The organism is Marinobacter sp. UBA2688, from assembly GCF_002352785.1.
GTDB lineage: Bacteria > Pseudomonadota > Gammaproteobacteria > Pseudomonadales > Oleiphilaceae > Marinobacter > Marinobacter salarius.
In genome coordinates this window covers 33061-89660 of the sequence record NZ_DELU01000013.1, presented here as the reverse complement: position 1 = coordinate 89660, position 56600 = coordinate 33061, and the positions used below count along the sequence as shown (strand labels likewise).

At 56.5% G+C, this 56600-nt stretch carries 57 protein-coding genes, 1 tRNA gene and 1 pseudogene (1 of these 59 running past the window's edge); 20 read left to right on the top strand and 39 right to left on the bottom strand.

What is annotated here, in order from left to right:
- The 6 genes from B3M52_RS07800 to B3M52_RS07775 form a co-directional block, all read right to left on the bottom strand.
- Positions 1-779, bottom strand: the 5' portion of a protein-coding gene (locus B3M52_RS07800; RefSeq protein ID WP_075194541.1) for a protein-disulfide reductase DsbD family protein. 412 nt of this gene lie to the left of the window's left edge; the window shows 779 of its 1191 coding nt (coding positions 1-779); its start codon is at positions 777-779; the stop codon falls past the left edge of the window.
- On the bottom strand, positions 779-1564 hold the full coding sequence (gene dsbG, locus B3M52_RS07795) for a thiol:disulfide interchange protein DsbG (RefSeq protein ID WP_227716685.1): 786 nt from the start codon (positions 1562-1564) through the stop codon (positions 779-781). Before dsbG ends, B3M52_RS07800 begins: the two co-directional genes overlap by 1 nt.
- Before the next feature lie 669 nt (positions 1565-2233).
- The gene (locus B3M52_RS07790) at positions 2234-2983 is read right to left on the bottom strand and encodes a TVP38/TMEM64 family protein (protein WP_083637138.1); all 750 of its coding nucleotides are present in this window, start codon (positions 2981-2983) and stop codon (positions 2234-2236) included.
- Positions 2961-3146, bottom strand: a complete 186-nt coding sequence (locus B3M52_RS07785; protein ID WP_075194539.1) for a hypothetical protein — start codon at positions 3144-3146, stop codon at positions 2961-2963. Before B3M52_RS07785 ends, B3M52_RS07790 begins: the two co-directional genes overlap by 23 nt.
- A 31-nt stretch (positions 3147-3177) precedes the next feature.
- The gene (locus tag B3M52_RS07780; RefSeq protein WP_075194538.1) at positions 3178-5664 is read right to left on the bottom strand and encodes a heavy metal translocating P-type ATPase; all 2487 of its coding nucleotides are present in this window, start codon (positions 5662-5664) and stop codon (positions 3178-3180) included.
- Between the two features lie 69 nt (positions 5665-5733).
- Positions 5734-6135, bottom strand: a complete 402-nt coding sequence (locus tag B3M52_RS07775; protein ID WP_036206275.1) for a MerR family transcriptional regulator — start codon at positions 6133-6135, stop codon at positions 5734-5736.
- Between the two features lie 165 nt (positions 6136-6300).
- Here B3M52_RS07775 and B3M52_RS07770 point away from each other — a divergent pair, with 165 nt between their 5' ends.
- Together B3M52_RS07770 and B3M52_RS07765 are read left to right on the top strand one after the other, a co-directional pair.
- Positions 6301-6522, top strand: a complete 222-nt coding sequence (locus B3M52_RS07770; RefSeq protein WP_036206272.1) for a hypothetical protein — start codon at positions 6301-6303, stop codon at positions 6520-6522.
- Positions 6522-8081 carry a multicopper oxidase family protein gene (locus tag B3M52_RS07765; RefSeq protein ID WP_075194537.1) on the top strand — a complete coding sequence of 520 codons (1560 nt, stop codon included), beginning with the start codon at positions 6522-6524 and terminating at the stop codon, positions 8079-8081. The genes B3M52_RS07770 and B3M52_RS07765 overlap by 1 nt, the downstream gene beginning before the upstream one ends.
- Positions 8082-8115: 34 nt before the next feature.
- Here B3M52_RS07765 and B3M52_RS07760 read toward each other — a convergent pair whose 3' ends face one another.
- Positions 8116-8742, bottom strand: coding sequence for a hypothetical protein (locus B3M52_RS07760; RefSeq protein WP_218618563.1), 627 nt, complete (start codon positions 8740-8742; stop codon positions 8116-8118).
- Between the two features lie 3 nt (positions 8743-8745).
- Between B3M52_RS07760 and B3M52_RS07755 the strand changes: the two genes are divergently transcribed.
- From B3M52_RS07755 to B3M52_RS07735, 5 genes are all read left to right on the top strand, one after another.
- Positions 8746-9123: a hypothetical protein gene (locus tag B3M52_RS07755; RefSeq protein WP_075194535.1), complete on the top strand. Its 378-nt coding sequence runs from the start codon at positions 8746-8748 to the stop codon at positions 9121-9123.
- 65 nt (positions 9124-9188) lie between these two features.
- Positions 9189-9563 (top strand): hypothetical protein, encoded by a 375-nt coding sequence (locus B3M52_RS07750; RefSeq protein ID WP_256713509.1) that lies wholly within the window; start codon positions 9189-9191, stop codon positions 9561-9563.
- 83 nt (positions 9564-9646) lie between these two features.
- Positions 9647-10159, top strand: coding sequence for a DUF411 domain-containing protein (locus tag B3M52_RS07745; RefSeq protein WP_083637137.1), 513 nt, complete (start codon positions 9647-9649; stop codon positions 10157-10159).
- A gap of 10 nt (positions 10160-10169) precedes the next feature.
- The gene (locus B3M52_RS07740; protein WP_075194533.1) at positions 10170-11024 is read left to right on the top strand and encodes a WD40/YVTN/BNR-like repeat-containing protein; all 855 of its coding nucleotides are present in this window, start codon (positions 10170-10172) and stop codon (positions 11022-11024) included.
- The gene (locus tag B3M52_RS07735) at positions 11017-11445 is read left to right on the top strand and encodes a c-type cytochrome (RefSeq protein WP_075194532.1); all 429 of its coding nucleotides are present in this window, start codon (positions 11017-11019) and stop codon (positions 11443-11445) included. The genes B3M52_RS07740 and B3M52_RS07735 overlap by 8 nt, the downstream gene beginning before the upstream one ends.
- Positions 11446-11509: 64 nt before the next feature.
- Here B3M52_RS07735 and B3M52_RS07730 read toward each other — a convergent pair whose 3' ends face one another.
- Both B3M52_RS07730 and B3M52_RS07725 read right to left on the bottom strand, forming a co-directional pair.
- Positions 11510-13222 carry a SulP family inorganic anion transporter gene (locus tag B3M52_RS07730; protein WP_371915650.1) on the bottom strand — a complete coding sequence of 571 codons (1713 nt, stop codon included), beginning with the start codon at positions 13220-13222 and terminating at the stop codon, positions 11510-11512.
- A 75-nt stretch (positions 13223-13297) separates the two neighbouring features.
- Complete coding sequence (locus B3M52_RS07725) at positions 13298-14164, bottom strand: MBL fold metallo-hydrolase (RefSeq protein ID WP_075194530.1); 867 nt, start codon at positions 14162-14164, stop codon at positions 13298-13300.
- A gap of 294 nt (positions 14165-14458) precedes the next feature.
- Here B3M52_RS07725 and B3M52_RS07720 point away from each other — a divergent pair, with 294 nt between their 5' ends.
- Complete coding sequence (locus tag B3M52_RS07720; RefSeq protein ID WP_323808209.1) at positions 14459-14815, top strand: YeeE/YedE family protein; 357 nt, start codon at positions 14459-14461, stop codon at positions 14813-14815.
- Complete coding sequence (locus B3M52_RS07715; RefSeq protein ID WP_062372443.1) at positions 14812-15213, top strand: DUF6691 family protein; 402 nt, start codon at positions 14812-14814, stop codon at positions 15211-15213. The genes B3M52_RS07720 and B3M52_RS07715 overlap by 4 nt, the downstream gene beginning before the upstream one ends.
- A gap of 104 nt (positions 15214-15317) precedes the next feature.
- Here the strand turns inward: B3M52_RS07715 and B3M52_RS07710 are convergent, their stop codons facing one another.
- From B3M52_RS07710 to B3M52_RS07650, 13 genes are all read right to left on the bottom strand, one after another.
- Positions 15318-16682, bottom strand: coding sequence for an NADH-quinone oxidoreductase subunit N (locus B3M52_RS07710; protein WP_036206245.1), 1365 nt, complete (start codon positions 16680-16682; stop codon positions 15318-15320).
- A complete protein-coding gene (locus B3M52_RS07705) occupies positions 16682-18151 on the bottom strand; it encodes a complex I subunit 4 family protein (protein ID WP_075194528.1) in 1470 nt (489 codons plus the stop codon). Before B3M52_RS07705 ends, B3M52_RS07710 begins: the two co-directional genes overlap by 1 nt.
- A 15-nt stretch (positions 18152-18166) precedes the next feature.
- A complete protein-coding gene (locus B3M52_RS07700; protein ID WP_062372457.1) occupies positions 18167-20065 on the bottom strand; it encodes an NADH-quinone oxidoreductase subunit L in 1899 nt (632 codons plus the stop codon).
- Positions 20062-20373 (bottom strand): NADH-quinone oxidoreductase subunit NuoK, encoded by a 312-nt coding sequence (nuoK, locus tag B3M52_RS07695; protein ID WP_036206236.1) that lies wholly within the window; start codon positions 20371-20373, stop codon positions 20062-20064. Before nuoK ends, B3M52_RS07700 begins: the two co-directional genes overlap by 4 nt.
- Positions 20370-20906, bottom strand: coding sequence for an NADH-quinone oxidoreductase subunit J (locus B3M52_RS07690; RefSeq protein WP_041335190.1), 537 nt, complete (start codon positions 20904-20906; stop codon positions 20370-20372). The genes nuoK and B3M52_RS07690 overlap by 4 nt, the downstream gene beginning before the upstream one ends.
- Positions 20906-21802, bottom strand: coding sequence for a complex I subunit 1/NuoH family protein (locus B3M52_RS07685; protein WP_075194527.1), 897 nt, complete (start codon positions 21800-21802; stop codon positions 20906-20908). Before B3M52_RS07685 ends, B3M52_RS07690 begins: the two co-directional genes overlap by 1 nt.
- Positions 21799-23664, bottom strand: a complete 1866-nt coding sequence (locus B3M52_RS07680) for a heavy metal-binding domain-containing protein (RefSeq protein WP_256713506.1) — start codon at positions 23662-23664, stop codon at positions 21799-21801. The genes B3M52_RS07685 and B3M52_RS07680 overlap by 4 nt, the downstream gene beginning before the upstream one ends.
- Positions 23661-24023: an NADH-quinone oxidoreductase subunit A gene (locus B3M52_RS07675; RefSeq protein ID WP_036206228.1), complete on the bottom strand. Its 363-nt coding sequence runs from the start codon at positions 24021-24023 to the stop codon at positions 23661-23663. The genes B3M52_RS07680 and B3M52_RS07675 overlap by 4 nt, the downstream gene beginning before the upstream one ends.
- Positions 24024-24103: 80 nt before the next feature.
- A complete protein-coding gene (locus B3M52_RS07670) occupies positions 24104-24520 on the bottom strand; it encodes a hypothetical protein (protein ID WP_036206225.1) in 417 nt (138 codons plus the stop codon).
- A gap of 102 nt (positions 24521-24622) precedes the next feature.
- Positions 24623-25969 carry an APC family permease gene (locus B3M52_RS07665; RefSeq protein WP_036206222.1) on the bottom strand — a complete coding sequence of 449 codons (1347 nt, stop codon included), beginning with the start codon at positions 25967-25969 and terminating at the stop codon, positions 24623-24625.
- Between the two features lie 129 nt (positions 25970-26098).
- Positions 26099-26848 carry a copper resistance protein B gene (locus B3M52_RS07660; protein WP_036206219.1) on the bottom strand — a complete coding sequence of 250 codons (750 nt, stop codon included), beginning with the start codon at positions 26846-26848 and terminating at the stop codon, positions 26099-26101.
- Complete coding sequence (locus tag B3M52_RS07655; protein WP_075194599.1) at positions 26845-28677, bottom strand: copper resistance system multicopper oxidase; 1833 nt, start codon at positions 28675-28677, stop codon at positions 26845-26847. Before B3M52_RS07655 ends, B3M52_RS07660 begins: the two co-directional genes overlap by 4 nt.
- Before the next feature lie 87 nt (positions 28678-28764).
- Positions 28765-29292 carry a cupredoxin domain-containing protein gene (locus B3M52_RS07650; RefSeq protein ID WP_036206204.1) on the bottom strand — a complete coding sequence of 176 codons (528 nt, stop codon included), beginning with the start codon at positions 29290-29292 and terminating at the stop codon, positions 28765-28767.
- A 201-nt stretch (positions 29293-29493) separates the two neighbouring features.
- On the opposite strand from B3M52_RS07650, the gene B3M52_RS07645 reads away from it, so the two are divergent.
- The 5 genes and pseudogenes from B3M52_RS07645 (at position 29494) to B3M52_RS07625 (ending at position 33812) form a co-directional block, all read left to right on the top strand.
- The gene (locus tag B3M52_RS07645; RefSeq protein ID WP_036206201.1) at positions 29494-30159 is read left to right on the top strand and encodes a response regulator transcription factor; all 666 of its coding nucleotides are present in this window, start codon (positions 29494-29496) and stop codon (positions 30157-30159) included.
- Positions 30146-31498 (top strand): sensor histidine kinase, encoded by a 1353-nt coding sequence (locus tag B3M52_RS07640; protein ID WP_036206199.1) that lies wholly within the window; start codon positions 30146-30148, stop codon positions 31496-31498. The genes B3M52_RS07645 and B3M52_RS07640 overlap by 14 nt, the downstream gene beginning before the upstream one ends.
- A gap of 519 nt (positions 31499-32017) precedes the next feature.
- Positions 32018-32098 (top strand): annotated as a pseudogene (locus B3M52_RS20020) (signal peptidase II); the annotation flags it as partial.
- Between the two features lie 25 nt (positions 32099-32123).
- The gene (locus B3M52_RS07630; protein ID WP_036206197.1) at positions 32124-33032 is read left to right on the top strand and encodes a cation diffusion facilitator family transporter; all 909 of its coding nucleotides are present in this window, start codon (positions 32124-32126) and stop codon (positions 33030-33032) included.
- A 171-nt stretch (positions 33033-33203) separates the two neighbouring features.
- Positions 33204-33812 (top strand): hypothetical protein, encoded by a 609-nt coding sequence (locus B3M52_RS07625; RefSeq protein ID WP_051946857.1) that lies wholly within the window; start codon positions 33204-33206, stop codon positions 33810-33812.
- 305 nt (positions 33813-34117) lie between these two features.
- Here the strand turns inward: B3M52_RS07625 and B3M52_RS07620 are convergent, their stop codons facing one another.
- The 5 genes from B3M52_RS07620 to B3M52_RS07600 all read right to left on the bottom strand — a co-directional run bounded on the left by B3M52_RS07620 (position 34118) and on the right by B3M52_RS07600 (position 37653).
- Positions 34118-35422 carry an MFS transporter gene (locus B3M52_RS07620; protein WP_075194526.1) on the bottom strand — a complete coding sequence of 435 codons (1305 nt, stop codon included), beginning with the start codon at positions 35420-35422 and terminating at the stop codon, positions 34118-34120.
- Positions 35423-35483: 61 nt separating this feature from the next.
- Positions 35484-35831, bottom strand: coding sequence for a DUF6488 family protein (locus B3M52_RS07615; protein WP_036206192.1), 348 nt, complete (start codon positions 35829-35831; stop codon positions 35484-35486).
- Between the two features lie 29 nt (positions 35832-35860).
- A complete protein-coding gene (locus B3M52_RS07610; protein ID WP_036206189.1) occupies positions 35861-36460 on the bottom strand; it encodes a hypothetical protein in 600 nt (199 codons plus the stop codon).
- 11 nt (positions 36461-36471) lie between these two features.
- Positions 36472-37203, bottom strand: coding sequence for a HupE/UreJ family protein (locus tag B3M52_RS07605; RefSeq protein WP_036206186.1), 732 nt, complete (start codon positions 37201-37203; stop codon positions 36472-36474).
- Positions 37204-37272: 69 nt separating this feature from the next.
- Positions 37273-37653 carry a hypothetical protein gene (locus tag B3M52_RS07600; protein ID WP_036206183.1) on the bottom strand — a complete coding sequence of 127 codons (381 nt, stop codon included), beginning with the start codon at positions 37651-37653 and terminating at the stop codon, positions 37273-37275.
- 141 nt (positions 37654-37794) lie between these two features.
- On the opposite strand from B3M52_RS07600, the gene dmeF reads away from it, so the two are divergent.
- Complete coding sequence (gene dmeF / locus B3M52_RS07595; protein ID WP_075194525.1) at positions 37795-38748, top strand: CDF family Co(II)/Ni(II) efflux transporter DmeF; 954 nt, start codon at positions 37795-37797, stop codon at positions 38746-38748.
- A 155-nt stretch (positions 38749-38903) separates the two neighbouring features.
- The gene (locus B3M52_RS07590) at positions 38904-39557 is read left to right on the top strand and encodes a hypothetical protein (protein ID WP_075194524.1); all 654 of its coding nucleotides are present in this window, start codon (positions 38904-38906) and stop codon (positions 39555-39557) included.
- A 5-nt stretch (positions 39558-39562) separates the two neighbouring features.
- On the opposite strand, the gene B3M52_RS07585 is transcribed toward B3M52_RS07590, so the two are convergent.
- Positions 39563-40186 carry an L-threonylcarbamoyladenylate synthase gene (locus B3M52_RS07585; protein WP_007151771.1) on the bottom strand — a complete coding sequence of 208 codons (624 nt, stop codon included), beginning with the start codon at positions 40184-40186 and terminating at the stop codon, positions 39563-39565.
- Positions 40183-40527 (bottom strand): BolA family protein, encoded by a 345-nt coding sequence (locus tag B3M52_RS07580; protein WP_075194523.1) that lies wholly within the window; start codon positions 40525-40527, stop codon positions 40183-40185. The genes B3M52_RS07585 and B3M52_RS07580 overlap by 4 nt, the downstream gene beginning before the upstream one ends.
- Positions 40528-40650: 123 nt before the next feature.
- Here B3M52_RS07580 and B3M52_RS07575 point away from each other — a divergent pair, with 123 nt between their 5' ends.
- The 4 genes from B3M52_RS07575 (at position 40651) to B3M52_RS07560 (ending at position 47896) form a co-directional block, all read left to right on the top strand.
- Complete coding sequence (locus B3M52_RS07575) at positions 40651-42816, top strand: DNA topoisomerase 3 (RefSeq protein ID WP_075194522.1); 2166 nt, start codon at positions 40651-40653, stop codon at positions 42814-42816.
- A gap of 114 nt (positions 42817-42930) precedes the next feature.
- Entirely contained in the window at positions 42931-43656 is a 726-nt protein-coding gene (locus B3M52_RS07570; RefSeq protein ID WP_075194521.1) for a response regulator transcription factor, read from the top strand.
- Position 43657: 1 nt separating this feature from the next.
- On the top strand, positions 43658-45295 hold the full coding sequence (locus B3M52_RS07565) for a FecR family protein (RefSeq protein WP_075194520.1): 1638 nt from the start codon (positions 43658-43660) through the stop codon (positions 45293-45295).
- A gap of 33 nt (positions 45296-45328) precedes the next feature.
- Positions 45329-47896, top strand: a complete 2568-nt coding sequence (locus B3M52_RS07560; protein ID WP_075194519.1) for a CHASE2 domain-containing protein — start codon at positions 45329-45331, stop codon at positions 47894-47896.
- Between the two features lie 46 nt (positions 47897-47942).
- Here B3M52_RS07560 and B3M52_RS07555 read toward each other — a convergent pair whose 3' ends face one another.
- From B3M52_RS07555 to rseP, 10 genes are all read right to left on the bottom strand, one after another.
- Entirely contained in the window at positions 47943-48404 is a 462-nt protein-coding gene (locus B3M52_RS07555) for a fibronectin type III domain-containing protein (RefSeq protein ID WP_227517763.1), read from the bottom strand.
- Positions 48405-48735: 331 nt separating this feature from the next.
- Positions 48736-48812, bottom strand: a tRNA-Met gene (locus B3M52_RS07550).
- A 70-nt stretch (positions 48813-48882) separates the two neighbouring features.
- Positions 48883-49560, bottom strand: coding sequence for a ribonuclease HII (gene rnhB, locus B3M52_RS07545; RefSeq protein ID WP_041335156.1), 678 nt, complete (start codon positions 49558-49560; stop codon positions 48883-48885).
- A complete protein-coding gene (lpxB, locus tag B3M52_RS07540; RefSeq protein ID WP_052479682.1) occupies positions 49557-50741 on the bottom strand; it encodes a lipid-A-disaccharide synthase in 1185 nt (394 codons plus the stop codon). The genes rnhB and lpxB overlap by 4 nt, the downstream gene beginning before the upstream one ends.
- A gap of 19 nt (positions 50742-50760) precedes the next feature.
- A complete protein-coding gene (gene lpxA / locus B3M52_RS07535) occupies positions 50761-51552 on the bottom strand; it encodes an acyl-ACP--UDP-N-acetylglucosamine O-acyltransferase (protein ID WP_036206145.1) in 792 nt (263 codons plus the stop codon).
- Entirely contained in the window at positions 51552-51989 is a 438-nt protein-coding gene (gene fabZ / locus B3M52_RS07530; protein ID WP_036206143.1) for a 3-hydroxyacyl-ACP dehydratase FabZ, read from the bottom strand. The genes lpxA and fabZ overlap by 1 nt, the downstream gene beginning before the upstream one ends.
- An 11-nt stretch (positions 51990-52000) precedes the next feature.
- Positions 52001-53026 (bottom strand): UDP-3-O-(3-hydroxymyristoyl)glucosamine N-acyltransferase, encoded by a 1026-nt coding sequence (gene lpxD / locus B3M52_RS07525; RefSeq protein ID WP_036206901.1) that lies wholly within the window; start codon positions 53024-53026, stop codon positions 52001-52003.
- A gap of 50 nt (positions 53027-53076) precedes the next feature.
- Complete coding sequence (locus B3M52_RS07520) at positions 53077-53574, bottom strand: OmpH family outer membrane protein (protein ID WP_041335153.1); 498 nt, start codon at positions 53572-53574, stop codon at positions 53077-53079.
- 51 nt (positions 53575-53625) lie between these two features.
- A complete protein-coding gene (bamA, locus tag B3M52_RS07515) occupies positions 53626-55944 on the bottom strand; it encodes an outer membrane protein assembly factor BamA (RefSeq protein WP_036206138.1) in 2319 nt (772 codons plus the stop codon).
- 43 nt (positions 55945-55987) lie between these two features.
- Positions 55988-56600 (bottom strand): RIP metalloprotease RseP (gene rseP, locus B3M52_RS07510; RefSeq protein WP_286749355.1); only part of this gene is annotated, 613 nt, incomplete at its 5' end.

Here is a 56600-nt window from a genome sequence, read left to right as displayed (position 1 = left end):
AGGCCTGCCGCCGTTGCAGTGATCACGCGCACGGCACCGTTACCCTGGACGAAGCGGCGGAGACCCCAGACCAGCACCAGCGCCAGCCAGGCCCACCACAGCCAGGGATATACCGCTTTGGGCACCAGGCTCGCACTGAAAAACACGGCGGCGGCCAGCAATATCAGCGCGAGCACTTCACGAATGGCTACGCTCCAGGGGCCCGCCTTGGGCAAACGGCTCAGCCACTCGGGCCTGAGCATCAGTACCGCGTAGGGTAGTGACAGCCCCAGCCCGATACTGCCGAATATCCCCATGATGACCGGCGCCGGCTGGGTAACGGCAAAGGCCAGTACGCCCCCCAGGAAAGGGCCTGCGCAGGGCGCGGCCAGGATCGCACTCAACAGCCCGGATACATAGGCTTCAAAGTAACGCCGGCCATGCGCCGAGGCGGCGAATGTCGGGACGGGGATGGGCAGATCGAGCCAGGTAATCACCGCAAACCCGACCATTAACGCAACCAGGACGGCCACGAATAGCGTTGACTGGAACAACGTGCCCCAGTTCCACTGCAGCAGTGCGGTCAGGCCGCCCAGCGTCAGGAAAAAGGTGAGTGTTCCGGCCGTGAATGCCAGCGCGGCCAGCACCCGATGGGACCTCTGGCCGCCCGCCTCCCGAAGGATGGTCCGGACCTTGATGGGGATGGCGGGCAGCACGCAGGGCGTCAGGTTCAGCAGTAGACCTGCCATAACCGCCATCATGATCTGGCCGGCAATGAGCAAAGAAGGCAACTGATCCATCACTCAGCTATCCCCAGCGCCCTTCCCAGCGCTTCCTGCCCAGGCACGCCGGTCTGGCCTTGCCATTGACCACTCGTGTCTTTGAACAGCAGCCCTGGCGTTCCACTGAAACCCAGTTCGGCCATCCACTTGCTGTGCTGCTCAAGCGCCGCCTTGAGGTTCGCCGGTACGGGCGTGAGCTCGGAAATGCCCTCCCCGCTACCATTGTTACCAAAGTTCTCCTCGAACGCCTGGAGCGCTCCGGCCCGATCCTCTGCATTCATGATTGCGGCGGAGAAGCCCAGGCTGGAGGGCTTGAGAAAACCAACCATGACCCAGTGCAACCTGACTTTCCCCTGCGCTACCCAATCTCGGGTTTGCTGCCAGAATTTGTGACAAAAGATGCAATTGGGATCCGCGAACACATAGATTTCCGGGGCATTCTTTCCGCCCTCGCTGACTAAGTGAGTATCCCGGGAAAGCTTCTCGGCAACGGAGGCATACATTGGCTCTGATATATAGCGTGTCGTGTACTGACGAGTCAGATCGGTGCCGTCGCTCTCCAGAAGCGCACCGGAAAAAGTGTAGTCACCGACACCATAGATGATTCCGGCTTTTCCATCCCCGGTCTTTACAACATAACCGGTCACGCCCCCAACTGGTGTGGAGAAGCGTTCAATTACCGTAAAACCGACTTTTTTCTGAAGCGCCTCGATTCCCGGGTCCATCGTTGGTGACGCATACGCGAGAGCCGCAAACAAACTCAAAAAAAGTGCTATCGAAAGCTTACGGAATAGCACGGTCATACCCCGCGCCGGGTGTTCCATACAGAGTGACATCACAGGGACGCTCCCATCTTTATGTATTCATCATTCAACAAGAAGCCACCAGGTGTAGCTGACTACGTGGTGGCATACCGCTAGATCGAACGGCAGGCGCTCGAAGCGAGCCCCCCATGCGATCAAAGGTTCAGGAAATTGCTGAATATTTGGGAGGAAAGGGGTCTGGCCCTGAAAGTACACGGCCAGAATGTGAAGAATGGTCCCAGGGAAAAAGAGAGGACGATAATATCGGCAAATCCAGAATTGCAGATTTGCCGACATGGGAAGAGATACACGTGCTGCTACAGCTACCCTGAGCCAGGAGCCTCGAGCAGTCAGGCATTTCCTGAGCATCCGGCAAAAGGACACAAGCTTCACCCATGGGCTCCACTCCATGAGAAGTCGCAGCACCCACCTGTGAAACAAGGAAATAAGCTGCGAGCAGCATGGCTGTCAGTCCCAAAAGCCGCTTGGTCATTGCATCGAAATCCCCATTACAGAACAGTTACTGCCTTTCACGTGTGGAAAAGCAAGATCCACTGTAACCCACATTGATGGAGGCGCCAAGCACACAGAAACTACTCATCCTCGCGCCTCCATTCTCTTCCATTGACAAAATATGACTAAGCCTACACTCACAAGCTCCTCCGGATTTTACTGCTGGAACACGCTCTTTCGCCCCCGACGTCGGGCCAAAAGCAGCTTGGCAACAATCGGTAACAGGGTAATGCCACTGACCAGGATCAGAAGCCCGGTCACCACCCCGGACTCAGATGCCATGAGCAAGCCACCAAACGCTGTGATCAAATACGCTGTCGGAATAACACCGGCCAGAGTTGCGACCACGAATCGCCAGAACGCGATCGGTGTCAGGCCGGCTGCATAGCTGACGGCATCGAAGGAGATAAAGGGCACCAATCGCGACGCAAAAATGACAAGCATCAACCCGCCCTGGGAGCGGTCCTTGCCCAGCCAATTCAATACCGGACGTACCCGCCTCCAGCGATGGATAACGTCGTACCCCAAGGATCGAGCAATGGCGAAAGCGATCAGTGCGCCGGCCTCAGCACCGATAACCACGATCACTGTTCCCCATAGCGATCCATACACCGCACCGGCAACCATGGCGATCGGGGCGCTGGGGATCGGGCTCAGGACAATGGCCGTGATCATCAGGCCAATGATACCCACCGGCCCCCAATACCCCAGTTGGTCAATCCATTCCGACAAGGCCGCCTTGTTGGTCACGGCGGTCAATGCTCCGGTCTCCAGCATGACCCAATAGATCGCAGCCAGTGCAGCCAGCAAGAGCAGAACCCCGGCTACTTTTGCTTTTGCGTTCGGTCTAACTCCCATGCCTGCCATGGGTACCCGATGAAATTCATGCTTCAGGGTGGTAGTCATAATCTCCTCTGGCGTTCTTACTCGCGCGTCCAGAATCGTCCCTGTTTGTCGAAAACAGGTACTTGCCGAGGGCTGCGACGCCAAGTACCAGGGCGACGATGAGCAAAAGGGATATCAACCCCATTCCCGCCATTCCAAACATGCATGCCTCATTTGTCATCATGTCAATCTCCTGATTCTGTGTGCCAGGCCTCTTAGGAGACGCTGGCCTGTGCGGCTCCGCTTTCGCTGATATTGCTCGCCGCGGAGCCTCCGCTATTGGATTTGAACCGGCCCAGCCGGAGGGAATTGGTCACCACAAATACACTGGAAAGGCTCATAGCACCCGCAGCCAGCATGGGGTTGAGCAGGTAACCGGTAAACGGGAACAGAACACCTGCGGCTACGGGGATCAGTGCCAGATTGTATCCGTAGGCCCAGACAAAATTGCCGAGGATCGTTTTGCGGGTGCGCCGGGAGAGCGCTGCAGCATCCACGATGCCCCGGAGGTCGCCGCGCATCAGAACCACGTCGCCGGCCTCGATGGCAATGTCGGTACCGGTGCCGATGGCGATACCCACATCGGCTTGCGCCAGGGCCGGTGCGTCATTGATACCGTCACCCACAAAAGCAACCCGGGCACCTTCCTCTTGCAGGCGCTTCACTTCGGCCGCTTTCTGGTCCGGCAATACCTCCGCAAGTACCCGTTCGATGCCGGCTTGCCGCGCAATCGCCTCGGCGGTGGCGCGATTGTCACCGGTGAGCATGGCCACGCTGAGCCCTGATGACTTGAGCGCAGCAATCGCTTCCACCGAGCCGTTCTTGAGCGGATCGGCCACGGCAATCAGCGCGGCGAGGCGTCCGTCGACGGCAACATACAGCGGGGATTTGGCTTTTTCAGCAAGTGACACCGCATCGTCGGCGACGCTGGCCAGGTCGATACCGAGGCGGCGCATATAACGGTCCGCGCCCACATTGATCCGGCGTCCGGCCACCTGTGCCTGGATGCCGTAGCCCGGCTCCGCCTGGAATTCACTGATCGCGGGTAACGTGAGGCCCCGATCCCTTGCGCCCTTGACGATGGCTTCCCCGATGGGATGTTCACTTTCGGTCTCTACAGCCGCAACCCAGGCCAGGACCTCATCCTCGCGGCCTTCCACCAGTATGAAATCTGTCAGCTCAGGCTGGCCCCGAGTCAGGGTGCCGGTTTTATCGAGGACGATGGTGTCCATCCGAGACAGTGTCTCCAGGGCCGCGCCTTTGCGGAACAGCACGCCCATTTCGGCGCCCTTACCGGTTCCGACCATAATAGCTGTTGGCGTGGCCAGGCCCATCGCGCAGGGACAAGCAATCAGCAGCACACTGACCGTTGTCACGAAGGCAAAAGACAGTGCCGGGGCAGGCCCGAAGCTGAACCAGGTGATGAACGTCAGAATCGCGAGCACAATCACAATGGGAACGAAAATTCCCGCTATCTTGTCGGCCAGCGCCTGAATCGGGGGTTTATCAGCCTGAGCCGATTCCACCATTCTGATGATCTGTGCCAGAACGGTGTCCGCACCCACCCGGGTCGCCCGGAACGTCAGGGAACCGTTCTTGTTAATGGTTCCACCCACCAGCTCGGCGTCTTTCTGCTTGGCCACGGGAACGGGCTCGCCGCTGATCATGGACTCGTCCACGTAGGATTGGCCTTCTTCCACCACGCCATCAACAGGAACCCGTTCTCCCGGGCGCACCTGGATACGGTCACCAGGTACTACGGCTTCGATGGGCACTTCGACGACGTCCCCGTCCCGAATGACACGGGCGGTCTTCGCCTGCAGTTGCAGAAGTTTTTTGATTGCCTCCGACGTCCGGCCTTTGGCGACGTGCTCGAAGTAGCGTCCCAGCAGAATGAGCGTCACGATCACCGCCGCCGCCTCAAAATAGCTCTGAGCCGTGCCTGCAGGAAAGAAACCCGGAACGAATAATGCCGCCACCGAGTAGAAATACGCGGCACTGGTTCCGATCATGACCAGGCTGTTCATGCCGGGGCTGGCATGACGCAGTTCAACGTAACCGGAGCGGAAAAATCTAGCCCCAGCGTAAAACATTACGGGCGTGGTCAGCAGCCATTCCACGGCCATCCAACCGCGATGGGGCAGGAGGCTTGCATATAGAGCCTCCAGAGCAGGAATTATCTTGCCCATGGCAATCAGAACTACCGGGATAGTCAGAGCTGCAGCGAAGAGCACTTTCCGGCGGAGGTCGATGCCCTCCCTGTCCTGCTCTTCCGTTTCGCTACTGGCGTCCGGCTCCTGAGGCTCATATCCCGCATCGCGGATCGCCTGATGAATTTGCGGCACTGACAGGGTGTCAGACAGGAACTCCACAAACGCTTTCCGGGTAGTCAGATTGACACTGGCCTTAACCATGCCGGGTTGCTTGTTCAATGACTGCTCAATCCGGGATACGCAGGAGCCGCAGCTCATGCCGACGACCGGAATCTCAGCCGACTGTAGCCGTGGCTGGTAACCCGCCTCCTTAATCGAGTCGATTAGCATGGCCGGCGTGGTAGGCTGGTCAAATTCCACGGTGGCTTTTCCGGTCGCCAGATTCACCTGGGCTTCCGCAACGCCGGGCTCACCCATGAGCGCCTTTTCAATCCGCCCGACGCACGAAGCGCAAGACATTCCATCAACACGAATCTCTATTCGTTGCATACCCGTTTGGCTCCTCGGCACAGCTAACTCCGTGCCTTTAATCAGTTCATTCGCAGGCAACTGGCAGCGTCACCCTCGCTGGGCTATGGCTTCGACAATCGGGCAGCCGTCCATGGGTCCTTCACCGGAGCATTCCTCCAGGGTTTCCGACAGGACGGCCTCAATGCGGGACAGGCTCTGAATCTGATGCCGGATTTTTTCCAGTTGCTTCTTTGCAATTCGCTTGGCCTCGGCGCGGTCGCCATTGGCGTCCTGAAGCATCAGGAGTTCGCGAATCTCATCAAGGGTGAAACCCCATTGCTTGGCGTGGATGATGAATTGCAGCCTGGCGATCGCATCCTCGGGGTAACGACGATAATTCGATTGGGTTCGGGCAGGCTCTGGCATGAGATTTTCCCGCTCGTAAAAGCGAATGGCATGGCTGGCCACGCCGCTTTTTTCAGAGAGTTCGCCGATATTGAACGTTTTCATTCCTGCACCTCAAAACGAGTGGTCAATGACTTATCCTAACCATAACCTTAAAGTAAACTTTAAGGTCAAGGTATTTTTCATGCATTGTCAGATCGGGGGCGATGCACCAAACTGGGCCAAGGCCCCGCTTTAAATCAAGTGGGGCAAAAAGACGGAGACACTGTAATGAAGGTTTTTGAAAGGCTGGTTACGCTGATGATAGGACTTTTCCTGCCCCTTTTCGCATTCGCTGATGGGCCCGGGCGCATGGGAGAAGGCATGATGGGTGGCAACATGATGCAGGGCATGGGCGGTATGGGGCTATTCATGATGATGATAATGATTCTTCTGGTTGTGCTATTGATACTGGCGATTCTGGCACTGATCAAATACCTGAGGAACAAGTGATGAGCAGGGAAAAAAGTGTCCATAGGCGCACGGTCCTTCGGGCTGCGGCGGGCACCGGCGTCCTTCTCACGTTGTCGCCGGGACTTCTGCTTACCGGGTGTGATGGAGGGGTAAAAGCGGTTGAATCGGAAACGCTCGGCCTTGATTCCGATGAATACGATGTTGAACTGAATCTTCACGCCATGCCCGATTCGGTGCCCATTCTTCCGGGCGCCCCCAGTGAAGTGTGGCGCTATAGGGCGGAATTGCTGAAAGGCCCGCAAAACACAGTCACCGAAAACCCGGACAGTTACCTCGGCCCAACGATCCGGCTGCGCCACGGCCAGACCGTCAAAATCCATATTCACAATGAGCTGCCAGAGGACACCACCGTCCACTGGCACGGGCTTCATGTGCCTTCCGACGTAGACGGACAACCAAGACTTCCGATCCGCCCAGGCGAGACAATGACTGTAGGCTTTGAGGTACTGGACCGGGCCGGACTGTTCTGGTACCACTCCCATGCCCATGGCAAGCAGGGCGGTCGCGTGGGATTTCAGAGTTACGCGGGCCTGGCCGGGCTCCTGATCGTTGAAGATGAAGAGGAAGCGGGCCTCAAATTGCCGTCGGGCGATAACGAGCTGTTACTGGTGCTTCAGGACCGCACCTTTGCTGGTAACAATGAACTGGTTTACATGGGCGGTGGCATGGGGTCCATGATGGATCGTATGCACGGTTTTATCGGGGATAGAGTGCTGGCTAACGGGGCACCTCCAACCACCCGTAAGGTTGCCACCCGCCCATACAGAATTCGGGTTCTCAATGGGTCCAACGCCCGCATCTACAAACTGGCCTGGAGCGACGGGCGACCTGTCACCGTTATCGGTGCAGACGGCGGCCTTCTTCAGGAACCGGAAGACAGGCCTTACGCCGTGCTGGCTCCGGCTCAGCGGCTTGATATCTGGGTCGACCTTTCCGAGTTCCAGCCGGGTGATGCGCTGGAGCTTATCAGTGACCGTTTCCGGGCAGGCATGATGGGCGGAATGGGAATGATGGGCAGCAACGCCCTGCCCCTCGGCAGCCGATTCCCCCTGGCCAGGCTGGAGGTGGCCGAGTCAGTAGAGGCCAGCGAACCTTTACCGGCACAGCTAGGTGTGCAGCGGCAAAAAATACCGGTAAACCGCAATACGCGAATCCGGTCGTTCGAGTTAAGCCCGGTGATGATGCGGGGATTTGCCATAAATGGCCGGCGGTTTGACGGAACGAATGTCGCGGATGACGAAAAAGTCCGCCTTGGTGACACGGAAATCTGGGAATTCCACAACAGCACACCGATGCCTCACCCGATGCATATTCATGGCTTGCAGTTCAACGTTGTAGGGCGACGAGGCGGCAACTCGGACAGTCTACAGCAGGGCCTGGTAGACAGTGGCTGGCACGACACGGTTCTGGTCATGCCCCGTGAAACGGTTCAGGTGGCGATGAAATTCGAGCGCTTTGACGGCCTTTACATCTACCACTGTCATAACATGGAACATGAAGATGCAGGAATGATGCGCTATTTTCAGGTGCAAGGCTAAACGCCACGACATCCCTCTTAGCGCACACTCATTGTCAGAATGCTTTCGTCGAGCGTGAAGCATCCGAGACCCTGGACTGAGAAGCCACCGACTGGACATCACCAGCCTCGCCCGCCTGTTCAACTGCGGTCACCGAGCCTTTCTTGTCCTTGGATTTGTTCATGCACAACCCCAGGCCACACATGATCAGACATGGCAGGAGGAAGATCAATATAGGCGCGACCCCGAGCAGCACAAGCGTATCCCAGCCAAAAACCAGTCCGGCGGTGACACCAATGGCACCTAACACCCACCAGCGCCGTGGCCCTGTCAGCAATCCCATAAGCCCTCGTGAGCCGGTATCCTGGTTCGTCTTGCCCTTTTCGTCACAGTTCGATTTGTTACAGCAACTCATTGTAATTCCTCCCATTTTCCAGAACCGATCTCTGTCACTTAGGTTCACCGCTGTAGCGGCGAACAGCCTTGCAACCAGCGATTTCAAAAATAACGTTGAAGTAAAGTTTAAGGTCAAGCGTTTTGTAAAAAAACGGATAGGCCTTACTACGCGACTTTGAATTTCCAGAAAGTAATGGCATTGGCATAAAAAACTGCTAGGATCTGGTGAACGATGTGGCGAAGATTGTGTCACAGCGTTCAAGATCGATAACTTGGTGCCCGACATTAAATGACCATAACGACACGCCAGATTTTCTCGTTGTTGCTATCACTCATAATGGTGATAAGCACTCCGGCGTTGGCTGTTTCTGAAATGGCCGACGGTCAGATGGATGCGTCCATGATGAACTGCGGTTCCATGATGGCCGATGTGACCGGAACCAACGGATCTGCTTCTGATGACGTGGCCAGTTGTTTCACAGGTTCAGATATGGCCTGTGCGGCCGCCAGCGGGCTGAACAGCTGTGGCGTCAGTATCGGTCTTTTGCCAACAGGCCTTAGCGGCCTGATCGATACCGGCTCCCAGCCGGTATTCAGTGCCCGTGAGGGCAGCTACCAATCCCCTTACCTGGCCTTTATCACCCCCCCTCCAGAACCCCGCTCCTGAGTCTTAACCCGAATTTTTGCCCATTGCGGCAATGTCATTAATGTTAATTCTTACAAGTAAGCCTCGTGTTCACCGCTATTCGTCACGAGTCTTTAACTGGAGCAAATCAAATGCGCAATTCAAATATCAAGCTTTCGATTACAGCCGCCATTTTCGCCGGCAGTGTCGCGTTCTTCTCTGTTTTCGCCCACGCCGAAGGTAAAGTTGACAGCATAATGAACTCTGATTCCGGCGACAGCGGAATGATGTCCTCGAAAGATATGAAGGGAATGGATGGCATGAAGGGAATGAAGGGCATGGAAGGCATGGAAGGCATGATGTCCAACATGTCTGAAGAAGAACGCAAAGCCATGAAAAACATGAAAAAGGCCTGTATGAAGATGATGCAGAGCCATGGCAGCGATCACATGGACCGTGGCGAGAAGGATAAGGACGCTTAAGCCAACCAACACCCATTGCCCGGGGCAGCCAAGGCGACCCCGGGCCTTGCGCTGCCTGCTACCGAATCAAACCGAGGATTACCATGAAGATGAAAAAATCCGCCCTGTATACGGGTGTCGCCGCCATCGTTCTCGTTGCCGGCGCAACCACGCTGGCAATGCTGGCCGATGAGTCTGCCGAGCCGTCAGCCGCAGTCGCGTCCACTGCAGAGGCTGGCACAGACATCACCGTCTACAAGAGCCCCAATTGCAGTTGCTGTCAGTCCTGGGCTGAGCATCTTGCGGCCAATGGCTTTGACACCAACATTGTTGAAACCGACAACCTTAGTGAGGTCAAACAAAAGTATGGGGTGCCCCGTGAAATGGCGTCCTGCCACACCGCGTTGATCGGTGATGTGGTGATCGAGGGGCATGTACCGGCGGATGATATTGTCGCCTACCTTGAAAAACCACAGTTCAATACCGTAGGACTTTCTGTGCCCGGGATGGTCCAGGGCAGTCCCGGTATGGAAACTGGCCGCAAGCAGGACTACAAGGTCATAGCCTTCAGTGCCAACGGACAGCAGAGTGTGTTCCGCGAATATACGGATTACTGAGGTTAGCGCCATGAATGCGTTCATTTATCGCCTGAAGTCCGCGCTCTCGTGTTTTGTCCTGGTCGCTCTGGCTGCTGTCATACCGGCACTGGCTCAAGCCCAGCCTGAGCTTGGTGGCCAGCCAGTGAAGGCATTGACGAGCAACTCATCAGGCGCCCTTCTCGTACTGCGGGATAGCGGCCTGTTCGCCATTGATGGCCACGCTGCCACCGAGATTCCCCTGCCGCCATCTGATTCGGGTGCTCAGCCCACGTCTCTGGCAAAGGGAGCGGACGGCACCACCTACCTCGCCGGTCCGGGCCTGGGCGTATGGCGTTACAACAGCGCCAATGAAAGCTGGCAATCCCTCAACAACACATTGCCAGATCTCGAAGTTACTGCCATTGCGGCTCACGCCACCCAGCCGGAAACCGTTTACGCCTACCTTGGCGAGAAGGGTATGTTCCGGTCCAGGGACGGCGGCGCCGAATGGGCCAAAGTCGATGCGGGTCCGCAAGAGCCGGTGCAGGCATTCCTGCACTCGGACATGCCCGGCAGCATGGAGAGTGGCTGGCTTTTCGCCGGCACGACGCGCGGCGTTGCCCGCTCCATGGACTGTTTCTGCTTCTGGGGCGATGCGGGAGATCTGCGAGGTACCGTGTCTGCCATCAGCTATGATCCCGCCGCTCCGGAAAACGTCTATGCAGTCGTCGAGGGACAACTCCATCACAGTACTGATGGCGGCGAAACCTGGGCAAGCGTCAAGACACCCGGAACCGTGACGGCGCTGACTTTCTCACCAGCTCATGGTTTCTTAACAGCCGTTGGGGGCGGCAACCTGTTTGCCTATGACGACGGCGGCGAATGGACGCCGGTGTATGAATAAGTGGATCGGCTTGCTGATTCTGCTCGTTGTGCCGACCGTTGCGATTGCTTCCGGCCAACCGGCGAGTACCGACCCTGCGCCCGCGAATGTGGCGCAGGGTCAACAAATTTATCAACAATACTGCGCCGCCTGCCATGGGCAGCAGGCTGAGGGCGCTGCCAACTGGAAAAAGCCGGATGAGAAGGGCGAAATGCCGGCACCGCCTCACGATGAAACCGGCCATACCTGGCGCCACAGCGACGCCATGCTGTTCAAGATGATCGCGAAGGGCTGGCGGCACCCCTTCAACAAAACCGATCGGCTGACCATGCCAGCGTTCGAAGACGCTCTCACTGAACAGGAAATTCAGTCAGTCATTGAGTACCTGAAAACGCTCTGGACCGATGAACAAAGAACGTACCAGGCGACAGAGAGCCAATAGCAGGAAAACTGGCCTCCATGCGTTAACAAGAGGCTCCTTCGTTCTGCACCATTTTGAACTTGCTTCAGGATAGACAGAGTGTTTTCCAGGCGTCATACGTGCTCAGGAAAACCTGCCCCGTGAGTTCCTCACAGAAATGAGTCCGCCGCAGACCGTCCATCACAGGGCCTTTCACCTCACACATGTGCAGGCGTATATCCATAGCCTTGAGCCGGCCATTTATTGCCTCCAGGCTCTCAAGTGCTGAAGCGTCAATGGCATTTACCGCCTGACAAGCCAGAACCAGATTCTTCATCTTCGGTTGTTGAGACGTCAGCGCCATGACGGTCTCTTCCAGATAGCGTGCGTTGGCGAAATAAAGACTTTCATCAACTCGCAGGACGACGGATTTCTCATCCGTTTCAACCGTGTGGCGCTCTACGTTTCTGAAATGCTCGGTACCCGGCACCCGGCCAACAATTGCACTGTGTGGACGACTGGTGCGATACAGATAAATCCCTATCGATAGACCCACACCGACCAGGATTCCGGCTTCGACGCCCTGAATCAGCGTAAGCACAATGGTTGCCAGCATCGCGGCGAAGTCCGCTTTTGAGTAATGAAAGGTGCGGCCAATGGCTTTTACGTCAATCAGAGTGCTCACTGCGATCATGATTGTGGCGGCCAGTGTCGCCTTTGGAAGAAAGGCGAGTATGCCGGTGAGTGAGAGCGTGGCAAGTGCAATCCCGACTGCGGTAAACATACCCGCAAGTGGCGTCCGGGCTCCGGCTTCAAAATTCACAACAGAGCGCGAAAAACCACCTGAGACCGGAGAGCCCCCGCTTACGCCTGAACCTATGTTCGCCAACCCCATCGCTATTAATTCAGAATTGGGGTCAATCCTCTGGCGCCTTTTAGCTGCAAGGGTCTGGGCAACGGACACTGATTCTACAAATCCAACCAAGCTGATCAGAACGGCTGCGGGGACCAGAGCTGCCCATATGCCGGGGTCCATGGAAGGTAAACGGATCTCCGGAAGCCCGCCTGGAACTTGCCCCACCAGATTGACTCCGGCACTCCCCAAGTTAAAGTGCCAGGCCGCTGCTGTTGTCACAATAACCGCTGACACGGGGGCGGCTTTCGCAACGATATCTGCCCCCCGGGGCGCCAGACCGAGCCCGACCAGTGCATTTTTCAGATATTGGCGACACAGAAACAGGTACAGGAGAGTGCCGGCTCCAATAGCAAACGTGATCAGGTTGAAAGAGCCAAACTGGCTGATCAGGTTTGCGCCCATTTCGATCAAATTGTGACCACCACCCTGTATACCGAGAATATGGCCAAGCTGACTGCCCGCAATAAGAATTCCGGAAGCGGTGACAAACCCAGAGATCACGGGGTGGCTCAGAAAATTTGCGATAAAACCAAGCCGCAAGACGCCCATGGCGAACAGAATCAGCCCCGACAGCGTAGCCAGTACAAGAGCGGCACCAACGTATTCGGGCGATCCTGTAACAGCAACGCCTCCTAACGCAGAGGCTGTCATCAGTGACGCCACTGCGACAGGACCAACAGCCAGCGTCGCACTGGTGCCGAATAAAGCGTAGACCACCAGCGGGATCATACTTGCATACAACCCAACTTCAGGCGGAAGCCCTGCCAACAGGGCGTAGGCCAGGGCCTGAGGAACAAGCATGAGTGTGACGATAACCGCCGCAAGGCCATCGCTTAGCAATGTATCTCCACGATAACCTTTCAGCCAATCAACAATTGGCAAATACGCCGCGATTCGCTTCACCGTCAACCTTCCACGGTCGTCAGAGTCTTCGCTCTAGTGGTTTCTCCAAACATTTGCGCCCTTCCAGACCTTTGTTTAAAACCGGTTTAGCGGAATTTTCAGGTACACCTGTCCGTTATCCTCGGAGGGGGGAAGGTGCCCCGCCCTCATGTTGACCTGAACGGCCGGTAGTATCAGTCGGGGCATTCCGAGCTTGGCGTCACGCTCTGAGCGAAAAACAACAAACTCGTCTTCACTGATATCGTTGCCCACATGGATGTTGCTGGAACGTTGCTCGGCGACGGTCGTCTCATGAATAAACTCATCGCGCCCCGCCGCTTTGTAGTCATGGCATAGGAAAACGCGGGTTTCTCCGGGAAGCGCCAGGACTTTCTGAATGGAGTGGTAAAGGGTATGGGCGTCGCCCCCTGGAAAATCGCAACGGGCGGTCCCGGCATCCGGCGCAAAGAGTGTGTCGCCGACGAAGGCTGCATCTCCGATGACGTACGTCAGGCAAGCCGGAGTATGTCCCGGCGTGTGAAGAACGCTCGCCTCAAGATTTCCGATCATGAACGTGTCGCCCTCCTTGAACAGACGGTCGAACTGGCTGCCATCCCGAGCGAAATCTGTTCCGGCATTGAAAGCTTTGCCAAACACCTCCTGAACGACAGCGATCTTTTCACCAATGCCTGTTTTTCCGCCGAGACGCTCATGGAGGTAGGGTGCAGCAGAGAGGTGGTCAGCGTGCACGTGGGTTTCCAAAACCCATTCCACACTCAGGTCATTGCTTTGAACGTACTCAATAATCTTGTCAGCGGAACGGACATCGGTCCGGCCCGCGGCATAGTCGAAATCCAGCACAGAATCGATGATCGCGCAGACCGAGCTATCAGGATCCTGAACGATGTAGCTGAATGTGTTTGTAGGCTCGTCAAAGAAATGCGTGACCAGCGGATGTTGCATGGCGTCACCCTCGTCGCAAAGAGAATTGATCAGATTTCAACGTATCAGGTTTTATGTTATAACGATAGCGTTAACAGCTATATTAAATAACTGAGATTATAGGTTGCAACAATCTCGTGGTATGTCTCCGTTAGGTGGAGACGACACACTGTCCACCGGGCAAATCGTGGCATTTGAAGAGGTATAGAAATGGACTGGAGCTCTTTTACTCAAGGTGCCTTCGGAGGTCTTTTAATAGGCTTGTCCGCAGTGATGCTTATGGTCACGTTGGGACGTATTGCAGGCATCAGTGGGATGGTATCAGGTCTGATCTTTGATCGGTTTACTGCGGAGTCTGCCTGGCGACTGGCGTTTGTGCTGGGCCTTGTCAGCGGGCCTCTGTTGTTGGTTGTCCTGAATGGCTCGCTTGGAAACGTGGCGGGCAATCCTGAGGCCGTGGTCGGCAACCCCATCGGTGGCGTGCCGCTGATGGTCTTGGCTGGCTTACTGGTGGGCGTGGGGTCTGGTATCGGCAACGGTTGCACCAGCGGACATGGTGTTTGTGGTATCGCCAGGCTATCCCCGAGATCCATACTGGCAACGTTGGTTTTCCTTTTAACGGGTGTTGTAACCGTTTACGTCGTCAGACTCATGACAGGACACTCTTTATGAAACTGATTTTTGGTTACCTGGCTGGTTTGTTGTTTGGCCTGGGTCTGGCTATTGGCGGTATGACTGACCCCCATCGTGTTCAGGGCTTTCTCGACGTCTTCGGTAACTGGGACCCAACGCTCATATTTGTGATGGGCGGAGCCGTGGTAACAACGTTTGTCGGCTACCAATTGGTGTTCCGTCGCCAGGGCCCTCTGTTCGCGGAAACGTTTATCGTGCCCACACGTCGTGATATTGATACCCGTTTATTGATTGGTGCGGCTGTGTTTGGGATAGGCTGGGGTCTATCAGGTTATTGTCCGGGCCCGGCCTTTGCGTCAATAAGTGGTATAACCTGGCCTCTCGTGGCGTTGTTGCTGTCGATGGTCGCTGGTTGGTGGCTGGCTCGCCGGGTCTGAGGTAGCGCAGCATAGTTTGTCTGCTGGGGTAAGATGGCGATTTCTTGACCACGTCAGCGTTCGGCGGCTTTCTCGCATGGATGCCGAACACAACACTAGGCACATCATACGATGTCGCGAACAATCATAAACTGGGCACCCAGTCCGATGATGAATGTGGCTGCAACCGTCGCAAACACCACGAATCCCAGCCATGCATCAAGCTCAACGGATGCAGAATCCCCTCCCCTGTACATCGGCACAACAATGCGCAGATACACTGCCAGCGACAGTGCACTATTGATGATCGCCACCACCGCCAGCCATGTGAACTGGACGTCAATGGCTGCCGCAAACAGAAGGAACTTGCCGACGAAACCTGCCAGTGGCGGAATGCCCACCAATGACAGCAGGAAGACTACCATTGCGATGGCAATCAAAGGCCGCGACCGGCCCAGCCCGCTAAAATCGTTCAGAGTGCGCCCGGCTATGGCGGCAACCGCGAAAGCGCCCAGGTTCATAGCCGCATAGGCGGCGGCGAACAGAATGATCGATGGTAAGGCCAGCTCACTGGAGCCCACCGCGAGGATGCCCAGCAGGAAATAGCCGGACTGGGCAATCGACGAATAGGCCAGCAGCCGGATGACGTTATCCTGCACCAGTGCCGCAAGATAGCCATAGGTCATGCTCAGCACGGCCAGCCCCGCCATGACCGCAGCCCAGCCGGTTTCCGGTGGCAGGTGACGAACCACCTGAGTGAGCGCAAACAGGGCGCCAATCTTGGGCACGACGGATAGGTAGGCGGCAATCGACAGTGGCGCGCCCTCGTAGGCGTCGGGTGCCCAGAAGTGGAACGGAACCAGTGATGCCTTGTAGCCCAGGCCCACTACCACAGCCACGAACCCGAGAATAACGGCCAGCGGCATGGTATCCATGGACGGCAGATCGGCGATCAGCGTAGAGCCGGAGGCACCGAACCAGTAGCTCAAACCGAAAATCATGATGGCAGTGGTGACGGAAGCGAACACAAAGAATTTCATCGCCGCTTCGGTCGCCGGGTCCGTATCCGGGTAGGCAACCAGGGCGAAGGTGGCCAGGCCAGTCAGCAACGCACCCAGCACCAGAAACATGGTGTCCCCTGCCCCCGCCAGTACCAGGGCACCCAGCGTTGAAAAAATCAGCAGACTGTAAACCGTACCCTCGCGGGCGCTGCCCCGGACATCCACCCGCGCCAACAGCATCGAGAGCACCGTAGCTGGTAGCAGGATAAGCTTGGCCCAGATGCTTAACGTATCGATGCGGAAACTGCCGCCAAATACCGTTGTGTCTGTGCCGAGCAGGCGCAGGGTCAGCCCGGTGCCAACGACCAGGCCGATGACGGCAATGATCAGCGAAATCCGGGGCTGTCGCAGCATTTCCGCAATCAGGGCACCAACAGCCGTCAGCAGAACGGCAATTTCTGGAATGATTAATGCGAGATCTCGACCCATTACAGCACCAGTGCCGAAGTAGTCCGGTGAATGACGTCCAACACCCAGGACGGCGCCACGCCGGTAGCGACGGTCAGCGCCAGCAAGGGCGCAACCGCGAGAATTTCCCTTGGGCTCAAGTCCGGCATTCTATTCCAGCGATCCCGGGGTTCACCCAGAAAGATTTCGCGCAGGGCCTTGAGAAAGGTCCCGGCGATAATGGCAATCCCCAGAATCACCACAACCGCGACAGGAGTGGTGCCCAGAGTCGCGAGGAATATCTGGAACTCCGCCGGGAAGTGCGCGAGGCCTGGAAGCCCCAGAGACGCAAAAGCCGCCAGCACAAAGAACCAGCCAAGCAGTGGAACCGTTTTGAGCAGGCCGCCAAACTCGTTCATTTCCCGGGTATGGGCGCGCTCCTGAATCATGCCTACCAGCAGGAACAGGGCCCCCGTGACCAGGCCGTGGCTGAACATCTGCAGCACGGCTCCATCCAGCGCGACGGCACGCACCGACGGGTCCAGAGTCAGTGCGGCAACGGCGACGCCGACAATGACGTAGCCCATGTGGTTGATTGAGGTATAGGCCACCAGGCGCTTGAGATCAGTTTGTGCCAGGGCGGCAAAGGCACCGTAGATTGCGCTGACGACACCGAAAAACAAAACAACGATGCCGGCATCGCGGAGGGCGTCAGGGGTCATTTGCAGGGCGAACCGCACCAGCCCGTATGTGCCGAACTTCAGCATGATACCCGCCAGGATGACGCTACCAACGGTCGGTGCCTGAACGTGGGCCGCAGGCAACCAGGTATGCAACGGTATCGCAGGAATCTTGACCGCGAAGGTAATCAGCATGGCGATCAACGCCCACATGGCCGCCGCCCCCTCCAGAGGAGGATTGGCAATCCACGCCCGCATATCGAAGGTGGGGTCGGGACTGCCGAGGTAAAGCCCCAGAATTGCGAGCAACAGTGGCAGGCTGCCCAGCAGGGTGTAGATAAAGAACATCAGGGCGGCCCGCTGCCGGTCTTCATGTCCCCATCCGGCAATCATGAAATACATCGACACCAGGGAAACTTCGAAGAAGACGTAGAACAGAATGCCGTCCAGGGCGGTAAAGGTACCGATTGCCGCGGTTTCCAGAAGCAGGATCAGAGCTACGTAGGCACGCGGACGGTCGCGAAGCGACGACGCATAGATCAGAGAAACCAGGAAAAGCACGGCACTCAGCAGCACCAGCGGCAGGCTGATGCCATCAACCCCGACCCGGTAGGCGGCGCCAATGGCCGGCATCCATACCAGCTCTTCGACCTGGGAAAAGCCGTCACCACTCACGCCCTGAAGCCACATGGCCAGAGCGCCGACCAGGGTCAGGGCGGCACTGACGATCGCTATGCTGTGCACCGTCCGCGCCGTCGGCTTCGGCAAACACAGAATCAGCACAGCGCCGACGAGTGGCAAAAACAGGGTCAGGGATACAAGTGGTAACATGAGTACAGGGTTCCTTTAGACACTCAGTGAAGCTGAAAACAGGATGGCCAGGAGCACAGCGGTGGCTACGGCGCTGATCGCCAGGCTGTGATGGATCAGGCCGCTTTGCAGGGTTCTCGCCCGCGCGCCGAGGTCCCGCACACCGGCCACGAGGGCAAAGATCAGGCCGTCGATACCACGCTCATCCCCGCTGCGAACCCAGCGACCCACCGCCAGATTGGCGCGGCCGACGCCAAGTACGGCCAGATACAAACGTTGTTCCAGTCGCTCGCCCCCACGGGCAATGCTGAGAGCTGTATGACCAATGGCAAGCGCGGCCGCGTACAGATGATCCTCCAGACGGTCACAGCCCCGGGCAACAGCCATTGCGGGCCGGCCTATCCAGGCGGTAAGCCCGCCCGCGACCTCCAAACCCGATTCTGCCCATTGATGGGCAGGTCCAAGCAGGCGCTGGACCGGCACCAGCCAGCCCAAGGCCAGCCCGACCAATGCGGCGACGAGCCCCAGCACTATGGCGACGGTACCTGCGGTTTCCGGAGCGGGCAGATCAAGTATTGTTTCCAGGGGACCAAAGGCCAGACCCAGGCCAGCGGCGGGGATCGCCAGACCCCAGATGCCAGCGCGCATCCAGCCAGTACCTTCTACCGGCCGGCTGTCGCCCGAGCCCTGCCAGAGCACCCGTAAAGCCCGGCCCATATAGGCGCCGGTAAGCAGAGTGCCCGCCAGAGCCAGGGGGCCGAGCCAGGCGGCGCCTTGCCCCGACAGCGCGGCAGCAATTACCGCATCCTTGGAAAAGAACCCGCTCAGCGGTGGAATGCCCGCCAGTGCCAGCGCTGCCAGCGCAAAGCCGGCAAAGGCCCAGGGCCTGGCGCGGCCAACGCCTTTCAACTGATCAAAAGCGGTACCCTCGCGGGCATGTTGAAAGTCACCGGCAGCAAGAAACAGGGTGCTTTTAATGGCAGCATGGGCGAGAAGGTGCAACAGCGCGGCTGTCGGAACCCCGGCGCCCACTGCAATCAGCATCAGGCCGTACTGACTGGCCGTGGAAGCCGCCAGCAGGCGTTTGAGATCACGTTCGGCAAGCGCAATCACCCCGGCCGCCACCGTGGTGATACCACCCACAAGCCCTATAGCGAAAAGCGCTTCAGGACTCAGCAGCGTCGCAGACCGGATCAGCAGAATGGCGCCCGCCGCCACCAGCGTGGCCGAGTGCAGCAGCGCCGAGACCGGTGTCGGGCCGGCCATGGCGCGCATCAGCCAGTCCTGCAGGGGAACCTGGGCCGACTTACCCATGGCCGCCAGCAATAACAGCAGGCCGGCGGCGGTCGAGGCACTACCGCCAACTTCCAGAGAGGCGGCGATCTCACTGGTACCTGACGACCCGATGAGTATGAATATCGCCACATAAAGCCCGAGATCGGCGCTGCGGGTATAGAGAAAAGCACGGCTGGCTGCGTTTGCGGCTTCCGGCCGCTGGAACCAGAAGCCGATCAGCAGGTAACTGCAGAGGCCGATGAGTTCCCAGGCCGCCAACAACAGAACCCAGTCGCCAGCCAGCACCAACGCCTGCATCGCCGCCAGGAACAGCGACATTACGGCATAAAAGCGCGCCTGGCCGGACTCCCGCTTCATATAGCCGATGGCATAAACCAGAACGAAGGTTCCGACCGTGGCCACTGCCACACTCAGCAGTGCCGTCATCGGACCCGAAACCAGGCGCAAGGGCATGTCCGGCAGCCCGGGTAGAAGCAGGGTTTCGGCCTGGCCGTCAAGGGCTCCGGCCAGCAGCCGGACACCGCCTGCCAGGCTGAGCGTCGCGCCAGCCAGGGCCAGCGCAGCGCTGCCACGGCGCAGTATCAACACCGCCAGGGCGGCTATCAGCGGTGGCAATATCGGCAGAAGCACTGCACTCATCCTTTCAGGTCCTCCGCTTCTTCCATCTCGACTGAGCCCTTGGCCCGGAAGCGCGCAATAGCAACGCCAAAGCCGACCGCCATCTCCAGTGCCATAACCGTCATCACCACCAGCACAAACATCTGGCCGGAATAGGCTTCCGGATGCAGAAAGCGCCAGAAAGCCACCAGATTCACCATGGCGCCTGCCAGCATCAGCTCCACGCCCATCATGATCATCACCAGATTGGTCTGTGACAGTGCACCGTAGACTCCGATACCAAACAGGATGGCGCCGGTCACAAGCGCCAATATCAGAATCATGGTCATTCCGATGCCTCCTTGTCGTCTTTACTTGACAGGTTCTGCACCGGTATTGCCACTGCCGTGGCGGCAATCATTGCGGTCAGGATGGTGATACCGGCGGTCTCAAAGATCATCATCGAGCGCCCGAGCAGTTCCATGCCCAGCGCCCGTGTCTGCGCTTCCGCGTCCACCACCTGCTCCGCTGCGGGGCCCCAGTCGGACAGCAGCGCAACGGCGATGGCGACAACGGCGGCACTCACCCCGGCACCTATCGAGAAGCGCTTCTGGTGGCTCATATCCATACCGCCAAGCCCGCCGGGATCCATCATGAACATCACCATGAAGATGGCCATGATGCTCATCTCGGTGGCCATCATCATGATCTGCAGCACGCCCAGGAATTCGGTTTGCATCGCCAGGAACAGGCAGCCGACGGCGGTCATCGAAAACAGCAGTGCCAGTGCGGAACGCATCATGGACGAGGTGCGAAACACCACCACGCCGAAGCCAATGGCAGCCAGCCCGAAAACGGCAACGAAAAAAGCCTGTGCATACATCAGGGAACCACCAGAATCAGTAAGCCGACAATAATGATATTGAGCAGTGCGAGGGGAATACCCAGGACCCAGCACCACCGCATCAGATCCGCCTCGCGGATGCGTGGCAGATAGTGGCCGACGAGCAGCATCGACACGGCCACGGCCAGGGTCTTGATCAGGCTCCAGGCCGAGGGCGGCAGCAGCGGCCCATGCCAGCCGCCGAGATAGAACACCGTGGTCGCGGAGGCCAGCGTAACCACCAGCGTCAGCCGGGCAAGGCGAAGCACCGCCAGGCGTACCCCGGTATACTCAGCGTCGACACCGCCGCCAAGCTCCCCCTCTGCAGAAGGCAGGTCGAAAGGGGCGCGGAATGCCAGTGCCATGGCCGCAATATAAAACAGCACGAAGCCCAGGGGCTGGTAGACGATGTTCCAAAGACCCGCTTGGGAGCCGACGATCGCAGTGTTTACCAGGGATTCGGCACGCATGGCCACGGCCGTGATCGGCATGACAATCAGCATGGAATAGGCAATAAGCTGGCCCAGAAAGCGCCAGCCACCGATCATCCCGTAGGCTCCATCCGGCCCCCAACCCGCCATGATCACCGCGACGAGCACGTAGGCCAGGGCCGCGTTCACAAACAGTGCGCCAGTGCCAAGGTCCGCAATGATCAGGTCCGGCGCCAGCGGCAGGACTGCCATACCGAGCACGGCGACAACCAAAAGAAGCACGGGCGCGGCCTCGAAGAAGACCCGGTCTGGTGAGCGCGGTACTATGGACTCACGACCGAGGTGAGCCAGGCCGCGAAACAGAGGCGCGGCCGGACTCAGACGCCCAGTCGCCATCCAGCCCTCAATCACAGCCAGCAGCCAGGCGCTGCCAAGCAGCGCGAGCAAAACAATAGCGACGGTCACGAAGTCACCTCCCAGGGCGAAAGATCCAGTGACCCGACTGCCAGCAGCGCATCGCCCAGTTCCTGGCCCTCGACAAGCTTAGGGACCAGGCCGATATGCTGACTACAGGCGGTGTCCAGCTCGTATGACTTCACATGGCCGCGCTCCAGTTTCAGACTTAACCGGGCCTCGCCGCGCGGAGTGTCAACGGTGGCCTCACCGGTTCCTGACACATCGCCAACGTCGCGCAGAACCGGCAGCTCCGGTTCCCCGCCCGACTTTATAAGGTCAAGGCTGGCCGAAATTTCGGCCAGGCGTTGCCACAGGCGCGCCCAGGCATCACCGCCTTCATCCGCAGCACGCGCTACGGGCCCGCGCAGACCAAAAGAGTCCGTTGGCAGTAGGCCGACACCCTTAAGCCGAGATTTGAGCAAAGGCGTTCGCCCGAGGCGGATAGTTAATTTGTGCAGCGCTGGCTCCAGTGCAGCAAGACTGTCCCTGTTAGCCTCTCTGACTTGCAGTTGCAGAGTTGCTGCCCGTTGCGTCAGCCAGGCAAAGCCGAGCTGGCGCCCTAACTGAGCCAGCCAGCCAAGGTGACTGGCGATGCGCTCACGCTCAAGGGCGCCGGTGCGAGCACCGGCGTTTGCCGAATCGTCCTCCAGCCCTGCCGCTTGCTCTATTGCCAGACAGACTAAAAGACGGTAGCTCACCGGTGCCAGTGGAATTGCGGCTGACAGATACCCAATGAAGGTCTCGGCATCCATCTCTTCACTTTCTTCAATATTCTCACCTTCGCTGGTCACCCCCACCAGGGAGGTCGCCTGCCCCTCCGTTACGCCGTCACCATCAAGGGTCAGCGTCAACTTCAGTCCGCCGGGCAAGCCGGGGAAGACCGGACCGAACGGCACCTCAAGCCAGTCCATCTGCAGGCCATCGGCGCTGCGTGGCAGATCCTTGGTGACTTCAATCATCGACATGAATCCCGAGGCGCCATGATCGTGGCCACCGTGATCGTGCCCTCCATGCTCATGCTCACCGTGATCATGGCTGGAATGTTCATGTTCTGAGTGGCCCTCATCTTCCCCGTCCTCGCGGACTACCAGGTCCATACCGCACTTGGGGCAGCTGCCAGGCTCGTCCCGAACAATTTCGGGGTGCATGGGGCAGGTATATTCGGTCCCGGCATTTTCGTGAGCGTGTTCCGGTTGGTGTTCGTTACTGTGTTCGTTACTGTGGTCGTGGTCGTGGTCGTGGTCGTGGTCGTGGTCTTGGCTCTGGTGTTCGTGATCATGGTGATGTTCATGATCGTGGCCGCCCTCAGGGGTTTGCTCCCCCGCTTCGCGTGCTACCAGATCCATGCCACATTTGGGGCAACTGCCCGGCTCGTCTTCGACAACTTCCGGGTGCATAGGGCAGACGTACTCGATTTTGACGTGCAGGACGGAGGCATCAAAATCCTCCGCTGAAGTAGCGAAGGCACCTTCCGCCAGTGCCCGCTTCAGCCGCCCAACCGCGTCGGCCAGTGCCTTTTGCGACAGACCCGCTGATACATCAGCATCCGGAAAAGACGATGGCGTCTTGCCGCCAAGCATGAGAATAGTGCGGGGCCGGGGCATCTGCGCATAAAGCACCGTTGCAACCTCGCCCATTTTTTCTGAAAGCCCGCCGACGATCAGAAGCACATTCGCATCACGGGGTGAGGCGCTGACACGCATGCCGGTGGCACTCACATTCAAGCCATGCGCCAGAGCGACATCCTGTCCCGGGACGATGAGACAACTCAGGTCACGCGCAAATGCACGGGAAACCCACTTCTGAAGAGCGGCAAACCGTGTCTGCCTCTGACGCGAACCTGTGGTGTTAATGGGATGATCAGAAGTCATTGACGCCTCAATGCCCCCTGACTCCAGCCATAAAGCAGGCCCAGAAAGAGGATGGCAAGAAATACGCCCATATCATACAAAGCAACCAGCCCTACTTCTTTGTACACGACGGCCCATGGGTACATGAACGCCATTTCCATATCGAAGGCCAGGAACAACAATGCGTAACCGTAGTAACGCGCGTGATAGCGCCCCCACACCGGATCCCGCGACAGCACACCGGAGCTTGCCGGCACATCCTTGCCCGGCTCCCCGCGCGCAGAGCCCATCACGCGCACAAACCCGTAAAGGCCCAGGATGGTAGCCACGATGCCGACCACCAGGGCAAGTAAAAGACTATACAGTTCCAAAAAACTCATTATCCAATCCTCGGATCGAGCAACCAAATAGCCCCTCACTCTCTTGCCAGGATGCCCGATGAAAATAATTCCCGGGTACCCTACTCCAGTCCGTGATGCTTCCCTTCGTATAATTTAACATTCCTGATCTCGCCTCCCTCATTGACCAATTCGAAATTATTGCCAGACAAAGGCTTTATCTTGTTACAGGAATAGTTGCGACCGTAGACAGATGTGCAAAATTTACCGTCTTTCACCTCCCATCTTCCAATATAATGGGTAAGGTTTCCCTGTTGTTCACGATACTTGGTCATTCCATAGATCGACCCATCGGGATCATAGTACTCATGAAAGGTTCGAGTGCGAAAATTGTCTTGGGCATCCCGAAATACCATTTGCACCGTGTTTCCGACGACGACATTGGCAACATCTTCGCCCGAGAGAATCTCATCAGCCTGTAAATATGGCGCTTGTAAAAACAACAAAAACACGAATAGTCTAAAGCTATTTGCTTTCATCCTGATCCCTCCCGCTTTCGTTCAACAATTGGTGTCACATCAACGCTGGCGTCTAGTCCTATCACAGGGTTACAAAAAGCTCAACGATCCAGTTATCGCCGATTAGTGGTGATCACGGACATGCGATTCTTCATGTTCCGAGCGCAGAAACTTCTTCAGAAAAATATGCTCTGCTGCGACGATAACAATCATCGTAATTACCGCCACGCCAATAACAAACGGATCACTATTCAGTTTGACCCAGACGAAACCCACGAGTACGAGCAAATCCAGGACGATAGCAATCGCTGGCACCCACGCCTTTGCCTTCACATCGTCGCGCAAATGACAAAGAACTCCCCAGTGAATGGCAATATCCATTACCAAATAGAACACAATGCCCAGAGCGGCAATCCGTGAGAGGTCAAAAAACGCCGTCAGAACGAGCCCGAGAACCACCGTGTAAACCAACGTGTGCTTCTGGATACTGCCAGGCATACCGAAATGACGGTGAGGAACCAGCTTCATTTCAGTCAGCATGGCCAACATACGCGAGACGGCGAAAATGCTGGCCAGAATGCCACCGGCGGTGGCCGTCATAGCAATCGCCACCGTGAACCAGACCGCATACTCGCCCAACGCCGGACGCGCTGCGGCCGCAAGCGAATAGTTCTGCGTTTCAATGATTTCACCCAGCGACAGATTGCTGGCAACCGCAAAACCCACCAGGGTATAAATCACTACGCAGGCCGCGATGGAAATAATGATCGCCCGCCCCACATTCCGTTTGGGGTCGATTACCTCGGAGCCACTGTTGGTAATCGTGGTAAAACCCTTGAAGGCCAGTATTCCCAGCGCCGTCGCACCCAGAAAATTACCCGTTGCTCCGGCTTCGCCCGTGCCTGAAAAGTCTACTGCGAGGTTATCAGTAATCCAGATACCCACAATTCCGAAAATCAGTATGCCTCCAATCTTTAACACGCCTATGAAAGACGCTACGCTCTGAATCATCCGGTTGCCGAGTAGATTGATCAGAAACGCTGCCATAATGAGGGCTACGCCAAGAATCGGCACCATTCGGCCGCTTTCATCGCCACCGAACAGTTGCATGGTGTAAGATCCAAAGGTTCGGGCCAGGAAGCTCTGGGCAATTACCATCGAGAAGTACATCAGCAACGCGTTGAAAGCCGTCGGCAACCGATCACCGTATGCTTTGTGCAAGTACATACCGATACCGCCGGCGGAGGGGTATGCATTTGAAATCTTGATGTAGGAATAGGAGCTGAAACTGACGATTATCGCCGCGGCCAGAAACGCCAATGGAAACAGAGTGCCCGTCATCTGTGCCATCTGCCCGGTCAAAGCGAAGATACCGGCACCAATCATCACCCCGGTACCCAGCATAACGGTTCCCGTGAGTGTGAGACTCCCCTCCTGATAGCGAGTGGTTCGGTCCTGCTCCCTGCTCATTCGCTCTCCTGATACTCTTATTCAAAAACCTGACATGCCACCGAAATCTGACGGGGCATTTCGAACATTTGACCTACATCAAATCCTGAAAAAAAAGCCAGGGGAAGACCCTGGCCCAAGACACCACGGTCAGAACACGATACGAGCACCAATCACGGCAAACCAGTCTTCTCTACCACCGCCGTCTGCCTGCGCAAAGTCCGCCGTATCACCATACTTACGCTCATGCACCACGCCCAAGTATGGCGAGAATGCCCGGTCAACCAGATCATAACGCACCCTGAGGCCGGTTTCCGTGGAAACCAGCCCTTTACCAACGCCAATTTCACGATCCTCACTGAATGCGACCGTCGCATCCAGTGTCGCCCCGAGGATCCAATAATTGGTGAGTAATAATTCATACTCCGCATCCAGCTCAGCGGACGTCTCACCTTCATTGCTCACATACAGATTTGCATCGATCTCAAACCATTGGGGTGCCAGCCCGGCGACACCGAGAACGGCATACGTACGGTCCGGCCCTTCGGGCGTATCGAAACGCACACCCGCTTTGGCGTCGAAAAACCTGGAGATGGGGATCTGGCCGACCAACTGGTTTTCCAGTGTTTCGTAGGCCTGCTCCTCGATCTCGTACTCCCCGGTTGTGAGCAAGCGGACTTTAAACTCGTCGGTGCCATAAAAAGCATCCGCGTTCCAGACGCCCAGTTCCTCGTTATCGTCGCTGTAGCGGTATTCAAACTCCTCGAACTGAACACCCCAGGTTTTGAGCGGCTGCTTGCGAGCAGTGGTGTCGGAGATCATTTCCTGAGCTGTCACCGCCGTTGAGAAACCAGCAGAGGCAAGGAAACTGACCGCGACAAGTGATCGAATACAGCTCATGCCTCACCTCCATCTTCAGCAATCACGTCTGTTTTGGCCTGCGGCGACTCTGGCCCACCTTCAACAATCACCTTACGGAACATACCAGCGGCCGCGTGGTAGGACAGGTGACAGTGGAACGCCCACTGGCCTGGCTCATCAACCTCGGTTTCCATGTACACCGTAGTGCCCGGGTTCACGCTAACGGTGTGCTTGATCGGGTTCCACTGGCCTGCGCCAACATCAAGGATGGACCACATACCGTGCAGGTGCATGGGGTGAGTCATCATGGTTTCGTTGACAAATTTGAAGCGGACCCGCTCACCGTATTTGAGACGAATCGGATCGGCGTCTTCATACTTGACGCCATTAATGCTCCAGGTGTAACGCTCCATATTGCCGGTCAGGCGAAGCTCGATCTCCCGGGTCGGTTCGCGGTCTTCATACAAAGGATCCTGAGCCTTGAGGTCAGCGTAAGACAGGAATTTACCGCCATTAGCAGCTTTGGGCATGAGGCCACTGCCCTTGGCGTAGAAAGGATCGTTTGCTTCTTCTTTCCCCATCGCCATGGAACCATGGTCCATGCCAGACATGCCGGACATGCCGGACATGCCAGACATGCCCGAATGATCCATATCTTTCATGCTGGAATGATCCATACCTTCCATATTGGAATGATCCATGCTGTCCATGTTGGAGTGGTCCATCCCCTCCATCGAGGAATGATCCATCCCGGACATGTCACCCGAGTCACCCATATCCATGTTTCCGTGATCCATGCCTGCCATGCTGCCATGGTCCATGCCAGGCATGCCCCCCATATCAGCCATGGTCAGGCGCGCTGGTTCACGCATTGGTGGCACGGACCCTTCCATACCCATTTCGGGGGCCAGCGTAGCCCTTGCATAGCCTGACCGTCCCATGGATTCAGCAAAAATGGTATAAGCCTGCTCATCTTTCGGGCGCACGATCACATCGTAGGTTTCCGCTACACCGATCCGGAACTCGTCCACACTGACCGGCTGAACATTGTTGCCGTCAGCCTGGACAACCGTCATGTCCAGACCGGGAATCCGGATGTCGAAGTAGGTCATCGCAGAGGAGTTGATGAATCGCAGCCGGATCCGCTCACCCGGCTCAAAGAGTCCGGTCCAGTTCTGGTCCGGCCCTTTGCCATTGATCAGGCCCGTAAAGCCATGCACGTCTTCGACGTCTGCTTTCATCATGCGCATGCCACCCCAGGCCATGCGATCCCGAACTGTGTTCATAAAACCGTTCTCGGACACATCCGAGAAAAACTCGCCCACGGTCTGCTGATCGCGGTTGTAATAATCAGTCATCATTTTCAGGTTGCGCATGATGCGATCACCGGAATGCGGGTGTTTGTCGGTCAATTGGACGACGTATTCGCGGTCGTAACGGAACGGTTCACGCCCCTCGGGTTCGATAACGATGGAACCGTAGGCGCCATCCGGCTCCTGAAAACCAGAGTGGCTGTGGAACCAGTAGGTGCCCGCTTGCTGGATGGGAAATTCGTAAGTAAAGGTTTCACCCGGCTTGATGCCCGGGAAACTGATACCTGGTACTCCGTCCTGATCGAAAGGAAGGATCAGACCGTGCCAGTGAATGGACGTCATCTCATCCAGATTGTTGGTCACGTTGATCCTGACGTTTTCGCCTTCCTTGAAGCGCATCACCGGTCCCGGAGATGCGCCGTTGTATCCAATACCTTCCTTCACGAAATCGCCGGTATCAATTTTTACCCGGTCGACCGTAAGGTCGTACTCACCGGCCAAAACCATGGCTGGCATCAGCAGGCTCAAAAATCCTGTCAAAAAGCGTGTTTTCATCTGTTTTGCTCCAAACTGCATTTCGTTGGAGCTGGGCTGGGAAGCCATCACCAGCCCCTGCATTCGTTCGGTACTCAGCGCACTGTATTATTCGAAATTTACGTCACCGTACATTCCTGACTCGTAATGGCCTGGCACGTTACAGGCAAACTCAATGTCACCTTTTTCCGTAAACTTCCACACAACTTCCTTGCTCTGCCCGGGCTCAAGCAACACGCTGTTGGGGTCATCATGCTTCATGGTCTTACCATTGCCCATGTCCATGCTCATCATGTCCTGGTTGAGCTTGCCGCCCTGAATCACACCATGCTCGACCATCATCATCATTTCTTTCTGATGGCCTTCGTGCATGGAGGGGGTGCCAATATTGAACTCGTGAACGAGACTACCTTCGTTCTTCACCACAAAGCGCACGGTTTCGCCGGGCTCAACAGTGATTTCTTCCGGCTCGTAGTAATTATCGTACATTTCCACCGTGATAGTGCGACTGGCTTCGGAGGCTTTACCCGGTTCGCCGCTGCTGGCGCCATGGCCACCGCCATGAGCACCACCGGCGAGGGTCACTGCCGACATCGACATGGCGGCGGCTGCAACAATCAACTTGGATGCGTTCATCTTGTCTTCTCCTTTGTCATACTGACCGGCAAAGCCGGCGCTGGTTAGCCCTGAACATAGAGCAATGCCAAAATAGGAAGAACACCATCGCGCACTAACCTGAATTCTTACTGAAAATATCCAACTATTTTGTCGTTCAGGATGAATTCAGGTTGATCGGCGACACTCGATACACTCTTGACTCAGAGAAAGGGCACCGCGATGCGATTACTACTCGTTGAAGACGACCGATTGCTGGCAGACGGTTTAGGTCGTCAGCTTGAAAAGGCGGGATTCAGCGTTGATACAACCCATACGGCCAGAGAAGCCGCGATTCTGGGCGAGCAGGAAGATTATCGCGCGGTTGTTCTTGATCTTGGTCTGCCAGACGGCAATGGGTTGAACGTTTTAAGGACGTGGAGAAAACACCAGATCGGCTTTCCGGTGCTAATCCTTACGGCAAGGGGCGACTGGCACGACAAAGTAGAAGGACTGAAAGCGGGAGCAGACGATTACCTGGCAAAACCTTTCCAGACTGAGGAGTTGATCGCCCGGCTTAACGCCATTGTGCGTCGAAGCGAAGGGCGCATTCATTCCGTGGTAAAAGCCGGACGCTACGAACTGGATGAGAATCGCCAGAGCCTGAAATCCGACGATGGCAAAGAATACAGCCTCACGGGTACGGAATTCCGCCTGCTGCGCTGTCTGATGAGCCGTCCCGGTCATGTATTTTCAAAAGAGCAGTTAATGGACCAGCTATACAACCTGAACGACACCCCGAATGAGAACGTAATCGAAGCCTACATCCGCAGATTGCGAAAACTGGTAGGCAACGACACCATTTCTACCCGTCGCGGCCAGGGGTATCTGTTCAATGACACTGTTTAGCAAGCCCAAATCCGTCAAAGGAACTTTGCTTTTATTACTACTGCCTGCCGGCATTGCGTTAATGGGGCTTGCATGGCTGGTTCACGGCTTGTTACTGGACCGGATGTCCCGGGAATTCGTTGCGACACGACTTAAGGATGAGGTCGCCTTTCTGGAACACCAGATTCGCGACTCTGGCGGTCAATTGGATGATCTCCAGACCGGCGACTACTTTCAGGAGGTGTTTCACCACGCCTTTGCCATACATTCTCCTTCTTCAACCGTTATTTCCCCGGATTCCTGGGCGCCGGTGTTAACGTCCTTAATTGAATCAGCAGAAGATGGAACCCGTCGTGTGCAGGATGCGGATACCGTCGATGGGCCAAAGGACATTCTCGCGTATCGAAAGTCGTTCCTGGTGGGCGACACCCCTATTATAGTAATCGTGTCCGAGGATCTAGGCGCCCTGAAACGCAGCCAGGCAGAATTGCACGCGTGGACAGCCATCGTCTCTATTCTGCTGATTCTGCTTTTGGTCGTTGTAATCTGGTTCGGTATCAATCTGTCCATGCGCCCCGTTGTCGAGCTAAGAGCCACGCTTAAGCGACTTCAGGATGGCAAGGTCTCGCGGATTCATGTTCAGGCGCCTGAGGAGTTTCGACCGCTGGTCCAGCAGCTCAACCAGTTGCTCGACTCGCTGGATCAACGCCTGGAACGCTCAAGGGATGCGCTGGCAAACCTCTCTCACAGCGTGAAAACACCCATTGCGGCCGTCCGGCAGATTCTTGAGGACACCAGTCGTCCGCTCTCCAACGATCTCCGCCTTCAAATGACCGCGAGACTCAATGACATCGACAAACAGCTTGAAGCCGAGATGCGCCGAAGTCGCTTTGCAGGGCCGCAAGTTGGAAAAAGCGCTTACCCGCTGAAACAGGCGCGGGACCTACTCTGGATGCTGGGGCGGCTATACCCGGAAAAGTCTTTTGAACTGTCGAGCTCCCTGCCGGAGGACGCTCGCTGGCCGATTGAGGAACACGACCTGAATGAAATCATGGGCAATCTCCTGGACAACGCAGGCAAATGGTCAGAACGATGCGTGGAACTGTCACTCGTTCAACACTCCGGAAATCTGCAGATCGGCGTTTCAGACGATGGGCCAGGCGTCATTGAGACTGAAATCGGCAAGCTGGGTCAACGGGGATTGCGGCTGGATGAGCAAACGCCCGGCCATGGCCTTGGGCTGGCGATTGTTCGGGAAATTGTGGAACGTTATGGTGGAAGCCTCCATTTCTCACGCGCCAAAGAACACGGACTTTGCGTGACAGTCGACGTCCCCAGGGCTTCGAGTACGATCAGCTAAAACCGAATATCTGCACCGGAGCCCCCGTTCCGCCAGGCCCGTACAGTACTTCTGATCCCAGAATCCGTCCTCGCGGAGCTTACTGAGGAATCTCTGATCCTGGCTGGCCCACTCACCCAGATATCCAAAGCCCGGAGGTGTGCCAGAATCTTTCACAAGAGACTCACAAGTAATCGCCGCAGGAATTGCCGTTGCCCGATAAAGATCCCGGCGGCCAATTGATACCGAAAGCTTCGGCCCAGCAGCTAATACAGGGTCAAGTGGTGACACTTGAACGTGCGCTGGTTAAGGGGCCCATATCCAAGCATAGGCTAAACATTGACTCTATAGTTACTACAGAGTTTTAAATAGCGTTATTCGAACGAGCACCAGAAACGTGAATATGAGTATCGACCGGAATGAATAGTGTGGCAAATCACCCTATTTTTTAACAGGGTGCATCTTTGAAATAGGGCCGCGGCCTTCAGTCTCTTTGCCGATGGCGGGGGCTGGCACTGGCCGGCGTTCAATCTTGCCGACGTCTTCATAGTCCTGGGTGTGACCATGATTTTTGTCACGGGCTTCAGGGCCGAAAAAAGTGCCGGAAACAACACGAAATGAACAACTACCGAACAAGGAGAAAATAATGGGCCACGAGCATGCTCACATGTCACCGGATACCAAGGACAAGCGAGTTGCAGTAGCCATCTGGGCGAATGGCATCCTGACTGTCGCCCAGATCGCGGGCGGGATCTTCGCCGGTAGCCTGGCGTTGATCGCCGACGCTATACATAACTTTTCAGACATGGCATCGCTGGTTATCGCTTTTGCTGCCCGGAAAATTGCACGCCGCCCGGCCGACTCAAAGATGACCTTTGGCTATGGGAGAATTGAGATCGTTGCGGCACTCATAAACTACACCACCCTGATCATGATAGGCCTCTACCTGATCTACGAAGGTACCATGCGATTCATTGAGCCGACGGAAATCAAGGGATGGTGGGTAATCTGGCTTGGCATTGTCGCACTGGTGGTGGACGCGCTGACCGCGCTGCTGACCTACTCTATGCAGAAGGGCAGCGTTAATATTCGTGCGTTGTTTTTACACAACTTGTCTGATGCGTTTGCATCAATCGCAGTCGTTGTAGGCGGTGCCCTGATTCTCCTGTACGACATGCGCTGGGTTGATCCCGCAATCACAATTGGTATCGCCAGCTACATTCTCTACCTGGGCCTGACGGAAATCGGCGGAACCATCCGAACACTCATGCTGGGAAGTCCTGTGGATATTGACACAGATTCGGTCATTGAGGCTGTATCAAACGTAGAAGGCGTTATCGACCTTCACCACGTACATTTCTGGCAGATGGGTGAGCATGATGCCTCCCTCGACGCCCATGTGGTGGTCGAGATAAGTGCCTGGAATGAACTTGAGAAAGTCAAGGACGGGATAAAACGAACTTTGGAAAACGAATTCAGCATCACTCATTCAACATTGGAGTTTGAGCACCCTGATCACAGTCACAAAGATGCCCATACTTATGGCCATGGCTAGCAGGGCTGCTGAAAAGGGTGCCGTGTGGCAGATCGGCTGCGAATGGCCGACATGCCACACGGTTACGAACACCTTATGCGAGACGTAATTGAACGCCATCAGGTCTGGGCCTACCTCATCGCTGTTTTTTCCGGCCTCATTGCCGGATAGACCTCTTCCCTCGGCGACAGGGTGGAGGAGTGCCAGAGCACCCGAGCCATTGCGGCAACGCCGGTTCTGTTGATTGCTCAACTGGCTCTTCTGCCACTCTACCTCTGGCTTTTTGTGGGCAGTCAATTCGATTTAAATCTGGAGCTTGGGCGACACCTCCTGCCGGCCTTTGTCGGGCTGATTGTTGTCCCGCTTATTCTGGCATTTCTGACTGAAAAATGGGCCGAAAACTCCAGAAAAGCCACCGGGTTCATTCGCTTCATGGGCCTGATGCCGGTCCTTCTGCTTACAGTCGTACTTTTTATCATCACGATGACACAGGTCAGCCAGATCGACAGTGCCGGCCCACTCATCTGGCCCTTGATGATTCTGTTCCCGACCTATCTGCTAGCTGCGGCTCTGGTTGGAAAGGCTCTGCGCCTGGTCTTTCGATTACCGATGGAAACCGGCCGAACCGTCATCTTCAGCCTTGGAACACGCAACTCCTTCATGGTTTTACCTTTGGCACTTTCAATACCAGAGGCCTGGGCTACGGCCGTCGTGGTGATTGTCGTCCAGTCTTTGGTGGAACTGTTTGGAATGATGCTTTATCTGCGGTGGGTGCCTGGTCGGCTGCTACCGGACACCTGAAAAATCTGACACCCATTGAGCTCATCTAAAAACAGGGAGATCTTGTGTGCATACCCGAACAAAGTGCGCCTGATCCTGCGCTAACTATTGTTTCACGAAGGCTCGGAAGGGGCCGTCAAGAACTGGCAACGCTATGTCACTGCTTGACCACCTTCTACCCTACGATTTCTCGCCGCTGACCGTGCTGAGCGCTGAAGAGGTTCGACATGACCTCGTTGCTCTTATTCAGGAGGATTCCTGAATCGAGTTGGAGTTGATCTTAGGGCACATTTCATCAGCTTGACGCCTAAAGGCGACGAAGTCATTTAACCCGGCCACCGCGGATGCAGCTCATCAATCACATACCGGTGGGAATGCTCCGCTCCCGATTCCGTTCTGTGCGGGTGGTCGCGTGGCAGGTCATGATGGCTATGGGCAATCACCAATGGATCATCGGCGGGCCACAGTCGGCTGGCTGCAATCAGGAAGACGAGTCCCAGAACCGCCAACACCATCAGCGTTGGCTGAATGCCGGCAGATGAGCCAAGCCATCCCGCCAGCGGATAGGCAATCAGCCAGCCGGCGTGAAACAGCGAAAACTGGGCGGCAAAAAGCGCTGGGCGGTCTTCGCCATGAGAAGACTGGGTGAGCAAACGACCTATGGGTGTCTGAACCGTTGAGAATCCAACACCAAGCAGCGCCCAGACTGGCATCAGCATGTAGAGGCTGTCAGCAAACCACGCCGCGCCCAAGCCGCCGAGCAACACCCAAGCCCCTGCCAGCATCACCGAACGGTCCTTCCAGCGTTTGAGCAGCGCGGGCAGCGCCAGTGCCGCCAGCATGGAACCCGCGCCGAATGCCGCAAAAGCCATGGCCGTGTGCTGATCGGTCAGGCCAAAACCACCCTGCACGATCACTACGGTGTTCACGATCACCATGGAGCCGGCCATGCTGACCACCACATTCAGCGCTATCAATCCCCGAAGGCGCGGTGTGGCCATAAAGATGCGAAACCCACGACGGGAGCGTTCGTAGATACCCCGACGCTTCTCCGGCGCGGAGCCAGAAGGCAGAGCCACCGATACGACGAGCAACGCTGATGCTATGAAGCCAACCACCGTGCCTGAAAACAGCCCCTGCCAACTGGTAACCAACAACAGCATGCCGGCCAGAGCCGGACTGATCAGGTTTTCAAGATCGTAAGCCAGACGGGAAAGGGACAGCGCCCGCGTATAGTCGTCCTCGTTGGGTAAGGTGTCCGGGATGGTGGACTGGAACGTCGGCGTAAAGGCCGCAGATGCCGATTGCAGCACGGCGATCAGTACATACACCTCCCAGACCTCAGTCACAAAAGGCAAGGCAAGTGCAACGGCAGCTCGCACCAGATCCAGAGAAACCAGCATCACACGACGAGGTATGTTCTCCGCCAGTGCTGCAGCAATGGGGGCAATGAAGACATAGGCGACCATTTTGATTGCCATGGCTGTGCCAACCACCTGCCCCGCCTTATCACCAGCAAGATCAAAGGCCAGAAGGCTCAGGGCAACCGTTGCCAACCCCGTTCCCAGCAGGGCAACGACCTGGGCTAAAAACAGATGCCGGTAGGTGCGATTTTTCAGAATCTCAAGCATGGTTCTCCTGACTAAAGACCCGCAACCGGGCGGTTAGCGGGCCTTTGCTCCATCTCCAGCTTTACATTTTGCCGGAGTGGTTAGCTCCAACGGGGTTGCCGTACTCATCCACAAAGACATACAGGTTCGCTTTGTCTTCGCTGGCAGAGTCAGGATTAGCAAACTGGACGACCCATAGTTTACCCGCCGAGGTAGACCGCTGCTCGGCCTTGCCTCTGGAGGCTTCCGCCCAGCTAGAAGCAATCTGTTCTGAATTGACGAGTTGCTGCTTGACGGCGGCTGCTCGCTCGGTCACCTGTTCTTTCGAAACAGGCTCCGAAGCACCATGGCTATGGCCAGCCCCGGCAAATGCGTAGCCGGAAACCGACAAAACAATGACCGCTGCAAATACGTGAATCATTTTTTTCATGAGATAACTCCTAAGGATCAATAATTGAATTACTTCTTGCTAATGCCGCTGTAAAACCCGCTGGTGTCAAGAACCACAGTGACAGCTGTTTCTCCGCGATTTTCCCAGTACCATCCATGCGTACCGTCAAACGGTGCCTCAAATGCTCCGCTCGCAGACGGCTGGTCGCGCCCCTGCCAGTAGCTGGTGAAATTGTCGCCGTCATTGAACCGTTCACCGTGCATATCGAAGTTCACCGAACCTCCCTCCGTGGTCCAGTTAAAGACCATTCGATCACCCTCGGCCATTGTGGCTTTGACTTCCAGACCCTCGTTTGGTCCCAAAGTGACGGTTGTGGAATCAGAACTCAACCCTTCTGGCGTTTTCCAGACCGGGCCAGCCGACAATGCCAGCAGGTTACCTGACGAGGCCGGTGCTGACTCAGGCTGCGCGGACTCAGCGGCGTTAGCCTGACTGAGTACAGTCAACCCCATGGTCTGGCCGAGTCCCGTGGGATCGATGCCATATTCGGCCGGGAGGATGGTTGTGACCAGAACCACTCCGCCGATAACAGCAGCCACTCCGGTCGCCTTGAACAAGCTTTTTGAGGAAGGAAGTCCCTCACGATTCATATTGGAAATGTCTTGCATGGTCTAGCTCCTCAGGAAACGGTGTACAGGCCAGTCAACTGATAACCCATCAGCATAAAACCGGCACTCATCAACAGAACGTTGGCTGCAAGTGCTTGCCGGGGGAAAACATCCGTCCGGCGCCAGAAGTTCATCGCAATCAGAATGATGCCCAGAGCCATCAACTGGCCAATCTCAACTCCAACATTAAACGCCAGAATGTTCGCCACCAGGCCATCCTCTGCAAGCGTGAAATCCTGGAGCTTTGTGGCCAGGCCGAACCCATGGAAAAACCCGAAAATCAGGACAGCGGCCTTGGTATTGGGCTGAAATCCAAACCAACGGCGAAACGCGCCAAGGTTATCCAGAGCCTTGTAAACCACGGAAAAGCCAATAATGGCATCCACCATATAGGCGTTGACGTTGGTCTCGCTGAGCACGCCGTAAAGAAGCGTGACGCTGTGTCCAACTGCAAAAAGCGTGACGTAGATACCCACGTCTTTCATGCGGTAAAGAAAGAAGATGACACCTGCCAGGAACAGGAGGTGGTCATAGCCGGTGACCATGTGTTTGGCCCCCAGATAGATAAAGGGCAGCAATTGTGCCCCGCTGGCCTGCTCAATGAACGTGGCATCGCCTGCTTCAACACCATGGGCAAATAGCAGAGGAGAAAACATCAGGCCTACGAGCGCTGCCCCTAAAAGGTACAGCCAACGCACGCCAACGCCCACGCCTGTTCGGCGCGGAAACGGCATATGATTCATTCGGTGATCTCCGAAATATCGACAGAAATTTAGATAAAGACGCTGACGCGTCAGTTCTTAATGACGTTTTCAGGCTTTCGGAGGCCGATAAAGTGCGGATGTCTGCTCCGGCAGAGGAGACGGCGTTCTTTGAAGCACAGGCTTGTCCTGCCTGTGGAAAAGCGGCACTGCATCCAGCTTCAGGGGCACGTGCTTTTCGACTGCGCCAATCGCATGGAGTAGCAGGTGGTCCTGGTCCGTCATTTCAACTGTCGAAACATGGAGATGATCGAGAGAGGACGGATGGATATGCCCATGGTTCTGGACAAATTCTGCAAGAGATAGACTCTGTGATGCATCGTGAACGTTCTGATCTGAAGCCCAGGCAAGACGAAAAAGCATCATGAGTGACAGCATGGTCACCACAAAAATACGTCTGCCGGTGGAAAATTGGGCCTGGTTAATGAACACTTCGTATCTCGTTAGCGTCGATCTTTGGACAGGAAGACTATCCAAGTACGATCTGCTTTGCAAAGGTGCGCATTTAAAGCGCCTGGTTCCAGGCAGGGGGCAACCTCTAACCATCCACTACTCAATTTCAGGAGCGCGTCTATGCATCACGAACGACTGGACCAATGGCAACACGATCACGTCTTCGGGCAGAACCACAAGCGCTCCGGCGAAACTCGCACGCTCATCGTTGTGGCCTTGACCCTGGCGATGATGGGTTGGGAAATTTTCGCAGGGATCATTTATGGCTCAATGGCGTTGCTTGCCGACGGCCTGCATATGGGATCACACGCCGTAGCTCTTGGCATTGCCGCTTTTGCCTATACGTACGCACGCAAAAACGCAGGTAGCGCACGGTTTTCTTTTGGCACAGGGAAAGTCAACGCCTTGGGAGGCTTTACCGGGGCGATTCTATTGGCTGTCTTTGCCCTCTACATGGTCATCGAAAGTGTTGGGCGCTTTATCCAGCCGGTCGGAATTTCATTTGATGGCGCAATATTTGTGGCCTTTATCGGCCTGGTGGTCAATGGGATTTCCGCCTGGATACTGGGTGAGAAAGGACATGACCATGGCCATGATCACAGCCACGGGCACGACCATCACAGCCATCACAGCCATCACAGCCATCACAGCCACGATGATCATAACCGCAGGGCGGCATATCTTCATGTGCTCGCCGATGCCCTGACGTCGGTATTGGCAATCGTCGCCCTTCTGGCCGGGAAATACGCAGGATGGAACTGGATGGACCCGATGATGGGCATTATCGGTGCCACGCTGGTGACGCGCTGGTCCTGGCTTCTGGTCAAAGACACCTCAAGGGTCCTCCTCGACGAGCAGCATCAGGACATGGAGGAAGCGGTAAAACAGGCAATAGAGGACGGCGATGCCAAAGTCAGTGATCTGCATGTTTGGGCGATTGGGCCAAACATTCATGCGGCCATTGTCTCGGTTGTTTCCCACCAGCCTGAGTCAGCCACCGCTTACAAAAACCGCATTCAGAACCAGTGCCGGTCACTGGTACATGTAACAGTTGAACCGCTAAGGTGTGACTGAATCCGGGGGCTGACTACTGACAGGCGGCGCAGTCATCCTGGCCACTCAAGGTGCCCCTCAACAATAAGTCGCGATGGCCCGCTTTGTGCATCCACCTCCCCTAGACACCAAAACCGTCAACATTTCCCCAGTGACCATAGGAGGGGACCAATGCCATGTCGCTGCTCACATCGCTGATCAAAGCCAGCACCCAGTTCCAGCAAGCCATGGAAAAGAAACAGCCGGCGGGGTCGGGCAATGCGTTGCCAAAGCCCGCTGCACCAGAGGCACCGGTCTCCGCAACCGATGACCGGTTTACCCTGTCGGAACGAGCGGGCTTCGATACCGGCCACCCCAAATCCACCCGCTTGCAGATGGCGGAGTACAAGCAAACCGTCGGGCAGGACCTTGCCTATATGCGGGAAACGCTGCGGCATAAACTTGCCGAATACAAACTGAGCCCCGCAACCAGCGTGGAAGTGTCAAAGAGCGACGAAGGCAAGATCAGCATTGGCGGTGGTATACCGGAGGAAACCCGCAGCCGCATCGAACACGACCTGAACAATAGCAAACCCTTCCGGGAGGCATTCAGCCGGCTCAGCGCCAGCGAACCCACCCTGCATTTTGTGGACAACGCGCTCAAGTTGAACAAGGCATACGGCGTGAACAATTCACTGCTGGACACCCTGGTCAGCGACAACCAGCAATTCAACGGCCTGCAGGACCTTGCGCACCGCTACGACAGCCTGCGCAGGACTATCAGTACCGATCAGGCCACCAACTACGCAGACCGCAAAAATTTCGCCCTGAGCCTGAACACCCGGGCCTGACTCCGTTAAATCCGGAAGGGCTCTGGGTCCCCTTTGCCGACGCGAGTCACCTCCGGCGCATCCCCGGTCATATTCACCACGGTGGTCGCCTCCAGGCCGCAAAAACCGCCATCGATGATCAGGTCCAGCTCGTGTTCCAGAGTTTCCCGGATGTCATATGGGTCGGTCATCGGGTCCTCGTCGCCCGGCAATATCAACGTACTGCTCATGATAGGTTCGCCCAGTTCCGCCAACAGCGCCTGCACAATTGCATTGTCCGGCACCCGCATGCCAATGGTTTTACGCTTGGGGTGTAACAGACGGCGTGGTACTTCACTGGTGGCGTCCAGAATGAATGTGTAAGCCCCCGGCGTGAAGTTCTTGAGCAGCCGATACTGGGTGTTGTCGACCTTCGCGAACACACCGATGTCCGAAAGGTCCCGGCACATCAGGGTGAAGTTGTGCTTGTCATCCAGGCGGCGAATGCGCTTTATCCGGTCCGCTGCCTGCTTGTCACCGAGGTGGCAGCCAATGGCGTAGGCGGAATCCGTCGGATACACAATAACGCCTCCCTTGCGGAGAATATCCACGGCCTGGTTGATCAGCCGCTTCTGGGGCGTTTCCGGGTGAATCTGGAAGAACTGGCTCACTGGCCACCTCCGGATGCAAAGGCCGGATCATTCTTGGAGCCGCCCATGCAATTAGGAGAATCAGGCGCAGCCTGGCCGGAACTCTCCCACTCCTGTGGTGAATACACATGCAGCGCCAGGGCGTGGACGCCACCGGCCATTTCGTCCGCCAGTATTTTGTAGATGGCTTGGTGCCGCTTGACCTTACCCTGCCCCTCGAACTCTGAAGACACCAGAGTCACCTTGAAATGGGTTTCAGAGTTCGGCGGTACGTTATGTTTGTGGCTCTCGTTTTCAACCATGAGGTGTTGGCTGTCGAAAGCGCTTGTCAGCTTTTGCTCAATGGCTTGTTGTGTGGACATAAACAGGCCTGCTCCTGATTGAATGTGTTACGGAACAGTCTACTACACCAAACGCTATGTTACCTTGACAGGATACAGACAAAGCGCCATCTTCCATCCCCACCCGAAAACTGCTTCCGACTTATGCGCCTGTACATTGCTGAAAAACCAAGCCTGGGCCGGGCAATTGCTGCTGCCCTCCCCGCTCCCCATCAGAAGGGGAACGGATGGATTCGTTGCGGCGAAGGAAGCAACGCCAGCACCGTTAGCTGGTGTATCGGCCATCTATTGGAACCGGCGGAACCCGGCCAGTACGACCCGCGCTGGAAAAAATGGCGACAGGAAGATCTGCCTCTATTTCCCGGGCGCTGGGAGGTGATGCCTAAAGACAGCGTACGCCAGCAGCTCAAGGTATTGGAGTCTCTGGTCCGCAGGGCGGAGACCATTGTCCATGCCGGCGATCCGGACCGGGAAGGCCAACTGCTGGTGGACGAAGTCATCCGCTACACCGGTGCCACCTGTCCGGTGCAGAGAATCCTGATCAACGACCTGACTCCGGCGGCCGTGGCAAAGGCCATCCAGGCTCCCAAGGACAATCGTGAGTTTCGCCGCCTGTCGCATTCCGCCCTCGCCCGCCAGCGGGCGGACTGGCTCTACGGCATTAATCTTACCCGTTTTTATACCCTGTCCTACCAGCAGCAGGGCCAGCAGGGCGTGTATTCCGTCGGCCGTGTACAAACCCCGGTGCTGGGGTTGGTGGTGGAGCGGGACAACACCATTGAGAACTTCCAGCCGAAACCTTTTTTCCGCGTTCAGGCGACGTGCCACGCGGTGGATGAGGAATCGGACCAGCAATCGTTTACGGCACGCTGGCAGCCCTCGGAAGCCTACCGGGAATACCTGGATGAAGAAGACCGTTTGTTGGACAGCGATGTCGCCAGGCAGATTGCCGAGGCCGTAGAAGGACGGCCCGGCAAAGTTACGGAATCCCGTTTCCGCGACAGGAACGAAACGCCGCCCCTGCCATTCTCACTTTCTGCCCTGCAGATCGAGGCGGGGCGACTGTTCCGCATGGGCGCGAAAGACGTATTGGACACCGCCCAAAACCTGTACGAACGCCACCAGTTGATTACCTATCCCCGTTCGGACTGCCGTTATCTGCCGGAAGGTCATTTTGACCAGCGTCAGAGTGTGGTGCAGGCCATTGGCAATGTCGCCGGCGAACTGGCGACAGCCTGCGAGGCAACGGACCTCAACCGCCGCACCGAAGCCTGGAACGACAAGAAGGTAGATGCCCACCACGCTATCATCCCTACGGCCAGAAAGGCGCCCAATGGACGTCTGAGCGAAGCTGAGAGGAACATTTACGAACTGATCAGCCGGTATTACCTGATGCAGTTCAGCGCCGACGCCATTCACCGGGAAGGCAAGTTAACTGTCGGGATTGGCGAACACGCGTTCAGGGCGACAGAAACCGCTGTTCTTCAGCCGGGTTGGAAAACCCTGGAAATTCGCCAGCGGGAAAGCCGACAGGAGGCCGCCAAAGCGCCCCTCCCCCGCCTGGAGAACGGTGACCCCATACTCTGTGACTCAGTGGACATCGCCGAGCGTAAAACCCAGCCACCCCAATATTTCACCGACGCCACGCTGCTGTCAGCGATGACCAACATCGCTCGCTTTGTCAGCGATCCAGAACTTCGCAAAACTCTGCGTGAGACCGATGGGCTGGGTACTGAGGCCACACGAGCGGCGATTATTGATACCCTGTTCCGGCGCGACTATCTATACCGGGACAAGCGCCACATCCGGTCAACGCCGAAGGGAAAGGCGTTGATCGATTCATTGCCGGAATCCGTCAGCAAGCCGGATATGACGGCCATTTGGGAAGCCACCCTGGAAAGTATTCGCCGCGGCGAAGGCAATCCCAAGCAGTTTATTGCAGACCTGAAAGAACAGATACGCGGGTTCATCAACACCCCCGAGCAGGAAGCCACGACTTCTCCACCAGGCGAGGGACAGCCGCACTGCCCCAAGTGCCGCGCTCCCATGCGCCAGCGCGAGGGCAAGTTTGGTGCCTTCCACGCCTGCACCCGCTTTCCGGACTGCAAAGGCACGCGGCCCATTGAGGACCAGTCGCCGGCGGATGGCACGGGAGAAAAACCCATTCCCTGCCCGCACTGCTTTTCGCCCCTGGTGCGCAGAAAAGGTAAAAAAGGCTGGTTCTGGGGTTGCAGTAGTTTCCCCGGCTGCCGACAAACACTGGATGACGACAACGGAAAGCCTGCGATCCGTTTACGCAACACTACATAACGACACTGAAGCGGAATTGCGGATTTGTAATAATGTGAAGCGGAATTCAATACCCATTCCCCGCCGTCGGCCGGGAAGCCTGAATATGACAAATTTGATGTCGGGAGACGTTTGATGCGAATTGCCCTGCTTGAGGACGAACATGAACAGGCTCAGCACATTCAGTCTGTGTTGTCCGAGCGCGGGCACCACTGCGACAGTTTTCCGTCAGGCCAGGCATTTCTGAGCGCGGTCCTTCACCGCAGCTATGATCTGCTGGTGATGGATTGGCAAATACCCGACATGACCGGGATTGAGGTTCTGGAAAGCGTACGTGCGCAGTTGAACTGGCAGATTCCGGTGGTGTTTCTCACCCAGCGCGACAGCGAGACGGACATCGTACGTGCGCTGGATGCTGGTGCTGACGACTACCTCGCCAAACCCGCTCGCGAGGCAGAACTGGTGGCGCGCATCAATGCATTGGCACGTCGCACCAGCCCCGATACCGAAAAAGAATCGTTGCAGTACGGCCCTTTCGAGATCAATACCCAGCTTCGGACCATTGCGCTTCACGGCAACGTGCTGACGCTGACCGACAAGGATTTTGACCTGACCCTGTTCCTGTTCCAGAACCAGGGCCGGCTACTGACCCGCGAGATGCTGCTTGAGCGGGTATGGGGACTGGCGAAAGACATCAATACCCGTACCGTGGACACGCACATGAGCCGGCTTCGCCGCAGACTGGGCCTTAATCCCGAAAACGGCTTCCGCATCAAGACCATTTACCAGCGCGGCTATCGTCTTGAGGCCATGAAAGCCTCTGGCCCGGATGAGAACGTACCGGTCATGGAACAAGCCTGACATGAGTCAATGCGTCACCCTGCGAACGTTCACCGGTTTGCTGCTCCTAATCAGCTCCCTGGCGGCGTTGCCAGTACAGGCGGAACTTTCGGTCACCCGGGGCTCCCAGGCGGCCACTGCTACCCCTGAATCCAATGCGACGCCGGAGTGGATCTATACGGTACGACCCGGTGAACATTTTGCGGAGATCGCTGACGCATTGTTGTCCAAGGATATTCCCGCCATTCGCCTGCTACAGCATAACGGCATCGATAACCCCGCCAAGGTGGGCAGTGGAGACAACCTGAGAATTCCCCTTGCCTGGCTTCAGCGCCAACCCAACCCTGCGCGGGTCAACTCGGTGACCGGGTCGGTGCAACTGATTTCCGGTAGTGACGGCACCAAACGCCCCCTGACCAGCGATTCCCTGATTCGGGTGGGTGATGAAATCCGGTCACAGGCTGGCACGGCAACCATCGAACTTGCTGACGGCTCTGTAGTGCGGATATCACCGCATTCCCGCCTCGCCTTCAATCGCCTGACGCAGTATGGGAAGTCCGGCATGGTGGACACCCGCCTGCGCCTCAATCAGGGCGAAATTGAAACCCAGGTGAAACCCGTGATCGAGGGCGGTTCACGTTTTGAGATCGAAACGCCCTCCGCGGTGGCGGCAGTCAGGGGCACCATGTTTACCCTCAGGACTGCGCCCGGCATGACCGATCTACGGGTTACCGAGGGCGAGGTATCGTTTGGCCCGCCGGGGCAAACACGCCGGATTCCAGCTGGTTATAGCGCCAGCGTTTCAACCGCAGGTGTGGGCAGAATGAGCATCCGTCGCCTGCCCCCAGCCCCGGAGATTAACCCCCTGCCGCAGCAGTTGAAGCAACTTCCTGCACAGTTGAGCTGGACGCCCAACGGAGCCAACAGCCATCGCGTGGATATCTTTGATGCCGAGTCCGGCCGCTGGATTAACAGCAGCGAAGTCAGCGACAATGATTTCGATATTAACCTGCTGGACAATGGCCGCTACGAGATTCACCTTGCCGCCATCGACAATCGTGGCATGGCAGGCATGCCCGGCGTCATGTCTTTCGAAGTCGACCTACAGGCCCGGACTGCCGCACTGGAACAACCGGAACCAGGCGCGACCGTTAACGACGACATGCCCGAGTTCCGATGGCAATTGCGCGGCGAAAACGAAGTCGCCCGGGTGGAAATTGCGGAGGACAAAGACTTTGGAAACACGATTGCCACCAGCGAGTGGGCGCCTGATGAAAGCGCACTGCCTTCTCGACCACTGACACCGGGACAATACTACTGGCGGGTGGTCACCGAGGCCGGCGGCAATTCTGTGGCCACGAGTGAGGCACGCTCGCTGGTCGTGAACGGGACCCTGCCACCGGTTCGCATCATCAGTGTCAACTACGTCGATAGCCAGGTAAGGGTATTCTGGCAGAGGGTGGATACTGCAACCGATTATCGCCTGCAGCTGTCTGAAGAACCGGGATTTAACAACATCATCAAAGAGGCTACGCTGTCGGATACCACTGCGGCCTTGCGCCTCATTCCCGGAAGACGGTATTTTGTTCGCCTGAAAGCCCTCTCTGACGGTCCGCTCGAAAGCCGGTGGGGACCAGGGAGGGAATTGTTTCTGGAATAACCCACAATTTCCTGATACCCGACAGCAGGCCCCATGACCCGGAACTGGTTTCCCATTAAAACAACACCTTGGACGCTGGGCCTGCCACTACTGACATTTTTGCTACTGTTCCAGACGACCTCTGCTCCGGAGCGCCTGGACTTCTGGCTTTACGACACCCTTATCACCGCAACACCCGCAGAACCGGCCGATGACGTCGTTGTTATCGCCATTGACGAACTGAGCATGGATCGCCTGGGGCGCTGGCCCTGGCCACGGACAACCCATGCACAGCTCATTGAGAAACTCCATCAGGCCGGCGCCAAAACGATTGTCTTCGACATCCTGTTCCCCGAACCATCGCCGGCAGACCAAGCAATGGCCAACGCCATGCAGAAACACGGCAACGTCATCCTGCCGCTTCATCTGTCACCGCCCTCCCGGCACTACCTGATCAGCGAACAACTTCCCGCCCCTGCGTTGGCGTCCGCAGCTGCAACGCTTGGGCACGCCCACGTGGAGCTTGACGAAGACGGCTTGGCGCGAGGACTTTATCTGTTCAATGGCCTGGGCGATCAGCTATGGCCCAGCCTGGCACTGGCGGCCTCTGATACACCGTCACCGGGCCCGGAAATATCCAGTGTGCCGCCCTACACAAACGTCAGACAGCACTACCGCGCCATTCCAATGGCTGGTGGTGCCGGGACGCTGCCTTCCCACTCCTATACCAAGGTGCTTGATGGGCAATTCCCAAAGGATGCTTTCAAAGGGCAAACCGTGTTTGTGGGTGCAACCGCACCGGGTTTTGGCGACATCCTGCCCACCCCGTTTTCGGGCCTCAATCAGCCCATGTCCGGCGTTGAGTTCCACGCCAACAGTTATTCCGCATTGGTGAAAGACGAACTGATATCACGGGTATCGAAGCCTATTGCGATTGGTCTCGCCGTTTTTATCATCGCTCTATTGTCGTTCACCCTACCCCGCATGCGACCGGCACGTAGCATTTTGCTCTGTTTGACGAGCCTCGGCTTATTGGCTCTCCTGCATGCGCTACTGTTGGTCGGAGCCAAGCTCTGGCTACCGATCTCCCACGCCATCGTAATTCCCCTGCTGGCGCTGCCCGTATCCAGCGCACTACGGCTGGCCATGACCAACAGCTTCCTCAACCGGCAGCTTGACGAGCTTGCCCGCGGGCCCACCATGACCCTCGAAGAGCCGTCACTGAGGCACCCACCGCAACTGCTCAGCCATTTCCAGGCCCTGCTTCAACCAGAGGGCTGGCTGTTAGCTGAAGGTGATGACGTGATGACGTCTTCTGGTCTGGCCGCCGATGATATCCCGCCACTGGACACCCCGGGCCAATGGCATCACATTGATGGCCAAAGCTGGGTCAGCCTGATACGCAATGGCGTTACCTACAAAATCGGGCTCAAGCTGCCCAACGACCTGAGCCGGGAGGCCATCCAGCGCTACCTCCGCCGTTTGCCGCTGTCCAGCACCCAGGAGCCGGTGCGTAAAACGGGGCCAAGGGAAAACATCTCCGCTCGAATCGAGCGAGTACGCGTGGCGACCGAGCGCATGAGTCAGATGCAGAGGTTTATCAGGCGCAGCTTCGAACGCATGCCGGACGGCATTATCGTAACCGACGAGTTAGGCGTTATCCGCTTTGCCAACGGCCACATTGAAGAATGGTTTCGTGAACCCATGCCAAGCCTTAGCGGCCTGCCCCTGGCCAGACTTCTGGAGGGACATGACCCACGGGACAATCCGCCCTGGCATGAAACCGTCTCGGAAACCCTCACGCTGGCTCAGAGCCGCACAGTGGACCTACGGATTCGCGATATGGATTTCCTGATTCACTTCGCGCCGTTTTCACTGCCTGACAGCGATCAGAACGGCATTATCGCCAACATATCGGATATCTCGGAACTCAGGGAACAACAGCGCCAGCACCGGGAGGCCATCGACTTCATTTCTCACGATGTTCGCTCGCCCCTGGTTTCACAACTTGCACTGATCGAACAGCTCAAGCGGAATCGTGGCCATATCGAGCCGGAACAGCTCGACCAATTGGGTCGGCTAGCGAAGCGCAGTTATCATCTTGCTGAAGAATTCGTGCAGCTTGCCAGGGCCGAACAGTTAACCGAAACCCGCTTTTACGAGTGCGAGTTTTTAGCCATTGTTGAGAACGCCCGCGACAGCGTCAGCGAGCAGGCTGCCGAGAAAGGCATTCAGCTGTTACTTCAGGGAACAGAGGATTTATGGCTGAAAGGAAATGCGGAACTGCTTGAACGTGCCGTGATCAACCTTCTGACCAACGCCGTGCAGTACAGCCCATCCGGATCGATCGTCAACATTCAGGTTTTTCAGGCCGGCCATCAGGCGTGCCTGACTGTAAGCGACGAGGGGGAAGGCATTGCTCCGGAAGAAATCCCCTACCTGTTTGATCGCTATCAGCGCCAGAAAAGCAGCGAGCTGTCTGGCAATCATGGCACCGGGCTCGGGCTGTCGTTCGTGAACGTTGTGGTCGAAAAGCATCGCGGTGAAATAACCCTTCGCTCCCGACCCGGGGAAGGGTCGGCCTTTACCCTCAAACTGCCGATTGCGCATCCATTGGGGTAACAGCAAGGCCGAGCATACACTTCATGTCAGAGATCCGTTGTCTGAACTAGATGGTTTTGCTGACCGGCGCCGATGGCGCGCTCATCAAGCCATCAACATCTTCCACCTGAATCGTGAAGTACCAGGTGCCCGCCGACAAGTTCTCAACGTCATAGCTCATCGTTTCCAAGCCTCCGACATTGTCGACTTGAACTTGTTTGTCGAGGTTATTCCTATCCGTTCCGTACCTGATAACGTAGCGCTCCAAATCGTACGGACTTAGATCATCGCCGTTTTCACGATCGGTGGGCGCATTCCAGCTGAGCGACGCCGAGCGGTCAACCACTCCCTCGCCACCACCGCTCGGTGGTGGATTGCCCTCGGAACCACCTGAGCCAACCCCCGTGCTATCGCCTGTACCTGCAGTGCTCTCTGAGCTACCAGAAGAACCGCCCCCACAGCCTGTGAGGACCAATCCTAAAAACAACGCGGCAATCCATGCCTGTGACACTTTGATGACGCGTTTCATATGTATTTCACACCAATAAATTGCCGAATTTGTTAAATTGTATAAAACGTGGGCAAGTATCGATGTGAATGGTGTCATTTCCCAAGTTACGATTTTGTCAATTTTTCGACAGATAACCGTAATGAAGCAACTGAGGATACTGATTAACCGGGCAATTTTTTGCCCGAAAGGCGATAAATGGCGGTTATTTTTGGTACGAAAGTATTAGATTTAAGGAAAGCCGACTGGATAGGAGTTGCAAAAGGGTCGAAAAATATGCAGGGCGGAACTAAATCCTGAAGTAGACCGAACAGGCACAAAAAAAGCCGGTCAAAGACCGGCTTTTTATAAGTGGTAGCGGGGGCAGGATTCGAACCTACGACCTTCGGGTTATGAGCCCGACGAGCTACCAGACTGCTCCACCCCGCATCAAACTGGTTGTTTACCGGGGCTTCCCCCGATCAACGTGCGCGTATACTAAGGATTCGACCGGAACCTGTCAATCGATATTTTCAAACAAGTCGCCAGGATATTGCAGTTCCTGATCCGCGGCGCGGCTGTACAAACCCACGGCATCAATCGCTTCCTGAACCGGGCGGAATGAGCGACGATGGTGAGCGGTTGCACCCAATCTACCAAGCGCTTCGAGGTGTACGGGCGTCGGATAACCCTTGTGGCCTGCAAAGCCGTACTCAGGGAATTCCTCATGGAGCACAGCCATCTCCCTGTCACGAGTCACCTTGGCGACAATGGACGCCGCACTGATGGCCTCCACCCGGCTGTCGCCCTTCACCACTGGCTCAGAGGTCCAACGCCATTTGGGGCAGCGGTTACCGTCCACCAGTACATATTCCGGCTCGACATGCAGGCCCGCCACGGCACGCTCCATAGCCACCATGGTTGCCTGGAAGATGTTCAGCCTGTCAATCTCATCGGCCTCACAGCGCCCCAGGCTCCAGGATACTGCACGCTCAATGATCTGTTCGTAAAGAGCCTCACGGCGCTTGTCCGTCAGCTTTTTCGAATCCGCCAGGCCCGGTATTGGCTTTTCCGGGTTCAGGATAACCGCGGCCGTCACCACAGCCCCAACCAGCGGCCCGCGTCCCACTTCGTCCACACCGGCCAATAGTCGCCCCTGATATTGGCACTCAAACGGCGGTAAGGGGCGCTTACTCATACTGCTCCGCCTTCTATCAATGCGGAGATGGCTGCAGCAGACTGCTCGTCAGCCCCCTGTCGCAACTGTTCATGCAATTGTGAAAAAGCGGCTGTCAACCGGGCGCGTTCGGATTCATTTTCAAGGCGCTCAAGCACGGCTTCTCCGAGAGACTCGGGCGAAGCATCATCCTGCAATAGTTCCGGAACCAGTTGTTCCTTGGCCAGCAGGTTTGGCAAGGCCACATAAGGCACCTTGACCAGCCTTGAGACCAATGCATAGCTGACACGACTCAACCGGTAACCCACCACCATGGGCTTCTTCAGCAACATGGCTTCCAGAGTGGCGGTTCCGGACGCAAGCAATACCACGTCGGACGATGCCATCACCTCTCTCGAACGACCTCGCACAATGGTCACCGCCAGTTTCACGTCCAGGGCTTCCACCAGTGCCCGAACCTGCTTTTCCCGATCCCGGTTTACGCAAGGAATCACCAGTTGCAAATCCGGACGCCTGCCCTGGATCCAACGGGCGGCCTCCAGAAAAAGAGTACCCAGACGCTCCACTTCCCCGCCCCGGCTCCCCGGAAGAATGGCCAGCACCGGCGCATCTTCCAGAAGCCCCAGGGACTGACGGGCACCAGCTGTATCAGGCATCATTGGAATGCGGTCCGCCAGGGGGTGCCCTACAAAGGCCACGGGCACGCCGTGCTCTTCGTAGAAACGGGCCTCAAACGGGAACAGGGTAAGCATAAGGTTGACAGATTTGGCGATCGTGAAGATCCGCTTTTGCCGCCAGGCCCAGACGGACGGGCTAACATAATGGGCGGTCGGAATACCGGCATCACGACACCTGCGCTCAATACCCAGGGTAAAGTCCGGGGAGTCGATACCAATGACGACGTCCGGCGGTGTCGCCAGCAGGTAGTTCATCAGCCGTGCGCGAATATCGAACAGCTCCCGTATTCGCCCGAGCACTTCGACGAGCCCCATCACTGACAGCCGTTCCATAGGAACGAGAGAGTGGAAGCCTTCCGCGATCATTTCATCGCCACCAATGCCGACAAACCGCGCGTTCGGATACCTGAGCCGCAGGGAACGGATCAGCCCGGCGCCGAGGATATCTCCTGACGCCTCTCCGGCCACGATGGCGAAAGTCACTTTGCGGGTGCTGGCTACAGAGTTTTCGTGATGGTCCGTCACCGGGGCATTCACTCCCTGGTTAGCGGATGATGCCGCGGTGTGCACCACGAAGGGAATCGATCAGGGGCGTAACTTCGGGAATATCGGAGTAGGCTTTTTCGAGCTCTTCAACGGCTTGTTCCGTAGTCAGGCCCTGACGATAGATAACCTTGTAAGCACGACGGAGTGCCAACAACACCTCCTTGCTGAAACCACGGCGGCGCAAGCCTTCCACGTTCATACCAAACGGCTGTGCAGATTGCCCGCTTGCCATGATGTACGCAGGGATGTCTTTCAGCACAATACTTCCACCAGCACTCATGCTGTGGGTTCCAATATGACAGAACTGATGAACCATGGTGCCGCCACCCAGTATCGCGAAGTCACCAACGGACACATGGCCGGCCAATGTCGCACAATTGGCCAGGATGGTGTTATTGCCAATAATGCAGTCATGCGCCACATGCACGTAGGCCATGAGCAGATTGCCATTGCCGATACAGGTTTCACCACGATCCTGAACCGTGCCCCGATGAATGGTGCAGTTCTCACGGATGATATTGTCATCACCGATAACCAGCGTGGTTGGCTCACCCGCGTATTTTTTGTCCTGGCATTCTTCCCCGACACTGGAAAACTGAAATATGCGGTTATTGCGGCCGATTCTCGTTGGGCCCTTGATGACCACGTGGGACATCACTTCAGTCCCCTCTCCGATCTCAACGTTCGGGCCGATGTAGCTCCATGGGCCAACCGTTACGTTGTCGGCAAGCTTGGCAGAGGGGTCCACAATCGCCTGAGGATGGACTCCCGACCATTCTTTTGTCGCCATCAAACTTCTCTCTCAGCGGTCAATATTTCTGCCACACAGACGACTTCATCATCAACCAGTGCGCGGCACTCGAATTTATAGATTCCACGCTTTCCGGAAATAACCTGTGACTCCATGCACAGCCTGTCCCCCGGCACCACGGGGCGCTTGAAACGCGCTTTACTGGAACCAGCCAGGTATTGTACCACGCCGTCTGAGGGTTTCCGGCCAACCGTCACAAAGCCGAGAATACCTGAAAGCTGCGCCATGGCTTCGATGATCAGCACGCCCGGCATAATGGGGTTATTGGGAAAGTGGCCGGTAAAAAAAGGCTCATTAAGGGAGATATTCTTATAGCCCTTGATGAATTGTCCTTTTTCCAGCTCTGTTACCCGATCAACCAGCAAAAACGGGTAGCGATGGGGCAGGTATTCCATGATCTCGTCGATATACATCATCAGTAGCGGCCTCAGCCTTCCATTTTCTTTTCCAGTTCTTTAAGCCGACGCGCCAAGGCATCAAGCTGACGGAAACGCACAGCATTTTTACGCCATTGCCGGTTGCTGTCGGCGCTGGTTCCAGACGAATACACGCCGGGCTCCCGAATGTCACCAGAAACCAGCGTCATGCCGGTCAGGTGGACCTGATCCGCAATCGTAAGGTGCCCTGCCACACCCGATTGGCCGCCAAAAACACAGTGGCTGCCAATACGTGTGCTACCCGCGATACCCACCATCGCCGCCATGGCACTGTGATCACCAATACTGACGTTGTGCGCAATCTGAATCAGGTTATCGAGCTTCACGCCATCGCCAATGATCGTGTCGTCCAAGGCTCCCCGATCAATTGTGGTGTTCGCACCCACTTCAACATCGTCCCCCAGAATGACCCGGCCAAGCTGGGCTATTCGATGCCAGGCTCCTTTCTCATTAGCAAACCCGAAACCGTCGGAACCGATGACCGCACCACTGAGGATATGGCAACGTTTACCCATAACGATATCGTGGGCCAGGGTTACCCGTGGACGCAGTATAGTCTGCTCGCCAATCTGACACCGGGCTCCAATAACACAGCCGGCGCCCACGACAACGTTTTCGCCCACGACAGCCTCAGCCTCAATAACAGCCTGAGGGCCGATGCAGGCCGTATCCGAGACCCTCGCGGAAGACGCCACAACGGCCGACGGGTGAATACCAGGCTCTGGAACTGGCGCCGGGTCAAACCAATGGCTCAGGCGAGCATAGCCGAGGTAGGGGTTATCCAGTAACAGGACGTTGGTAGGACACTGGTCCGCAGTCGATTGCGAGAGTATAACCGCTGAAGCGCTGGTCTCCGTCAGGTAGCGACCGTACGACGGGTTGGCCAGGAAGGCTATCTGGCCCGGAGAAGCCGCCTGAAGCGTCGCAAGCCCGTTGATTTCCGTATCGGGATTGCCCTTGAGCTCCGCGCCAAGCTCAGAAGCAATGTCGCCCAGCCGGTACGAACGCTTTGTCATTGTCAGCTCCACAAGGTTTATCCGGGCGGGCCATTATCCGGCCCTCCGTATCAGCGGTCCAGTTTCTCTAGCAACTCTTCTGTCAGATTCATTTCAGGCTTGACATACACCACCGCCTCGCTGGGCAGGATCATGTCCAGATTGTTCTCTTCCAGGAGCTCCTTAACCGCTGCGTCTACCTCCGGGCGGGCTTCTTCGAGGAACTGTTGCTTGCGATTGGCCACAGTGGAGTCCAGGCGCTGCTTGAGGAAATTGAATTCCTTAACTTTCTCCTGGAACTCAGCAGCCATCTGTTGGCGCTCGGACTCATTCATCATGGCACCGTCTTTCTCAAGCCGTTCCTTGAGCTTGCGGGCGGCCTCCTGGGCTTCACGAACCTTGGCTTCCTCTCCAGCGAAATCTTTCTGCAGTGTCTCGCTGAACGCGCGCGCATCGCTGGACGAGAACAAGGCCTGGCGAAGGTCAACCACACCTATTCTGGTTTCGGCAGCAGCCGGGAATGCGATCAGCAGCATTGACAGAATCGCTGCAACGGAATATCGGAACATGTTGTTTCTCCTGTTTATCATTGTCTTTCGCACCCCCTCCGGCCCTGACGATCAGAAGGTCTGGCCGAGGGAGAACTGGAACACCTGAGTGTCATCACCGCTCTTGTCGTTCAAAGGTTTGGCAAGACTGAACGCCAGCGGTCCTACTGCCGTGATCCACTGGAATCCTACACCGGCCGACAGGCGAATTTCATCCAGGGCCGGATCAAAATTCCTATCGGCATCAAAAACCTGACCCGCATCCACGAAGAACGCGGTTCTCATGGAACGGGTATCCCCAGCAAACGGTGTGGGGAAAATCAGTTCCAGGCTGCCTTCCGTCAACAAGCTACCACCGAAGGGGTCCGGATCGGAGAAGTCGTTCGGCGCATTGGTAGCAAGCGGGCCGAGAGAGTTTGCCTCATATCCGCGCACCGAACCATATCCACCGGCGTAGAAGTGCTCGTAGAACGGCATCACGCTTCGGCCGTTGTAACCGTCCCCGTAACCAATCTCCGAACGCGCCCTGAATACCCAGGTCTGATTATCATTCAGTGGCTGGTAGAACTCGGTTTTCTGATTCAGCTTATAGAATGTCAGGTCGCTGCCGGGCACCGCTACATCAGCGGATAACGACAGGCTATAGCCGTCCGTTGGAAGCACACCCCTATTTAGTGTGCTGCGCCGCCACGAACCGAACAGGAAATAATTGTTGAAATCGTTGCCTTCTTCATCAATGAAGGTTTTGACCTCTTCTGAGGTGAATGCACCCTCCTTCACCTTGGACAACGTATAACCAAGCCCGAAATTAAGGCGGGTAATGTTGTCCGTAGGATAACCGAAGGTGAGGCGGCCGCCGTACTCATCCAGCAGGTAAGAGGAAATATCCTGTTCTTCAAAGTCGGTTTCACGGGCAAACACGCTGAAACCACGGCTGACGCCATCCACGGTGTAGTATGGGTCCTGGTAGGAAAAATTGGCACTCTTGATGGAGTCACTGACGTTGACGCCAAAGGAGACACGCTTGCCGCTGCCAAAGAAGTTGTTCTCGGACACGTTAGCGCCCAGGATTACCCCGGAGGCCTGCGAGAAGCCGACAGACGCCGACAGACTGCCGGTTGCCTGTTCCGCCACGGAATAGTTAACGTCCACCAAATCATCCGTACCGGGCACAGGAACCGTCTCCACATCGACGGTTTCGAAGAAGCCAAGTCGCTCCAGCTTTGTTTTCGAGAATTCGATCCGGTCGGTGGAGGCGACGCCACCTTCCATCTGGGTCATTTCCTGGCGCAACACATCGTCCCGGGTGGAGACGTTGCCATCAAAATTGATGCGCCGGACATACGCCCGCTTACCAGGCTCCACGAAGAAGGTTACTGACGCTGTATTGTCATCGGCAGGCTCCGGCACCGCATTCACGTTTGCAAACGCATAACCTTCGCGGCCAAGACGACGGGAAAGCGCTTCCGAAATCGCCGTCATCCGGGAACGAGAGAACACGTCGCCCTCTTCAATGGGAATAAGCTCCCGCAGCTCTTCCTCAGGTACGATCAGCTCACCGCGCAGGTTGACGTCTGACACCGTGTATTGAGGCCCCTCGTTCAACGAGATGGCAATAAAAACCTGTTTCTTGTCGGGAGAAATCGAGACCTGGCTGGACTCAACCGTAAAGTCGATGTAGCCGCGGTCAAGGTAGAAGGACCGCAGTGACTCCAGGTCGCCGCTCAGGCGCTCCCGGGCATACTTGTCAGCACTGGTGATGGAATTCCACCAACTGGTGGTCTGGAGCTCAAACAGATCCAGCAGCCGCTCGTCGTCAAACGCGTCGTTACCCACAATATTGATGTGCTGGATAGCCGCAACCGTACCTTCGTTAATGTCCAGCTTGATGGCAACGCGATTGCGGGGAAGGTCCTCGGCGGTGGCTTTCACCCGCGCATTGTAACGACCCTGACTGATGTAGGACCGGAGAATCTCAAGCTCCAGTCGCTCAAGGGTCGCCCTGCGAAATACCTGCCCCTCCTGGAGACCCGCTCCGGATAGCGCATCCATCAGCATGGGGGTTTCGATGTTCTTGTTGCCTTCAATGTCTATGGACGTGATTGAAGGTCGCTCCTGAACCGTAAGGATCAGCACACCACCATCACGGCTGGCTTTGATATCGGTAAACAGGCCGGTGCGAAACAGGTCTTTGATCGCATCGGACAGCTCCACCTCATCGACCGGCTCCCCGATCGAAACGGGAAATGCGGAAAATACCGTCCCTGCGGATACCCGCTGAAGGCCTTCTACCTCGATATCGGATACGGTGAATTCATCAGCCAGTGCCGGTTTTATGGTTGAGGTGGCGACTACCAAGCCTACAGCTATACCCAGAAGAGAACGTCTCATTCAATAATTTCGCCTGTTGATGCGCGTAAGGAGTTCGCAATTCTCACAACCGCATCAGGTCGTTGTAAAGTGCGAACACCATTAATGTAAGGATCATTGCCATTCCAATACGCAGTCCGAACGCCTGGGCCTGCTCTGATAGAGGCTTCCGGCGGATGGCTTCAATGGTGTAATAGACAATATGCCCACCATCAAGAACCGGTATTGGCAGAAGGTTCAGCACCCCAAGACTGACACTGAGGTAGGCAAGAAAACGAATAAAGTCTTCGAAACCGGAACTTACACTGGCTTCCGCTATCCTGGCAATGGTAATCGGGCCACTAAGGTTAGTGGGAGAAAGCAATCCGGTCACCATTTTTTTGATCGCGACCAGGGTCAATCGAGTGTCACCCCAGGTTTCGGAAACCGCGTTGGGAATCGCTGCCAGGGGACCATAACTGACATCCCTGAGTACGTGATCAGGCCAGGTCACCTCGCTGACACCCGCACCCACAAAACCGGTAACACTGCCATCGTCTGCCGTTCTTTCCGCGGGCGTCACACGGATTTGTTCCATGCGGCCATCGCGTTCGACCGTTAGCTCCAGGGGCTTTTCGGGCGCCTCGCGTATGAACGCCACCAGTTCGAACCAATCCGCTACTGGCTTTTCGTCCACC

Excerpts from the sequence above, each read along its gene's own strand:
- dsbG (WP_227716685.1), bottom strand. The coding sequence starts at position 1,564 with ATGACCGTGCTATTCCGTAAGCTTTCGATAGCACTTTTTTTGAGTTTG.
- B3M52_RS07790 (WP_083637138.1), bottom strand. The coding sequence starts at position 2,983 with ATGACTACCACCCTGAAGCATGAATTTCATCGGGTACCCATGGCAGGC.
- B3M52_RS07785 (WP_075194539.1), bottom strand. The coding sequence starts at position 3,146 with ATGATGACAAATGAGGCATGCATGTTTGGAATGGCGGGAATGGGGTTG.
- B3M52_RS07780 (WP_075194538.1), bottom strand. The coding sequence starts at position 5,664 with ATGCAACGAATAGAGATTCGTGTTGATGGAATGTCTTGCGCTTCGTGC.
- B3M52_RS07775 (WP_036206275.1), bottom strand. The coding sequence starts at position 6,135 with ATGAAAACGTTCAATATCGGCGAACTCTCTGAAAAAAGCGGCGTGGCC.
- B3M52_RS07770 (WP_036206272.1), top strand. The coding sequence starts at position 6,301 with ATGAAGGTTTTTGAAAGGCTGGTTACGCTGATGATAGGACTTTTCCTG.
- B3M52_RS07765 (WP_075194537.1), top strand. The coding sequence starts at position 6,522 with ATGAGCAGGGAAAAAAGTGTCCATAGGCGCACGGTCCTTCGGGCTGCG.
- B3M52_RS07760 (WP_218618563.1), bottom strand. The coding sequence starts at position 8,742 with ATGTCGGGCACCAAGTTATCGATCTTGAACGCTGTGACACAATCTTCG.
- B3M52_RS07755 (WP_075194535.1), top strand. The coding sequence starts at position 8,746 with ATGACCATAACGACACGCCAGATTTTCTCGTTGTTGCTATCACTCATA.
- B3M52_RS07745 (WP_083637137.1), top strand. The coding sequence starts at position 9,647 with ATGAAGATGAAAAAATCCGCCCTGTATACGGGTGTCGCCGCCATCGTT.
- B3M52_RS07740 (WP_075194533.1), top strand. The coding sequence starts at position 10,170 with ATGAATGCGTTCATTTATCGCCTGAAGTCCGCGCTCTCGTGTTTTGTC.
- B3M52_RS07735 (WP_075194532.1), top strand. The coding sequence starts at position 11,017 with ATGAATAAGTGGATCGGCTTGCTGATTCTGCTCGTTGTGCCGACCGTT.
- B3M52_RS07725 (WP_075194530.1), bottom strand. The coding sequence starts at position 14,164 with ATGCAACATCCGCTGGTCACGCATTTCTTTGACGAGCCTACAAACACA.
- B3M52_RS07720 (WP_323808209.1), top strand. The coding sequence starts at position 14,459 with ATGGTATCAGGTCTGATCTTTGATCGGTTTACTGCGGAGTCTGCCTGG.
- B3M52_RS07715 (WP_062372443.1), top strand. The coding sequence starts at position 14,812 with ATGAAACTGATTTTTGGTTACCTGGCTGGTTTGTTGTTTGGCCTGGGT.
- B3M52_RS07710 (WP_036206245.1), bottom strand. The coding sequence starts at position 16,682 with ATGGGTCGAGATCTCGCATTAATCATTCCAGAAATTGCCGTTCTGCTG.
- B3M52_RS07705 (WP_075194528.1), bottom strand. The coding sequence starts at position 18,151 with ATGTTACCACTTGTATCCCTGACCCTGTTTTTGCCACTCGTCGGCGCT.
- B3M52_RS07700 (WP_062372457.1), bottom strand. The coding sequence starts at position 20,065 with ATGAGTGCAGTGCTTCTGCCGATATTGCCACCGCTGATAGCCGCCCTG.
- nuoK (WP_036206236.1), bottom strand. The coding sequence starts at position 20,373 with ATGACCATGATTCTGATATTGGCGCTTGTGACCGGCGCCATCCTGTTT.
- B3M52_RS07690 (WP_041335190.1), bottom strand. The coding sequence starts at position 20,906 with ATGTATGCACAGGCTTTTTTCGTTGCCGTTTTCGGGCTGGCTGCCATT.
- B3M52_RS07680 (WP_256713506.1), bottom strand. The coding sequence starts at position 23,664 with ATGACTTCTGATCATCCCATTAACACCACAGGTTCGCGTCAGAGGCAG.
- B3M52_RS07675 (WP_036206228.1), bottom strand. The coding sequence starts at position 24,023 with ATGAGTTTTTTGGAACTGTATAGTCTTTTACTTGCCCTGGTGGTCGGC.
- B3M52_RS07670 (WP_036206225.1), bottom strand. The coding sequence starts at position 24,520 with ATGAAAGCAAATAGCTTTAGACTATTCGTGTTTTTGTTGTTTTTACAA.
- B3M52_RS07665 (WP_036206222.1), bottom strand. The coding sequence starts at position 25,969 with ATGAGCAGGGAGCAGGACCGAACCACTCGCTATCAGGAGGGGAGTCTC.
- B3M52_RS07660 (WP_036206219.1), bottom strand. The coding sequence starts at position 26,848 with ATGAGCTGTATTCGATCACTTGTCGCGGTCAGTTTCCTTGCCTCTGCT.
- B3M52_RS07655 (WP_075194599.1), bottom strand. The coding sequence starts at position 28,677 with ATGAAAACACGCTTTTTGACAGGATTTTTGAGCCTGCTGATGCCAGCC.
- B3M52_RS07650 (WP_036206204.1), bottom strand. The coding sequence starts at position 29,292 with ATGAACGCATCCAAGTTGATTGTTGCAGCCGCCGCCATGTCGATGTCG.
- B3M52_RS07645 (WP_036206201.1), top strand. The coding sequence starts at position 29,494 with ATGCGATTACTACTCGTTGAAGACGACCGATTGCTGGCAGACGGTTTA.
- B3M52_RS07640 (WP_036206199.1), top strand. The coding sequence starts at position 30,146 with ATGACACTGTTTAGCAAGCCCAAATCCGTCAAAGGAACTTTGCTTTTA.
- B3M52_RS07630 (WP_036206197.1), top strand. The coding sequence starts at position 32,124 with ATGGGCCACGAGCATGCTCACATGTCACCGGATACCAAGGACAAGCGA.
- B3M52_RS07620 (WP_075194526.1), bottom strand. The coding sequence starts at position 35,422 with ATGCTTGAGATTCTGAAAAATCGCACCTACCGGCATCTGTTTTTAGCC.
- B3M52_RS07615 (WP_036206192.1), bottom strand. The coding sequence starts at position 35,831 with ATGAAAAAAATGATTCACGTATTTGCAGCGGTCATTGTTTTGTCGGTT.
- B3M52_RS07610 (WP_036206189.1), bottom strand. The coding sequence starts at position 36,460 with ATGCAAGACATTTCCAATATGAATCGTGAGGGACTTCCTTCCTCAAAA.
- B3M52_RS07605 (WP_036206186.1), bottom strand. The coding sequence starts at position 37,203 with ATGAATCATATGCCGTTTCCGCGCCGAACAGGCGTGGGCGTTGGCGTG.
- dmeF (WP_075194525.1), top strand. The coding sequence starts at position 37,795 with ATGCATCACGAACGACTGGACCAATGGCAACACGATCACGTCTTCGGG.
- B3M52_RS07590 (WP_075194524.1), top strand. The coding sequence starts at position 38,904 with ATGTCGCTGCTCACATCGCTGATCAAAGCCAGCACCCAGTTCCAGCAA.
- B3M52_RS07580 (WP_075194523.1), bottom strand. The coding sequence starts at position 40,527 with ATGTCCACACAACAAGCCATTGAGCAAAAGCTGACAAGCGCTTTCGAC.
- B3M52_RS07575 (WP_075194522.1), top strand. The coding sequence starts at position 40,651 with ATGCGCCTGTACATTGCTGAAAAACCAAGCCTGGGCCGGGCAATTGCT.
- B3M52_RS07570 (WP_075194521.1), top strand. The coding sequence starts at position 42,931 with ATGCGAATTGCCCTGCTTGAGGACGAACATGAACAGGCTCAGCACATT.
- B3M52_RS07565 (WP_075194520.1), top strand. The coding sequence starts at position 43,658 with ATGAGTCAATGCGTCACCCTGCGAACGTTCACCGGTTTGCTGCTCCTA.
- B3M52_RS07560 (WP_075194519.1), top strand. The coding sequence starts at position 45,329 with ATGACCCGGAACTGGTTTCCCATTAAAACAACACCTTGGACGCTGGGC.
- B3M52_RS07555 (WP_227517763.1), bottom strand. The coding sequence starts at position 48,404 with ATGAAACGCGTCATCAAAGTGTCACAGGCATGGATTGCCGCGTTGTTT.
- rnhB (WP_041335156.1), bottom strand. The coding sequence starts at position 49,560 with ATGAGTAAGCGCCCCTTACCGCCGTTTGAGTGCCAATATCAGGGGCGA.
- lpxA (WP_036206145.1), bottom strand. The coding sequence starts at position 51,552 with ATGGCGACAAAAGAATGGTCGGGAGTCCATCCTCAGGCGATTGTGGAC.
- fabZ (WP_036206143.1), bottom strand. The coding sequence starts at position 51,989 with ATGATGTATATCGACGAGATCATGGAATACCTGCCCCATCGCTACCCG.
- lpxD (WP_036206901.1), bottom strand. The coding sequence starts at position 53,026 with ATGACAAAGCGTTCGTACCGGCTGGGCGACATTGCTTCTGAGCTTGGC.
- B3M52_RS07520 (WP_041335153.1), bottom strand. The coding sequence starts at position 53,574 with ATGTTCCGATATTCCGTTGCAGCGATTCTGTCAATGCTGCTGATCGCA.
- bamA (WP_036206138.1), bottom strand. The coding sequence starts at position 55,944 with ATGAGACGTTCTCTTCTGGGTATAGCTGTAGGCTTGGTAGTCGCCACC.